Origin of the sequence: Sporofaciens sp. SGI.106, assembly GCF_050314255.1 — a bacterium.
Lineage (GTDB): Bacteria > Bacillota > Clostridia > Lachnospirales > Lachnospiraceae > Claveliimonas.
The window spans coordinates 1-57671 of the sequence record NZ_JBNPMZ010000013.1 but is presented as its reverse complement, the minus strand read 5'-3'; the positions used below and the strand labels follow the sequence as shown (position 1 = coordinate 57671).

The following is a 57671-nucleotide window of genomic DNA, read 5'->3' as shown; positions in this document are numbered from 1 at the left end:
TCAGCAGAGGAACGTTTTGTAGCAAGTGTAGCTCCCATAACAGATGCAAGTGCAGCACCTTTCAGCTTAACTACCGGCGGAATGGTAGGATCTTTCATAATCCAGAAGATTGCATTAACCGGAGCATCAATCTTATCTACACGGTTCGGTGACCATAACTTAGACTTGATTGCACGTCCGTTACCATTTCTGATATCCTCTGTTACAAGCTGAATCTTTCCATCTTCGTCCATTGTTGCAGAACAGTTCTGAGCTGTCAGCAGATACTTGTTATCCGGGCATCCTGTCGGATAATCAGCTGTCTTATCAAAATAAGTAGGCTCAATTGCGATAGATGAGCATGTATCTGTATTGATGATAAATGCATCATCATGAAGTACTTTGATCTCGTATTTTCCACCATGTTTTGCATGTGTCAGTGTAGACTTACCAGATCCTGACAGACCGTATACAGATGCAACATACTTGGATCCATCCGGGAGTAAGTATTCTTTCTGTCCACCGTGGCAGGATGCATAACCGTTACGGTTTGCAATTGCCCATACCATAGTAAGAGTACCTTTCTTGTGCTCTCCGAAGTATCTCATACCAAGGATACATGCACAGTTTGTCTCTGTATTGAAATAGCACAGAGTCTTCTTAGCCGGGTCACTTAAACAGTCAAAGCTTACACCAGGAGCCTCTTCCGGAATCCACTGCGGATCAGAGAAGATGTAGATATCTGCTTCTTTTCCGTCTCCTACCGGTTTGGACTCTTTGTACATCTTTACATATTCATCAGACATATACTGGAAGTTCAGCATCCAGTTATACATGATATTCTCTTCTCCTTCCGGAATCAACAGGTGGCACTTAACCATAAATTCCGGATCCAATCCTGCAAATACAGTTGCATGATACATTTTTTTCCAGCGTGATTTGTATACAGCGTCCATTGCAACTTTATCAAGAGCATCGCAATCTACTCCCGGTTCTCCTGCAATACGACGTGCTGTTGCATAACGTCCGGTAATTGCACCGTCATTAAATAAAAGAACTTTTGCATCTGCATCCAGACCAAACTCTTCTCCTCTATATACAGGCATATCTGTCACGATAGTTCCCGGGGAATTCTTTGCCAGATTGTAAGCCTCTTTCAAGGTTTCTACTTTCACAACATTATTTCCGTAGAATGCTGCTTCAATAATGGAACGTGTTTTAGAGAAACCTGGTTTGTCTTTTCCGATTTCACTAATTGGATAATATGCTTTTGTTGCCATTTTGTCTTTTCCTCCTTAAAATTCCGAATTTGGTAGTATTATCTCATTTTTTGTCAAAAAAGTCAATAGTTTAACAATGTGTAAAAATGCAAGATTGAAAAATCAATCTTGCATTTCAAAACTTTTGGGTAATAACTCACGCAAAGTTAGTATCTCCAGCTTTTCTTTATTCATTCCGCAAATTACGTGAAAATTATCCGGATCACAGAATTCTGCCATAACCTGACGGCAAACTCCGCAGGGATAGCACATGACCAGCTCCTCTTTTCCTCCTGCAATTGCAATTGCTTCAAATTCCCTCTGCCCTTTTGCAACAGCCGCAAAAAATGCCGTGCGTTCTGCGCAGTTAGAAGGTCCATATGCACTGTTCTCCACATTACATCCCTGCACCACTTCCCCATTTTTACAGAGGAGGGCGGCACCCACCTTAAATCCGGAATACGGACTATATGAAAATTCTCTTGCCTTCACAGCCTTCTGCCACAATTCATAAGCTTCCATATCCCGACTCCTACAATCCAAGTATCTCCCGCACAGACGCCTCCATCTTGTCCGCATCACACTCTGCTGTATGAAGAATATTAGCATCCAGAATCTCTTTAATCGCGTTCGGCATCTCTGTCTGAGACACCTGTTTTAATTCGTCCAGAAGGGCAAATTCATCCTGATCCGCATACTTTTCATCGATTGCGCTCATAACACTCTTTACAAATTTATACGGACTTGCCGTAGATGCCACCACGCATTTTGCAGCATCCCCTGAATTCTTCTGGTATTCCTTACATACATAAGCAGCGACTGCCGTATGTGTATCGATCACATAACCGGTTCTGGCATATACATCATGAATCATACGGGCTGTCTGCTCCTCTGTGGCATATCCTGCCTCGAAGTCTGCGAGCTCTCTTTTCATATCCTCTGTAATCGCATAACTTCCGTCTTCTTTCAGCTCCCGCATTAATTCTGCATCTTTCTCTGCATTTTTTCCGGCAATCTGATAAATCAGACGCTCCAGATTACTGGAAATCAAAATGTCCATAGACGGGGATGTTGTCAGAAGGAATTCTCTGTTTCTGTCATAAGTACCGGTCTGGAAGAAATCAAACAGCACTTTATTTTCATTGGAAGCACAAACAAGCTTCTGAATCGGAATCCCCATCTGTTTAGCATAATATGCTGCCAGAATATTTCCGAAATTTCCGGTAGGAACCACAACATTAATTGCCTCTCCTGCCTGAATCTCCTCATTCTGCAATAATTTTGCATAAGCATATACGTAATATACCACCTGCGGCACAAGACGTCCGATATTTATAGAATTCGCAGATGAGAACTGATAGCCGTGCTCATCAAGCTCCCTGGCCAGTTCTTTGTTTTCGAACATTGCCTTTACCCCGCTTTGGGCATTGTCAAAATTGCCATGGATAGCAACAACCGATGTATTGTCTCCCTTCTGGGTTACCATCTGAAGCTCCTGTACTTTGCTGACTCCGTTTTTTGGATAGAACACAATAATTCTGGTACCCTCCACATCAGCAAAGCCTGCAAGTGCTGCCTTTCCGGTATCGCCGGAGGTTGCTGTCAGAATGACAATCTCATTTTTTACATGATTCTTTTTCGCAGCAGTTGTAAGAAGATGAGGCAGAATAGAAAGTGCCATATCCTTAAATGCAATCGTTGCTCCATGGTATAATTCCAGATAATAAATACCATCTGCTTTAGCAAGCGGTGCAATCTCCTCAGTATCGAACTTACTGTCATAAGCTTTAGCAATACATGCTTTCAGCTCTTCCTCTGTAAAATCTGTAAGAAACTCTCTCATAACCGCATATGCTGTTTCCTGATAAGTCATATCCTTAAGTTCTTCCATAGAGACGGAAAGCTTTGGAATCTCCACCGGGACAAACAAACCTCCATCGTCTGCAAGGCCTTTTAATATTGCCTCAGATGCTGTAACTGTTATGCCATCGTTTCTTGTACTCTTATACTGTAAATTCATCTTCTTCACCTTTCTGTATCGTCTATTTTCCGGTTATTTCCTGCTATTAGTATAATTAACCAGACCACCGGCAGCAATAATCTTCTGCATAAATTCCGGGAATGACTGTCCCTGGAACTCCGTTCCCTTTGTCCGGTTGTAGATTTTTCCGCTGTCAAAGTCTACTTCAACCTGATCTCCTGCTTCAATTCCCCTTGCAGCTTCCGGACATTCGATAATCGGAAGTCCGATATTAATTGCATTGCGGTAGAAAATCCGGGCAAATGTCTCTGCAATAATACAGCTTACTCCTGCCGTCTTCAGACAAAGCGGTGCATGCTCCCTGGAAGAGCCGCATCCAAAATTCTTATTAGCCACAATCAGATCGCCCGGCTGTACTTTTCCTGCAAATTCAGGATCAATATCTACCATCGCATGGCTCGCCAGCTCCTGTGCATCGAAAGAGTTCAAATATCTGGCTGGAATGATTACATCCGTATCCACATTATCACCATATTTAAATACATTACCCATTGCCTTCATTATTTGTCACCCACTTTCTCAGGATTTGCAATACATCCTGCAATCGCACTTGCCGCTGCCACTTCCGGTGAGGCAAGATAAATCAGAGAATCCACATGTCCCATTCTTCCTACAAAGTTACGATTTGTTGTTGATACACATTTTTCTCCTGCTGCCATAACGCCCATATGACCTCCCATGCAAGGTCCGCAGCTCGGTGTATTCACTGCACAGCCTGCATCCACAAAAATATCCAGAAGTCCCTCTGCAATACACTGCTTGTAAATTTTCTGAGTAGCAGGAACTACCATAACACGCACATCCGGATGTACCGTATGCCCCTTCAGAACAGCTGCCGCTCTTCGAAGATCTGAGATTCTTCCATTTGTACAGGAACCGATTACAACCTGATCGATCTTGATCGGGTCCATAGCTTCAATTTCATCAATCGTCTTTGCATTGCCTGGCAGATGTGGGAATGCAACAGTAGGACGCACCTCTGACAGATCAATTTCAATCACTTCATCATATTCTGCGTCTTCGTCAGCCTCATATACATGATATTCTTTTACGGAATGCTCATGAATATATTCTAATGTCAGGTCATCTACTGGGAAAATTCCATTCTTTGCACCGGCTTCAATTGCCATGTTAGCCATAGTAAAACGATCATCCATGGAAAGATTTGCAATTCCATCTCCGGTGAATTCCATAGACTTATATCTTGCTCCATCCACACCAATCCGTCCAATAATATGGATAATAATATCTTTACCGCTTACGTAACGGGATGGCGCACCCTTCAGGACGAATTTAATCGCACTCGGAACCTTGAACCATAATTCTCCGGTTGCCATTCCTGTTGCGATATCTGTTGTTCCCACACCGGTGGAGAATGCTCCCAGTGCTCCGTATGTACATGTATGTGAATCTGCACCGATAATACATTCTCCTGCAGTAACTACTCCCGCTTCTGGAAGAATCGCATGCTCTACTCCGGATTTTCCCTGTTCAAAATACCACTTCAGTCCCTGGTTCTTCGCAAACTCACGGATTGCCTTGGAATTTTCTGCAGATTTAATATCTTTATTTGGTGTAAAGTGATCCGGCACAAATACAACTTTGTCTTTATCGAAAACTGTATCAGCCATCTGTTTTAATACCGGAAGTGCCATTGGTCCGGTAATATCATTTGCCATTACCACATCGAGCTTCGCCATGATAAGCTGTCCCGCTTCTACGCTGTCCAGTCCCGCATGGGCTGCCAGAATTTTCTGTGTCATTGTCATTCCCATGATGATGACCCTCCTTTATCATTATTTCGTCTTACGTGCTATTCTAACACAACATAAGATTCCAACGCAAGAAAGAATACATGATATCACAAGAACCGTTATATTTGCACCATCACCGGTTTTAACCTTTTCTGTCTTTTCCGGTTCTTTTTCCACCGGTTCGTCCTCTTTCGGAGGAACCGGCTTCTTACCAAAATGTATCGTCTGCCCTTCATCTGTGATATCCTCATGTCTGGCAATCAGGTTCTCCCCCTCATATAACTTTTCAAATACGACCACATCACTCTCTTCCAGTTCAGACGCATCAAACGTAATCATGACTTCCGCACTTCCCTCAGACGCCTCCGGCCGGAATACCAGCTCTGCCGTCACCGGCTGTCCGCTCTTATCAAGAACTTCCTTTTCCGCATTTTTGTCCATCAAAGTCGCCCTCAGAGTATATTCTCTTCCTTCACAAAGCCCCCTGTAAGAAACCGTATCTATAATAGTTACTTCTGTCTCCGGCAACACATTCTGACTGCCCGACTCCTTTTCCTTCGCAATGGTAGAGATAATCACATTCTGATTCAGAACCGTCCCCAGATTTATCAAAACTTTATCTTCCGATATGGAAATCTGTTCACTCCATGGCACCTTTCCTTCGTTCGCCTCATTCATAATTTCTGTAATAATATACGTTCCGACCGGAAGCGCCCCACAGCTATCATTTGGCTCAGCCTGATTCCCTTCTCTGTTCATTCCAAACCATAGTCCATCTCCTGTCTGCCCTCCGTTTGTATTGTATGTGTGCCGGATATATTCTGCATTAGAGGAATAATATCCATTTTCATCAGTAGTGAAAATATGGGATTCCCCTGTCTCCTGACACACGATTTGAAAACTGACACCGGCCATTGGCTGATCTGCTTCTTCATCTTTCTTGACCAGTTCAAAATCTCCGCGAATAAGTCGGTCTGACACCGTAAGCTCACTGACCGCCTCAGGTTCCACTACCATCTTACATACTCTTTCATCCTTCACATATCCGGACGGTGCACTTAACTCTTTTACCCAGTAATCTCCACAATCCAACTCAATCTTTTTTGAACATCCCGTTTCATCGGTCTCCAGTTCTGTCACTACATCTGTACATTCTCTATCCCTGTACACCCCATAGACAGCACCTTCCAGCGAAAACCGCAGTTCCCCGCCTGAATAATCTGCATCTTCCGCCATTTTTTTCAAGACAGCGTAACCCACAGGATGATACTCCCAGACTCCAAGGTTCTGATAGCTGCCATTTCCGGTAGAAAGAATCATGACATTAAATCCCTTTGGTGCATTTGGAAGACCCGCAATGCGGTTGATAAATGCCTGTCCATAACCGTAATAATTATCATCATGTCCATTTGCCACCGAACCTGCGAGGCATGTCTCTACATATGATGCCCCCACATCTCCCGGCCCCTGCCATCCATAATAATAAATTTTGCGAAACAGTTCATGTGCCTGATTCTCGAAAGTATACTCCGCAATTTCCTGCAGATGGGTACCAATCTCCGTTGGCGGTTCCATCTCATGACATACACACATGGCCGGCTTTCCTCCGTCAATCTCAAAATACCCTACCATGAGAGGTCCTTCATTATATCTGGTGTCATAACAGGTGAGTGTATGTACTCCCCGTTCTTTTGATTCTGCCCGAACGAAAATGGTACCAACCAGTACTGCTGCCAGTACCGCAAGCCCTATCAATCCAATCCTTCTCATCAGCCTGCTCCATAACCTGCGTTCCTTCTTCATATTTTCTTTTCCTTTCTGTTTTTCTGTCTAAACAATAACTATCCATTCAAGACTCTCGCGCCGAGTCCTGGCGCATCCCCGCGAAGCGTATATCAGATCATCTTGCAGCTCCTCCTCTCTTATAAATTCTCGTTTTCGGAAACCGGAATGATGTATTCCTCCTGACGAACTGTCCCATGAATTTTGTTTCAGAATATGGCTTTCAAACGCCTTAGACGAGTGTTCACATAATAATATATTCCCCCTCAGTTTGTCAACATAATTAATACACAAATATTTTACATAATTTTTATCGGAATGTAACAAAAAAGCTGCGCTTCCGCACAGCTTTTACAATTAATGTTTTTCATTTATTTGACGCTTTACCCTATCTTCGAGAGCATTCTTCAATTCTTCCAGTATATCGTTATGCCTTCTGGATTTCATGTTCGGGAATGCCTTTACCAGACGTACACTGACTCTGGTTCTGGATGCAGCCAGCTCTTCATATCTCTTTCTAAGCTCCGCAGCCTTCTTACGCTGCTCTTCTCTCTTCTGCCGTCTCTCTTCTGTGATCTCCTCCAGCCTCTGTTTTCCTTCTTCTGTAATCTCTTCCAGCCTCTGTTTTCCTTCTTCTGTAATCTCCTCCAGTTTCTGTCTTCCTTCTTCCTGGAACTCCAGCGTATCCATCACTCCCTCGTGGATATTCTCGCCTACCCGGTCGGAAAGCTCCCGCAACTCCGCTGCAATCTTCTCCATTGCTTCCAGACGGCGGTTCAGCTTCAGAATTCCGGACGCTGTCACATACAAATCTGCAAATAATAATATTCCCAAAATGACAATTCCTACTATTCCTGCAGTTACAGGTATCCAGGCCAGTGCTTTATGAATCAGAGGATGTATTCCTTTTACAATCACAACACACGCCACACCCCAGACCAGCGAAAAAATCAGGCATACGTATCCCCCGATATTCAGCGGCTGGTCAGAATAGTCCCACCATTTATGATGAAATATTTTATCCATAGCATATCCTGTCAAGCCTTCAATCAGAGTAACCAATACTACCGAAGCGATATATAACACAGGAAGCCAATCCTGACATGGTTCCAGAAGAAAGATAACAGCACTGACACCCACACCATATATCGGGCAGATAGGACCGTTCAGAAATCCTCTGTTTACGAATCTCCCCTCTTTCACCGATGCAAATGCAACCTCTGTGCACCATCCCAGAAATCCATATGTAAAAAAGTATAAAATCAAAAAATAAACCTGCATTTCTTACTTCTTCCTCCATTTTTCTCTATAAATAGGTATGCTCTATTTCTTCTATACTGTACAGAATTATACTTCACATTGACTTCCCCGTCAAATAGTGATATAATTTCCCGTTGTAATAGATAATGATTCTCAATAACACTTAGAGAAATAGATATGGAGGTTGCCCTATGACATTAAAACAGGGAGAAAATCATCATACATATGAAGTACAATCTATACAGATAGAACTCCAACTGGAACGCCGCCTGGAAGCTCTGGGGCTTACGGAAGGTTCACTGATTACTATTCTCAACAATGACAAACGGGGGGCTATGACCGTCAAATTCCGGGGGACCCGCTTTGCACTTGGACGGAGAATAGCTGAAAATATTCAGGTAAAGGAGGCAGCACGCTCATGAGCGAAACCATTAATGTTGGATTTATAGGAAATCCCAACTGTGGAAAAACCACCCTTTTCAACGCATTTACCGGAGCAAATTTGAAGGTAGCCAACTGGCCGGGAGTTACCGTTGAAAAAAAAGAAGGCAAAACGACTTATCAGGGACAGACCTTTAAACTGATCGATCTGCCCGGTATTTACAGTCTTACCTCATATACCATGGAAGAAACCGTATCAAGAGAATGTATTATGAGTGACGAAGTGGATGTAATCGTAGATGTAGTAGATGCCTCCAGCCTGGAGCGCAATCTTTATCTGACACTTCAGCTGATTGAACTTGGCAAACCCGTAGTACTGGCCCTGAATATGATGGATATTGTAGAAGAACGGGGAATGGAGATTGACCTGCACCGTCTTCCGGAAATGCTGGGCGTTCCTGCAATTCCGGTTTCCGCCCGAAAAAAAAGCGGACTTTCCATCCTGATGCATGCGGTAGCACATCACAAAGATTACGCATCACAGAGTCCTTTTATCCATCATCATCACGGGGAACACTCCACACACAGGCATAATCATCATGATGAATATGCCATGGTTTATCAGGATTATATTGAAGATAAAATTGACATCGTCATGGAACGTCTGGCAACAGCATACCCGGAACTTCAGAATAAAAGATGGCATGCCATAAAATATCTGGAAAAGGACAAAAATGTCCTTTCCAACCATCCACTTGAAATTGATGATGTCATTGATCGAAGCTATGAAAAGGATATCATTAACCAGAAATATGATTTTATTGAAGAAATTATAAGTGAAGTGCTTGTAAATAAAAGCAGCAAGGAAGCACGCACCGACCGTATTGACCGGTATCTTACCAGCAAATGGCTGGGACTTCCCATTTTCCTGGCTATTATGGCTCTGGTATTTTTCCTGACTTTTACAGTGGGAGATTTTCTGAAAGGGTATTTTGAAATCGCATTGGAAGCCTTCACTACATATACGGAACAAATTTTAGAAAGTATCCATACAAACCCTGTGGTCATTTCATTAATTGTAGATGGAATTATCTCAGGCGTAGGTGGAATACTGACCTTCCTGCCCAATATTTTCATCCTCTTTTTAGCACTTGCCTTCTTAGAGGACAGCGGATATATGTCCCGTGTAGCTTATGTTATGGATGATATTATGGGACACCTTGGTTTATCCGGCCGTGCCTTCATCCCACTCCTTCTGGGATTTGGATGCTCCGTCCCTGCGGTTATGGCATCCCGCGCTCTGGAGCACCGAAAAGACCGCCTGAAAACCATACTGGTTACACCATTTATGTCCTGCAGTGCAAGGCTCCCGATTTATGTACTTTTCTCATCCATGTTTTTTGGAAAAAATGCAATGCTGGTATGCTATTCCCTCTATCTTCTGGGAATTGTTGTCGCAATCACAACCGCATTCATCCTCTCCAAAATTGACGGAAGCAAATCCGAACATGCATTGCTCATCGAGCTTCCCGAGTACAAAACACCGAATGCCCATACCATCGCAATCTATGTCTGGGAAAAAGTAAAAGATTACTTAAGCAAAGCCGGAACCGTTATCTTCATTGCATCCGTCATCATGTGGGTGCTTCTGAATTTCGGAACCTCCGGCTATGTAACAGATATCAGTGAAAGCTTTGGTTCCTACATCGGAAAAGCCATTGTTCCATTTTTCACACCGATTGGACTGGGATACTGGCAGATTGTCGTTGCACTGATTGCCGGAATTGCCGCAAAAGAAGTGGTCGTTTCCAGCTGCAGTGTACTGTTCGGCATCCAGAACATCACTACCGCACATGGAATGACCGCCATGGCATCTGCCCTCGGCACAATAGGATTTGGTCCGGCCAATGCCTATGCGATGATGGTTTTCTGCCTGCTGTACGTTCCCTGTACCGCAACCATTGCCACAATTCACAGGGAAGTAGAAAGCCGGAAAATCACAGCAGCATTTGTGCTGTTCCAACTGGCAGTTGCATGGATCGTAAGCTTCGCAGCTTATCACATTGCAGGATTATTTTTCTAAAGCAGGATAGGGGACGGTTCTATGTCCTATTTCAGCTTACTGAAATAGGACATAGAACCGTCCCCTATCCTGTCTTTTATTGAATTTTCTTCAAAATCTGCAGTTTATTCTTAAACGGTGCATACCGGATCGGAATATCCACAAGCAACGACTTCTTCATAATACTCTTCTGATGCGTAAATGTCTCAAAGCTCGCTTTTCCGTGATATCCTCCCATACCGCTGTCTCCCACTCCACCAAATGGCATATAGGATGTAGCGAGATGCACCACCGTATCATTGATACAGCCGCCGCCATAGGATATCTGTTTCAATACCTCTTTTTCTCTGTCTTTATCCCTGGTAAAGAAATAAAGTGCAAGCGGTCTCGGTCTTGCATTTACCAGTTCAATAGCCTCCTTCAGATCATAGAAGGTTAGAACCGGAAGGAGTGGACCAAATATTTCCTCCTGCATTACCGGACTTTCCCAGGCGACTTTATCCAGAATGGTCGGCTCAATCTGCAGTGTTGATGCATTGCTTCCGCCTCCACACAGAATATTCGTATCCTTCATCAATCCGGTCACTCTCTCAAAATGTTTCTCATTAATCATCTTCGGGTATTCCGGATTACTGCATGGTTCAGCGCCATACATCTTCGCAATATAACGCTTCATATATTTGACCAGCTTGTCCTTTACACTTTTCTGTACCAGGATATAGTCCGGTGCCACGCAGGTCTGCCCGGAATTCAGGAATTTCCCCCAGACGATTCGTTTAGCCGCAAGCTTCAGATTCGCTGTCTCATCCACAATACATGGACTCTTTCCACCCAGTTCCAGACTTACAGGGGTCAGATGCTTTGCTGCCTTCTCCATAACAATCCGCCCTACATTTACACTGCCCGTGAAAAAAATGTAGTCAAATTTCTCATTCAGCAAAGCTTCATTTTCTTTTCTTCCGCCTTCAATTACCGTTATGTATTCCGGTGGAAATATCTCCCGTATCATCCGTGCAATCAGTTCAGAAGTATTTGCCGAATACGCAGAGGGCTTCACCACTGCACAGTTTCCCGCACTGATTGCACCTACAAGAGGTGCCAACGTAAGCTGAAACGGATAATTCCACGGCGAAAGGATCAGTACGACTCCGTAAGGCTCCGGGTATATGAAAGATCTGGATGGAAACTGGGTAATCGGAGTCGGTACCCTTCTGGGTGATGCCCATCTTCTCAAATGCTTCACTGTATATTTGATTTCTTCCTTCACAATCCCAATCTCAGTAGCATAAGCCTCAAACTCCGACTTATGCAGATCCTGGTGCAAAGCTTCCATTATGAGAGCTTCATTTTTGCACATCCAGGCATACATCTTCTTCAGAGCCGCAATCCGAAACTCAACATCTTTGCACTCTCCCTTGCGGAAATATGCACGCTGCTTCTGAAGTATCTTTTTATAATCCGCCATTTTTCCATTCCTTTTCTTAATTATTTACTCTTAATCTCTTCCAGATAAGGTATCTCAATAGGATCAATGGGATTCATAGGATTCTCTGTCAGACCTTTCAGTTTTCTTTTATGTCTTTTGAGAATCTCCCCTCCTTTATTGTAAAACCAGAATGAATACACCAGAAGTTTATTCATCTTTCCCATCTTATCCTTGGTTGTCTTCCCATAAATCACGCCTCCGGCTTCTATCGGTACCTTTTTGCGTATCAGAGAAATCAGCTCTGTCTCACAGGTCACCCTCTCCGGCAATATAGTATATCCTTTTCCTACACAATCCGGTCTGTGAGAATCACTTCCGCCAATTCCCACCTTACGGTATTTCTCTGCAAGCTTCATTGCTCCCGCATTCGATTCTTCCGGCTCACAGGCATTAAAAGCCTCAACAAAATCAAACCGCTTCATGATCTCCGGTGATTTATAGAACTTCTTCGTATTTGTAAAACTCAGGTATTTCTCTCCACACGGATGAGCAGGCCCAAGGATTCCTCCATGCCGGTGAACAAAGTCAATCAAAACTGTTACCGGAAGTCCTCTAACTTCCAGCAGGCGCATTTTCACCCCTTCCGGCATAATACAGATAATATGTCCCGCATCGCAGGTGTCGTATTCTATTCCCTTCAATACAACAAAATCCTCATGTACCTTTCCCTTCATATTATATTTCCAATGACGATAGCCTTTATAGGTATCGTGATCCGTAATAAGCATACCATCGAAACCTTCTTCTTTCAGCTTCGTAATATACTCATCCAAGCTTACCTTGCTGTCAATGGAACCTTCTTTCACATGACAATGCATATCCAGCTTCATACGTAAGCCTCCCTTATGTTCAATATAGTTCCGTCTGTCGGCCTTCAAAACGCCTTCCATAGAGATAAGATTAGTATAGCACAAGCCTGCCTAAAATAACAGTATTTATCTGATTTCAGAAGGGAAACGCCGGAAATTTCCTTTTATTTTCCAAAATATTCTGCCACTTCTTTCATATGTCGGATAATCGGAAGATGCTGAGGGCAGGCTCTTTCGCACTGACCACATCCAATACAGTCACTTGCCTTTCCGAATACAGCAGTCAGCCGGTTATAGTATTCGCCCTGTGGTGTCCATCCTTTCCCTTCCAACTCCTGTTTATCTGCATTATAAAGAGAAAAATATTTTGGAATGGCAATTTTCTTCGGACATCCGTCTGTACAATAAGAACAGCCCGTGCACGGAATGGCAATACTTGCATTAATAACCTCCACCGCTTTCTTAATCAGCGCCTGTTCCTCATCGTTCAATGGTGTAAAATCCGACATATATCCTGTATTATCCAGAAGTTGCTCCATATTGCTCATGCCGCTGAGTACCAGCTTCACATTAGGCAGACCAGCCGCAAAACGAATTGCCCATGACGGCACCGACAGTTCCGGATGATAAGTTTTAAACGCCTGCTCCACCTCCTGCGGAACATTCGCCAGAGTTCCTCCCTTTACCGGTTCCATAACAATCACCGGCTTTCCGTGCTTCTCTGCCACCTCGTAACATTTGCGGGATTGTATTCCCTCACTGTCCCAGTCAAGATAATTTATCTGAAGCTGAACAAACTCCATCTCCGGATGTTCTGTCAGAACCTTATCCAATAATTCTGCATTATCATGATAAGAAAAACCAATATGTTTCACCAGCCCCTGCTGCTTCTTTTCCTGAATCCACTGAAAGCAATCCAGTTCCGTATAAATCTTATAATGATCGTATCCGATATCATGCAGCAAATAGTAATCAAAATAATCTACACCCGTCTTAGCCTGCTGTTCAAAGAAGATCCTGTCTCTGTCCTCTTCGGTCTTAAGAAATCCCGCATGCAGTTTATCTGCAAGTGTATAGCTGTCGCGCGGGTGACGATCCACCAGTGCCTCTTTTACAGCATTTTCGCTCCTGAATCCACAATACATCCATGCAGTATCAAAATATGTAAATCCTTTTTCCAAAAATGTATCTACCATTTTCTTCGTTTCTTCGATGTCAATACTGGTTTCATTATCCGCATCCAGAAGCGGCAAACGCATAAGACCAAATCCCAGTTTTTTCTCACTAATCTTCATATTCTCCATCTCCTCTTCTATTATTAAAATATTTTATTTCACATGATACAGCGATTCATATATCCCTTTCTTTGCCAACAGCTCTTCATGGGTTCCCTGCTCAGCTATTCCATCTTCTGTCAGCACCAGTATCTTCTGCGCATTACGGATGGTCGTAAGCCTGTGTGCAATAACAAAGGTTGTACGATTTGCCGCCAGATCTTCCAAAGACTCCTGTACCACCTTCTCACTCTCATTATCCAGAGCAGAGGTAGCCTCATCAAAAATAAGAATGGGTGGATTCTTTAAAAATACCCTTGCAATGGACAATCTCTGCTTCTGTCCACCGGAGAGCTTTACTCCCCTCTGCCCGATATCTGTGTCATATCCATCCGGAAAATTCATAATAAACTCATGGGCATTGGCACATTTGGCTGCCCTTACAACCTCCTCATCCGTAGCGTCTGGTTTTCCATAGCGAATATTATCCATAATGGTTCCTGCAAAAAGATACACATCCTGCTGTACGATACCGATGTGATTGCGCAGATCATCCAGCTTCATGTCCCGAACATCTATACCATCAATCAGAACTGCTCCCTGGGATACCTCGTAAAATCTCGGAATCAGGCTGCACAGTGTGGTCTTTCCCGCACCGGAAGGGCCTACAAGCGCAACATATTCCCCCGCTTTTACTTTCAGATTAATCTGATTCAGAACCTTCTCCGTCTGCTCTTCATACTGAAAAGAGACATTCCGGAACTCAATATCTCCCTTTACCTCTTCTACCGAAATCGCATCCGGTTTATCTGCAATATCCGGTGCAATAGACAGGATTTCCAGAAAACGCTCAAACCCGGAATATCCATTCTGAAACTGCTCGGTAAAACTCACCAGTTTCTTTACCGGATCCGTGAAATTCGTAATATACAGAAGGAAGGTAAGCAAATCAGCCAGTTCAACAGAACCGGACAGCATCATTCCAACACCTACAATCAGAACCACTACTGTGATCAGAGTCGTCATTGCCCCTAACCCGGAATTATAGATTCCCATATATTTGTAGCTGAGCTTTTTGGCCTCTACAAAATTATCGTTTCCGGCTTTGAACTTACGCATCTCTTCTTTTTCATTTGCAAAAGATTTCACCACACGGATTCCGGCAAGGCTGTCTTCAATCTGACTATTCATATCCGCAATTTTCTCACGGTTTTTTTTAAAAGCCCTTTTCATTTTCCGATTATAATAGAAGGCAAATAAAAGCATCACAGGAATAAACGCAAATGCCACCAGTGCCAGACGTACATTAATGGTCATCAGAATCGTGAATGAGCCTATAATCTTGATGACAGAAATAACAAGATCCTCCGGTCCGTGATGTAATAATTCACTGATATCAAACAGATCACTGGTAATCCTTGACAACAGATGCCCTACCTTCTGATTATCATAAAAAGCAAAAGTAAGCTTTTGATAATGTCCGAAAATATCTCTTCTCATATCTGCTTCCATCTTTGCTCCCATAATATGTCCATAGTATGCTATATAAAAATTACAGAATATTTCCAGTAAAACCAATCCTATAAGGATGCCTCCCACAGTAATCAACGATGATTTTGCCAGACCCGGTTCAAAATACACTACTTCATTCGTAATATACCGGACAATCAGCGGAATGATAAGAGTAACAGCCGCACCCAGAATCGCAAAAAACATATCGCTGTAAAACAGTGCCTTATATGGCTGATAATATGCAAACAATTTCTTTAGTTTATTTCTCATAATCTACAACCTTTCCTATATTTCATTCTGGAAAAAAATGTAACTCTTTCTAAGATTAAAATATATCACCTTATTCCGCTTTCCGTCAATGCGTATGCTCGCGGAGTGCACCAAAAAAGGAGATGCAGCTATCATTTCAAAAAACTGCATCTCCTTTTTATGTCTCTTCTTTTCAATGGGTTATGCTGCATATGTGCCGCTTCTTCCCTTTCCATCTCTTTTGCATATATCTTCAAATTCCTTAAGCTTCCTCTTCGCTTCCGGTGACAAACCTTCCGGCACCTGAATCTGCACTGTTACATACTGATCACCGTGAACATTCGGATTATTCATAGAGACAATTCCTTTTCCTCTGAGACGTATCTTTGTGCCGGATTGAGTACCTTCCCGTATCTTACATACCACTTTTCCGTTTAATGTAGACACAATTGCCTCTCCGCCGAAGACCGCCGTCGTAAATGGAATCTTTACTGTAGTATAAATATCCAGTCCCCGGCGTTCAAAGCCTGCTTTTTCCATAACTTTCACTTTAAGAAGCAGATCTCCCGATTCACCGCCCCGCACTCCGGCAGAGCCTTTTCCTCTCAGTCTGATACTCTTTCCATCATCAATTCCAGCCGGAATACGAACCTGCAGAGTGTGTCTCATACCACTCTCATCCTGAAGCGTAATAATCTTGTCACACCCGAAAGCTGCCTCATCAAAGCTGACCGTAATTTCTGCATGGAGATCCTCACCCTTTCTCTGAAACATACTTCCAAACATGTCACCAAACATATCACTCATATCATCTCCGCCAAAATGGAATTCCTGATAGAATCCGCCTGGTCCTCCGGATGTACTGCGGTAAAATCTTCCGGCACCACCGGATCCGCCCTGATAAAATCCCTCGGGCCCTCCGGATGCACCACCCTCAAGTCCCGCATGGCCAAACTGATCATAAATCTTCTTTCTCTCCGGATCGCTGAGCACATTATATGCCTCTGTCACTTCTTTAAATCTCTGCTCAGCCTGCTTATCACCCTGATTGGTATCCGGGTGATACTTTTTTGCCAATTTTCTATATGCTTTCTTTATAGCCCCGTCATCTGCATTTTTGCTGATTCCAAGAATATCATAATAATCTCTTTTCTCTGTCATAATTTTCACCTTCTGAAATATTGTTCTACTTGTAATATAACACCCGTTTTTCAGAATGTCAACATCCTACAGAGAATATATCCAAATCCCTCTTATCTGATCCTCGATATCCTTATACACCCAGGTTTTTTCTGTATTTTTAATACTGAACGGATCATTTACCGTCACTATTCCATCCTGATAACCTGTCAGTACAATGTAATGACCAACCTGTGTAAAATCTCCCGGCATCACATTACAGATTATGGGATGTCCCTGTGCCAACTCCTGTTGAATCAATGTCTCATCTGGCGGAGACTCTATCACGTTTACTCCCCAGGGCCTGGACGCCTGCATCATGAATTCCCAGTACGTACCGTTTTCCGCATCTACATAGCCATTTTCTTCCCCAAATTTTGCTGTCACATAGGGAGTCACCGACACATCTCCCGTCAGTCCCGCGATAACCATAGCCATACAGGTAGGACCGCAGCCATCCGTGGCAATCGTTCCTCCTCCATAAGGCTGATAGCCCCACCGTTCATCCCATTGCAGCAAGTGAGGGATGGTTCCTTTTTCAATCGAATCTGCTATTTTATCCGCCGGTGGAAGGTCTTTCTTCTTTTCATAATCCTTTACAAAGGTAAGTGTTTCTTCATTTTTATCCAGAAGCTTAATAATACTTTCCGGATATCCCGCCTGTTCTGCCTGTTCCCTGACCTTTTGAAGTTCCTCCTCTTTTCTGGTCTGTTCATCCACGGTCTTATTCTCTTCTGTATGCATTTCAGTTTTTAAAGCCTCTTGCGCTTCCTGCTTTTGACTTTTTCCAGGAGCGCGGGTCATAACTATACATACTATTAAAAGTACTAAAAGAAGAAACATGCCTCCTGCCATTATCTTTTTCATCATCTTTCTTTTATTCTGATGTTTCTTTTTCTGATTTATACTTTTCTTTCCCACAATCATTCTCCTGTTGTATCCTGTTCGTAGATTTTTTCAGCGTCTTGTATTACAATATATCGTAAAACAAAGAAAATTGTCAACACATGTTCAGGAGGACACTGGAAATGAATCTGGTTTTTTTAGACTTTAAGACTTTAGGTGAAGACATCGATCTTTCTCCCTTTGACAGACTTGGAAATGTTACAAAATATGCATTTTCCACCCCGGAAGAGACTCGAATCCGCACACGCAATGCAGATGTAATTATCGTAAACAAAGTATCCATTAATGAGAATACAATCGGCGAAGCTCATAATCTGAAACTGATCTGTGTAACCGGAACCGGCACAAACATTCTGGATAAGCCTTATCTTGAAAAAAGGAATATTGCATGGAGAAATGTAGCCGGATATTCTACCCGGTCAGTTGCACAGCACACCTTTGCCATGCTTTTTTATCTGCTTGAAAATCTGAAATACTACGACGACTATGTCAAAGAAGAAAGATATGTAAACGATATAGAATTTACTCATTTTTCCAGGCATTTTCATGAAATAACCGGAAAGACCTGGGGAATCATTGGCCTTGGCAATATCGGTCGTCAGGTAGCCTCTATTGCCTCTGCCTTTGGAGCTGATGTCATCTACGCCTCCCCCTCCGGAAATGCTCCACAGGAAGGGTTCCGACAGACCGACCTGGATACCCTGCTCACCTCGTCCGATATCATCTCTGTTCATGCACCGCTTAGTTCATACACAGAAGGACTGATCGACTGCCATGCATTTCAGAAAATGAAGACAAGCTGCATCTTCCTGAATCTGGGCAGAGGTGCCATCGTAGTAGAGAAGGACCTGGCACACGCACTGGAAACGGGCGAAATCGCAGCAGCCGGACTGGATGTTCTGACACAGGAACCCATGAGCCCCGATAATCCTCTGCTTCGTATTAAAGACAGCGGAAAGTTATTTATCACACCTCACATCGGGTGGGCAAGCGTAGAATCCCGGACACATTTAATGAATATTATCTGTGAACAGATTACAGAATTTTTCCATATGTAGCTTTATTTTTTACAAAATCCCGGAAACACACTGACTAACAGAGCACCGGTAAAAATAAACAGATCACCCAGATTAAAGGTGATATCTGTGAACCTTTTCCATCTGGTCTGAATTCCAAAGTAGTCCACCACTCTGCCCCGAATCAGCCGGTCAAATATGTTACTAAGCGCGCCTCCTGTAAACAGTGAAAGCCCCAGTTTTTGAATATGTCGCCCCCGGAGCGGCCAGAAAACCATATCACAGATCAGCATCCCTGCACCCAATAGCAGGGATGTCGATTTTATAATCTTCGGATGATCAGACAGAATATTTAGCATTGCCCCATAATTATATACCCGTCTTAAAAGGATACGTCCATGAAAGAGCTTACGCTCCTCTCCCGGTTCCAACTTATCTTCTACCGTTTTTTTCAGGATCATATCTGTTCCAAACAGACCTGCCGTCAAAGCGGCATACCCGGAAAACATCAACTATCCTCGCGGATTCTTGCAATCTCCGCCTCATATTTTTCTATTTCTTCCTCCCGCTTTTCAATCGCCTCGCAAAATGTGATCAGATCCATGTCCATCACTTCACTCTTCTGGAATTTTTCATAAATTGCCTTTCCCATATCAATGTAATCCCTGTCATTCGCGCGTTTCAGAGAACGGATATCACTCTTTATTTTCTGAATCTCCAGAGTGTCATTCGTCTTCTTACCCAGTTCACTGGCTACATCTGATATCTTCTTTCCAAAATCTTCAAAAAAATCTAACATTATCTTTCTCTCCTTTGCCTTAAAATTCTCTTATTCTCTGCAGCGTTTCGTATAGATCCAGTGTTCCATATCCCCACTCCCGATTGGGATATTCTAGTCCGGGCCGCTGATTTGCCCCCAGAATAAAAAGATTTTTAATCTGAACGGTATCTGCTCCGACTCTTCCGGTATGATATACTACCCATTCCAGGAGAAGGGCCGCAGCTCCCGCTGCAATCGCCGCCCCGACGCTGGAACCTGTTCTCTCTGTGAATCTCCCACCCGGGAGTGCTCCGGTCACTCCCACACCCGGCGCTGCAATATCCGGTTTGATACTTCCAGTTCTAGTATATCCCCTGCCCGAATTAATATCAATACTATTCTCTTTTCCATTGTAATACGCCACGGCCATCCCTGCACTGATGACAGACGGGGACGTAAGGGTGATATCCGGGTCCGGCTCCAGAAAAATAACATTACCTGCAAGAAATTCTTTGACCGGAAGCCAGAGATGAAACTCCCCTCCCGCCAGCTTGACAGGTTCCACGATCAGTCTCCATATACCGGATGCCGGATTGGTAAAACGGAAGAAAATCAGCTGGGAATTGTTTCGCTCCACCAGAATACGATAATCCACAGCTACCTCTGTCCCCTCGAACAGAAAACGAAATACCGAATAGGTTCCCTGTTTTATAGAAATAGAAGGAACAATTTCTCCCGAGGGCGAGACAATAGAGAGCGTAAGAATATTGGGAAGCTCCGTCCACAATTCCATGGTAAATCCCTGTCTGTCATTATCTACCTGAATCTCCACCTCTCTGCGGTCTCTCATATCTTTTATTTTCCCGAAAAAGTGATGCTTCTGATTCGCTTCATTTCCCACTCCGACAACAATAACCCGATTCAATGTATTGGAATAATACTGCAGCATAATATCCAGAGGAGTCGTACCATTATGCCCACCAAAGCTGGTTCCGAGAGCCACACATATAACTACAGGCAGGTTCCGCTCTCTGGCCAGATCCAGAAGAAATTTTACTCCCAGCATAATATCATTTTCCTGATAACAGGCCGCTCCTTCCGGTACTTCATAGAATTCCCGCATATACTGCTTGGCAGGTTTCAGCTTTACAACTCCTATTACCGACTCCGGCGCTGCTCCCAGAAAACGATTCGCTTCGTCTCCCCCTCCCGCCGCAACACTGGCAACAAAAGTACCATGTCCCTGTGTATCTTCCGATGGTACAATCTCCAGCGGATCATCACTTCGAAGAGCCGCATTGATCGTTTCTTCTCCGTAAAAGCTTCCATATGCCAACTCTCTGGGTGGTTCTCCGCTCTGATCTGTCTGATCCCAGATTCCTGCAATCCGCGTAGTTCCGTCCAGATTCCGAAATACTCTGTTCTGATAATCTATTCCTGTATCAATAAAGCCGATCAGGATATTCTGTCCCATCAGCTGAAGCGTCGGATAATTCTGTACAGAAATAATTCCAGCCTGATTCAACGCATCCATGTCCAGCAATGTATAGCACTGAGGGACTGTATTGTAGGAAAATCTGTCAAAATCCACCGGATCTGCCAGCCTCTGATCCACATAGAGAATCTTGTAATTTATCCCGGTATACTGAACACACATCTGATCATCCGTAAGATTTATTGCACTTCTTCCTCCCTCGAGTGGGAAGATAAAATCCCGGTATTCTTCCGATATAATCCGGGTTCTGCATACATCTCCATTCATATAAAAAACCTCACATACTTTTTACAAAGTATATGAGGCATTCCTGATTCTATACCTTTCCGTTCCTAACCATTTAACCGCGGCACTTCCTGCCCCCGCAGCATAATGATCGGTCCTCCGGTTCCCTCTATGTATTCTCTGGTAATAACTACCTGACCAATGTTATCATCTTTTGGAATTTCATACATAATATCCAGCATAAATTCTTCAATAATAGCACGAAGTGCTCTGGCACCCGTATCCTTCTCCATCGCTTTTCTCGCAATTGCTCTCAGAGACTCTTCATTAAACTCCAACTTAACTTCATCCAGTGCAAGTAACTTCTGATACTGCTTAAGAATCGCATTTTTTGGTTCCTTCAATATCTTCACCATCATGTCTTCATCCAGTCCTTCCAGGGTAAAAACAATCGGAAGACGTCCAAGAAATTCCGGAATCATGCCAAAGTTACGAAGATCCTCAATGGTCACTTTCTCAAGTATCTTTTTATCTTTGTCATACTTGTCTTTCAGCTCTGCATTAAAGCCGATCGTCGCCTGCTTCGTAAGCCGCTCTTTAATAATACCATCCAGATCCGGGAAAGCCCCTCCGCAGATAAACAGAATGTTCTTTGTGTTCACTGTTGTAAGCGGCACCATGGCATTTTTACTGTTGGCCCCAACCGGAACTTCAACCTCACTTCCTTCCAGAAGCTTCAGCATTCCCTGCTGAACCGATTCACCGCTCACATCTCTCTGATTCGTGTTTTTCTTCTTGGCAATTTTATCAATCTCATCAATAAAAATAATTCCCTGCTCTGCTTTTTCCACATCATTGTCTGCAGCTGCAAGCAGCTTGGATACCACACTCTCTATGTCATCACCGATGTATCCCGCCTCCGTAAGAGACGTAGCGTCTGTAATTGCCAACGGTACATCCAAAAGCTTCGCCAATGTCTTTACCAGATAAGTCTTTCCACATCCGGTTGGCCCGATCATAAGCATATTGGACTTCTCAATTTCAATATCATCCATGGTATCGGTTGCCACACGTTTATAATGATTATAAACTGCCACTGAAATTGCTTTCTTGGCATGCTCCTGCCCTACAACAAAATCATCCAGCTTTGCTTTAATTTTATGTGGTGCCGGAATATCCCGGATATCCAGAATCGGTTTCCGCTCTTCGCCCTCTTTTTTCTTTTTTATCTTTTGCTTCTTAGGAATTGTTTTCTCCAGATCAGACATATTAAAAACCTGTACTCCCGGCATATTCATCAGCTGGCTAAAATCAATCTGACCACTGTTCATCACATCAAAACTCTTCTGCATACAATCCGGGCAGACAGAAATGTGATTGGGCAGATCGATCATTTTTCCTGTCACACTTTCCGGGCGGTGACAGATAAAGCATACCTTCTCGTACTCCTCTTTTTTGTCATCTTCTCTACCGGACTCTCCGGTCAGAACCCCTGCATCTTTTACTTCTTCAATCTCTGTATCGTTGATAATATCTTTTTCTGACATAACTCTACCTTTCTTTCATAATTACATCCTTCCAATCATCTTAAGAAAATCTTCTTCTGACAAAATTGGAATGCCCAGCTCTTTTGCTTTTTTATTTTTAGAAGACGTGGATTCCACATCATTGTTAATCAGATAATCTGTTTTGGATGTTACGGAGCCTGTTGCCTTTCCTCCCAGACTTTCAATCAGGTTCTTCACCTCACCACGATTCGCAAAATGTGTCACTGATCCGGTAATAACAAAAGTCTTTCCTGCCAGTATCTGCTCCTCCATATTCTCCTCTTCAGTCTGAATATCAATTTCCTGCAACAGAGAAATGAAGGAATTTCTGTGTGATTCCTCCGAGAAATAATCCACATATGCCCTGGCAATTACCTCTCCCACACCGGCAATTGCTCCCAGTTCCTCCACTGACACATCCATAACCCGACTCACATCATACCCGATTTCCCGACAGATAAGTTTAGCATTTGCCAATCCTATATTGGCAATTCCCAAACTGTAGATTACTCTCGGAAGCGTTGTCACTCTGGCACGTTCAATACTTTCAGTCAGATTTCGGAAAGATTTTTCTCCAAATCCTTCCATCTGCTGAATCTCCTCCTGATATCGGCTCAAATGAAAAATGTCTGCATAGTCATGAATAAATCCACGGGCAATAAACTTCTCAAGAGTTGCCTCGGAAAGTCCTTCGATATTCAGCGCATCACGGCTTACAAAAAGCGCAAATGACTTAATCCTTTTTGCCTGGCACTCCGGATTTGTACAATAGAGGGTCTTAGCATTGCTCACTTTACGAATTTCTGTTGCACCTCCGCAGACCGGACACACTGTAGGGATATCCTTCACACCACTTCGGGTCAGATTTCTGGCAATCTGAGGAATGATCATATTTGCTTTATAAACTTCTATCTCATCTCCGATTCCCAGTTCCAGTTCTTCCATAATACTGATATTGTGGACACTGGCACGGCTTACCGTAGTTCCTTCCAGTTCCACGGGCTCAAAAACAGCAACCGGATTAATCAGCCCTGTTCTTGACGGACTCCACTCTATTTCCCGAAGCACCGTCTCTCTGGTTTCATCTGCCCATTTAAAAGCAAACGAATCTCTGGGAAACTTAGAAGTACGTCCTAAAGACTGTCCGTACGCTATATCATCATATTTTAGCACAAGTCCATCTGACGGAAAATCATTTCCCACGATTTTTTCTGAAAATTTAATAACTTCCAGTTCCAGACTATCCCGGTCCGCCATAATATGCTCTACCACATCAAACCCCTGACTTTCCAGCCAGTCAAGCTGATTTGCACGGGAATTGTGAAAATCAACTCCTTCCGCTTTCACCAATGTAAAAGCGTAGAATTTTACATTTCTCTTTGCTGTCACTTCATTATTAAGTTGACGAACCGAGCCACTGCAGAGATTTCTGGGATTTTTATACTTTGCATCTGCCTCTGCAATCTCTCCGTTAATTTTCTCGAAATCACGATATCCGATGATTGCTTCTCCACGAACGATCAGCTCCCCTTTATATGCAATCTGAAGAGGAACATTTTTAAATACTCTGGCATTATTCGTAATGACCTCTCCGACCTCTCCATTTCCACGTGTAACTGCCTTAACAAGATGTCCTTCCCGGTAAGTAAGTACAATTGTAAGTCCGTCCAGTTTCCACGACATCACCACTTTCTGATTTCCCGTAAATTCCTTCAATGCCTCCACATCTTTTGTTTTATCCAGTGAAAGCATGGGGCTCTCATGCCGTTCCTTGGGAAGTTCACTCAGAACCTCATACCCCACATTAACTGTAGGGCTATTAGAAAAAGTAATACCTGTCTCCTTTTCCAGAGACAGAAGTTCATCATAGAGTGCATCATACTCATAGTTTGTCATAATCTCTTCCGCATCCTGATAATATGCTTTTCCTGCCCGGTTTAATAACTCTACCAGCTCCTGCATTCTGCCGGTTTTCTGTTCTTTTCCCATATTGCACTCCTGTTCTATCTGTTTTTTCTAATTATTTTTTATCATTTCATATAAATCATTCAGCTCATCATCTGTAAGTTTCCGATATTCACCAGGTTTTAAATCTCCAAGCTCTATATTCATGACCCGGATTCTCTTAAGCTTTGTCACCCGATACCCCAATGCCTCACACATGCGGCGTATCTGCCGGTTCATCCCCTGCGTCAGTACAATACGAAATGTATATTTCCCGATTTTCTCCACTTCACAGGGCCGTGTCACTGCATCCAACCCTTTTTCCTCATCCCTAATGTGTACACCTGAAGCCATACGGTTCACAAAATCCACAGTTACTTCTTTATTTACCGTGACTTTATATTCTTTCTCATGATAATTGCCGGCACGCATCATTCTGTTAATAATATCTCCATTATTCGTCATAAGAAGAAGTCCTTCTGAATCCTTATCCAGCCTCCCTACATAGGTTACTCTTATCGGATAATCCAGAAAACGCACAATGCTGTTTCTCGTATGTCTTTCCTCCGTACAGATAATGCCCACCGGTTTGTTTACCGCCAGTACTACCATCTCATCTTTTTTCCCAATGACTTTTTTCCCAATCGTCACCGTCTGCCCCGGATGTACCTTTGACCCGCAGACAGCGGTCTTTCCATCTATCCTGACCTTTCCGGCTTCAATAAGGCGGTCAGCTTCTCTGCGGGAACAATATCCCGCCTCGCTGATGTATTTATTCAGACGGATTTCTTCTTTCTGATTATAATATTCCGCAGCAATTTTATTTCCCATTACATTTACTCCCTGTCAGCATGTGATACCCTATTCCAAAACTGCACTGATATTCTTATCTTCAACAAATGTATTGGTATTATACAAAAAGAGGATTTCATCTATTCCATAATTCTTCACTAATTCTTTTACACTTCCATAGTAATATCGCGGATCCACTACCACAATTTCCTGATATTCCGATGCCAGAAACGGAATAAAACAATTCGCATATGAATCTTTTACAATCAAAATCCTTTTATTTACATCTGAAGTTGTGGATATATCAATCAATGGATAGTTACCACCAAGAAACACGGCATACTTATCCTTCTCCTTCAACTTGGAGCTGTCATACCATGATACCTTCTTCTCCTGCTGTTGCACATAAAGAAGGACAGCCTCAGGCATCTTTTCCGAATAATAGATATAAATAGGCTCCTCATATCCCAGTTCGTATCCACTGGTAGAAGACAAAGTTCCATTAAAAGAAGTAGTAACGGCATATGGCTTCATTTTTTTCGCAGTTTTATCAGATATACCGGCTTCTTTTGCAAAAGCCTGAAAACCATAATATGCCCCCAGTGTTGTCCAGTGATGATCTGTACGATAATATATATCCTCGTCTTTATGCTCCTGAAGTGTCTTTTTCATATCAACCCAGCGAATCTGTCCATCCAGCTTTTTCTGAATTTCACTCAACAGCCTGTCCTGATTCTCGGTTACAGCAAAAAGCGGAAGTCTATCGCTGAGCACATTGGCGGCATTTGGAACCAGACACATATAAATCGGCATATCCGTATTTTCTTCCTGAAATGAATTAATTGCTTCCAGGTTCTCCCGCATAGCCTTGTTATCCGGCGTCTTGATTTCCTCCAGAAGATAATGATCTCTCCCTTTATATACTCCTCTGGATTCACGCTCTCCTCCAAAGTATGATATTTTGGTCTTTAAAGACATCCAGAAATTTCTTCCGGCAAATTGATCTGATTTATAATCTTCGTAATCCTCCATAAATTTTCCATTTACCACTGTCGCCACCGTAAGCTTCGGTTTCTGCGCCAACGCTCTGTTCTCACTGTTTGAAAATTCTCTGTCAGGCTTTACGATATTTACAATCAAAAATACAGCAAGTGCCAGGATAAATAATAATCCTGCCACCTTGTTCCTCTGATTTTCTCTTTTTCTTTTTCTGCCTCGTTTTTCTTCCATGTTATCCCCTAGAATCTAAAATATAAAAATGGATTATATGTCTCTGTAACTAAAAATGCAATACAAATAAGAAACAGTATGCCATAAGCTACCGTATTCACAAGTACAGCAGCCTTTTTTCCCAGCTGACGCAGGAATCTTTCGTATATCCGATAAAGTCCCGGTGCAGAAGCAAGAATTGCAACAAGCCACATCATCCAGTCAGAAAGGATAAAATATATAGCCTGTCTGTCGATGATCCCATGACCTCCCACACCAAACATAAGTCCCAGATATCTTACTGCCTCCGCCATATTATTTCCTGCGAAAAACACCCATCCGATCATAACCAGCACCATCGTATAGACGTGCCGTAAGAACCCCGGAATACGTTCCAGAACATTGACCAGAAAATATTTCTCGACAAGAAGAAGGATACCATAATACATTCCCCACGCCACAAAGTTCCATGCGGCTCCATGCCATAATCCGGTCAAAAACCACACGATCAGAATATTCCTGATATGACGCGTTGTGTTTACGCGATTACCTCCAAGAGGTATGTACACATATTCTTTAAACCATGTACTCAGTGAAATATGCCATCTTCTCCAGAATTCCGTAATACTGGATGAAATATATGGATAATCAAAGTTCTTCATAAATTCAAATCCGAACATTTTTCCCAATCCGATTGCCATATCTGAATACCCGCCAAAATCGAAATATATCTGGAACGTATATGCCGCAATCCCAACCCATGCAGTCAGCACGGATACTTCCGTAGAGGGTAAACCTGTTATTTTTGTATAAACCATTCCAGCCACATTGGCAAGCAGGATTTTTTTCGCAAGCCCCCGGATAAAATAGACAGTTCCGTCTCCGAATTTCGTCAGGCTGATTTGTCTTTTTTTCAGTTGGTCATTAATATCCTTATACTTAACAATCGGTCCCGCAATCAGCTGAGGAAACATGGTAACGTATACGCCAAAATCCAGAAGATTAGTCTGTACTTTTACCGTCCCCCTGTACACATCAATAATATAGGATAGTGTCTGAAATGTATAAAAAGAAATTCCGATAGGAAGTGCCAGTTCTGTGTATGGAATATGGAAAGGAAGCACAGCGTTCAGGCTATCTATCAGAAATCCATAATACTTAAAAAAGCCCAGAATCATAAGATTGATCGTCACATTAAATATCAAACTCTTCTTTGCCTTACTTCGTTCCTTCAGATTTCTGGCTATATCAAGTCCGGAAACATAATTAAATAATATGGAAAATATCATCAAAAAAATATATACCGGCTCTCCCCATGCATAAAAAATCAAACTGCTGATAAGAAGTACAAGATTTTTCAATTTCCATGGTACAAGATAATATATAAATAATGTAACCGGAAGAAATGTAAATAAAAAAGTGATACTGCTGAATAACATACGTTTATTCTCTCTTTCTACAATGCCTTTCTAAATGCTTCCCGAATCTTCTCTGCATCCGGTGAAATAGCCATCAGAATGTATCTTCCCTTCTGATCAACTACCGACTGATCAAGAAGTTTCATCTGCTCCGTACCATATCCGTCAAAATTATTTTTCTGACGGGAGATCCTGTCCTCAATAGACTCGACTACCTCTGTCATCTGTTCCAGATCATTGGTATGAACCAGTAAAATTTCCTCTGCCCCCATAGCATCTTTTGATGTATAAAGGGTCACCCCATCATAATCCTTATCATAAAAGCCATAATACTTCCGGATCTTCATACTATCCGCTTTTTCCAATCCTTCCAGATCACAGGATCCGAATACTGCACTTTCCACAACATCATAGGCTGTCTGACTGTCAGCATTCATAGCCAGAAGAAGTCCAATATAAACGGCAAACACCAGTACCATTCCGTATTTACAAATATTAATTATATCCAATTCACCTGTGAATTTCTTTTTCATAATTCAGCAACCTCTATCATCCGCTTTGCCCAACTTTCATAATACGCCGGACGGAAATGGATTCCATCTGCCTCGTACATATCTTCTGTGATAAGATCACGGGTATCAATAAATGTGACATTCCCATCTTCCTCGCACATAGCTTTGAGCGCATCATTATACTCCTCATTTTTCTGATACTGTGGCTGCTTTGCTATTGCTTCCTGATTGGCCGGTGTAATACTGGTAATATAAAATTCAGCCTCAGGCAACATTTTCCGCATTTCATCCAGAAACTCCTTATACTCCTGGCTAAAAGAAGCACCTGTTCCATTCGGATCCTCTATATCATTCAGCCCATATGCAAGAAACACTTTTCCCGGATTCAGCTGACTTGCCTTCTCCATTTGCTCCTGAGCATTGCGCAGCATCATTCCAATATCTGCAACTACAACTGATTCATCCAATACCTGATATTCAACCAGTTCATTCGCAATGGAATCTCCCATCACGACACAGCCGCGAAAATGCTCCGGAATAGAGCCTGTATCTATATCTTCATCTGTGCCCTCTTTATCTTTTTTCGGTCTCATAGCCTGAATCTTCGCATCAATCTCCGAAACATCTTTCTTTTCCAGTTCCCGCAAAATCTTCAATCCTTCTGATGTGTCTATGGTTCTCTCATTCATTTTCCTATATATAAAAAAACAGATGATTCCCAGCAGCACAATGCCTGAAATTAATATCAGTCGTTGTTTTCGAACCGACATTTTCCTACTTTTATTCATCAAACCCGTTATTCCTCGCTTACTATATCATACTTTGTTAAGTATACCTTTTTTTACATAAAAAGTCAATTCACCCGCACAATCGCTGCCTGTATATGTTATACTAAACTCAGACTATGTAAAATAACGAAACATGAGGAACACACTATGATCCGCTTAAATATTGACACAAAAAAATGCACCACAGAACTTTTGCTTCGTAATACCTTCGATGAATTTTTTCTTATAGAAGGAACCATTACCACCTTCAACGAATTCCACATTGACGGGTATCTTCATCCGGATTTTTTTGAGGAAAGTCCCGAACGAAAATATTCCCTCTGGAGAGAGGTCCGTGAATACTGTTTTTCGATTATAAAAGGAAAACGAACACCTCTGAATTTTAAATTTATTTTCTCCCTGTCCCCAACTGCAATCAGAAAATTTCTACTGACACAGGATTTGGATTTTCAACCCGAAAATGTACAGGGACTCTACCTCAATCTCCTGTTTGACGGTACTTCCCTCACCTGCATAACCGGTACTTCTCTCACACTTTTCACTTTAGACAAAAGTCTGGAACGCGCCTGGGATAAATGGGTACGGAATTTCTTCGAGGCCCATCAGATTTCCAATAACGACGTATTCTAAAAAATGGTGGTTCCTCAACACGAGGTTCCACCATTTTTGTTTGAATTCTTTATTTTGTCAAAAGCATCATAATATCATTGCTTCTCTTTACAAATGCCGTCATCTCTTCCGGATTCAGAGGCTTATGTGCCAGCATAGCCAGATCATAAAGCTGTTTACAGATCACTCCTGTATGTTCTCCCTCTTTATGCTCAACCACGTACTGAACCAGCGGATGATTTGCATTCAGAATCAGTGTTCCCTGACTTCCGAACATAGACGGATCCATACCTGCCATACCGTACATCTTCATCATTTCCTGCATACGGCGGTTTTCCTCAGACAGTGTAATCATGGAAGCTATATTTTCATCTTTTAATTTTTCAACTTTCACATCCAGCTTCTCATCTCCCAGCTCTTTGCGGAAGATTTCAATCAGGCTGTCTGTAGTAGCCTTGAATGCTTCCTTTTCCTCTTCTGCCACTTCTTCTTTCACAGAATCTGTTACATTGGCATCAATTCTCTGGAAACGCACATTCGGATTGCGCTGCTCAAGCTGCGTGATGAATGGAGAATCAATATTATGAGTCAGGATTACCGCATCCTGTTCATGAGCTTTAAACATATTAATATACTGACTCTGCTGCTGTTCATCTGTTACATAATAAATTGTTGTCTTCAGCTCTTCTACATTATTTTCATCGCCATCGTTATCTGCATCCTTCTGTTCCTTCGGATCAATGACGGTTCCTCCGTTCTCCTCGATACATTCCTTCAAAGTCAGATATTTGTGATCAATATTCTTAAACAGGATATAATCCATCATCTTATCACAGAATTTCTCATCCTTCAGACATCCGAATTTAATAAACGGACTGATATCATCCCAGTATTTCTCATAATTTTCTTTGTCAGTCTTGCACATTCCGCTCAGTTTATCTGCAACCTTTTTAGAAATGTAATCCGCAATCTTGTTGACAAATCCATCGTTCTGAAGTGCACTTCGAGACACATTCAGCGGAAGATCCGGACAGTCAATTACTCCCTTAAGCACCATGAGAAATTCCGGAATAACCTCTTTAATATTATCAGCAATGAAAACCTGATTATTATATAACTTAATTGTTCCCTCAATAGAATCATACTCTGTATTAATTTTCGGGAAATACAGGATACCTTTTAAATTGAACGGATAATCCATATTCAGATGAATCCAGAATAATGGTTCTTTATAATCCATGAATACCTTTCGATAGAACTCAATATAGTCCTCCTTTGTGCATTCATTCGGATGCTTTGTCCAAAGCGGTGCAGTATCATTCAGAGCGACAGGACGCTTATTGATTTTTACCTTATCTCTGGCAGGAGATACTTCTACCATCTCCTTCTCGCCATTTTCATTTTCTTTTTCTTCCATCTTAGCTTCTTCATGAATACGTTCTACAACCACATCATCCTCACGAAGATCTGCCTCGTCGATAGTCTCAAACTCCTGCTCAGCATTTGCTTTGGAAAGGAAAATCGGAACCGGCATAAAGGAACAATATTTTTCCAGCACCTCTCTTGCACGATATTCATTTGCAAATTCCAGACTGTCTTCATTCAGGAACAGCGTAATTTCAGTACCAACACCAGCCTTATCTCCATCGGACATTTCGTATTCTGTACCGCCATCACTTACCCAATGAACCGGTGTTGCACCTTCTTTATAAGAAAGAGTATCGATATGAACTTCGTCTGCAACCATAAAGGCAGAATAAAATCCCAGTCCAAAATGACCGATCATATCGTCCTCTGTTGTCTTATCCTTATACTTTTCCAGAAACTGGGTTGCACCGGAAAATGCAATCTGTGTAATGTATTCTTCTACCTCATCAGCTGTCATACCAAGACCGTTATCAATAAATTTCAGGGTCTTCTCCTCCGGATTAACGATAACCTGAAGTTCCGGCTTATAATCTTCCGGTGCATTGTACTCACCCATCATATCCAGCTTTTTCAGCTTTGTAATAGCATCACATCCGTTAGAAATCATTTCACGGAAGAAAATATCGTGGTCGGAATATACCCATTTTTTAATGATAGGGAAAATATTCTCACTGCTGATTGATAATGAACCTTTTTTTGCTGCCATGTATATCACTCCTTAATTTTATATTATTTGACAACTTTTTTGTGAAATTTTTACTTCTTCACTTGCTAATGAACATGATAATACCCAGAATTTCAAATGTCAATAGAAAATTAGCACTCTTTCAACAAGAGTGCTAACAATTTTCTTAAGAATATAAACTTTTTATAAATTTTTCTCTACTCCACGCTCTTCAAAGACTCTACCATGTCTATTTTTTTCAACTTGAAGTACATTACCCAGTTTACAAAACAGGAAAATCCTATAGTAAATAACATACTGTAAATATAACTGGTTCTATTGATAATTCTTCCAAACATTACAGAATCAACTTCCACTGTCTCAATAATAAACCTGTGCAGCACCGCTCCAAGGCCACAACCAACCACGACTCCGATCAATGTAAGAATAATATTCTCCCTGTACACATAGGCACTGACCTCCTGATCATAAAATCCCAGAACCTTCAGCGTGGCAAGTTCTCTGCGCCGCTCTGTGATATTAATATTATTCAGATTATAGAGCACCACAAAAGCAAGCATACCGGCAGATATAATCAGTACCATAGTAACCAGATTCAGCGTCTTCAGCATATTATTCAACTGCTCTTCAATATCACTGAGATAACTTACATTCAGAACAGCCTCCTCATTCAAAATTCTCTCACCTGTTTCTTCCAGTTTTGTACCTTTATCATCAGAAGCAGTAAAGTATATACAATTTGGTTCAAAATCTCTGCCATAGATTTCCTCGTAAAGATTTTTTGACATATACAGATAGTGGCTCATATAATTTTCGCAGATATGTGCTACTTTTACCTCATGATTACCATTTTCCGTATCCTGTATCTCTAAAGTATCACCGACCTTTACCCCCAGCTTCTTCGCTGATTTTTCATTAAGAATGACTCCCTCATCATCCAGTTCATAAACTTCCCCGGAAATTCTGTCATGGAATTTTACAAAGGAATCTATCTCCTTCATATCCTCCGGTACTGCCTGATACACATTCCATTTAACAGAATCTTTGATCAGCGTCACATTTTTCATATTCATATTCAGAAACGACTCCACTCCTTGATCTGCTTCAAGATCATCCATAAGAGTTTCCCGATCCTCCTCCGAAACATCCTCTTTAAGATAAGCCATACCGTCATATATCTGAATTTCTTTGTACTGAATACCGGCAATCTCAAAGATAGAATCCTTAAGGCCAAATCCCACCAGCATCAATCCCATACAGCCGCCGATTCCAAATATAGTCATAAAAAAACGTTTTTTATAACGGAACATATTCCGAATCGTTGATTTCCAGATAAAACTCAGATGTTTCCATATAAATGTAATCCGTTCCACGAAAACACGTTTTCCTTTTTTCGGTGCAGGCGGACGCATCAGTACCGCAGGCTGCGATGCCAGCTCTCTGTAGCAGGCGATCATAGTCGCTGCCAGAGTACACAAAAGAGCGGCGGCCGTCGCCATCACAGCATAGTCCATATTATATGGAACCTTTATATCCATCATATAGGGGTAAATCGTCCTGCTGTATGCATAGACTATTATATATGGAATTACTTTCTCTCCTATCAGTACGCCAAGTACACTTCCTCCTAATGTAGCCGCAAAAGCATATCCCAGATATTTAGACGCAATAGCGAATTTACCATATCCCAACGCTTTCATGGTTCCTATCTGGGTTCTCTGTTCCTCTACCATACGCGTCATACTGGTAAGACTGATAAGCGCTGCCACAAGGAAAAACAGCACCGGAAACACCTGTCCTATTGCTTTCATTCGATCTGCATTTTCTCCATACCCCATATGTTCCGGAAGGGCACTTCTATCATTTATATACCACTTTGCTTCCGGAATATTCTGAATTTCTTCTACCGCATCCGCAATCTTTGCCTCTCCCTCTGCAATTTCCTTCCAGGCTTCCTGTTCCGCCTCAGCAAGTTCTATTCTCGCATCTGCAAGCTCCGGTTCTTTCGATGCAATCTCAGCTTTCGCTTCTACGAGCTTTCCTTCCTGTGTACGAAGTTCTGCCCACCCGCTGTCAATCTGTGTCTGCCCGTCTGCAATCTGGGCTTCTGCCTCCTTCAGTTGTGTATCAGATGCATCAAGCTGAGCCTTTGCCATAGAAAGATCGGCCCCTGTCTGATCAAGGAGTCCCTTATTTTCTTCTAATTGCTCTTTTACAGCCTCCAATCGAATCCTTGTTTCTTCTAATTCAGCCTCTCCCTCAGCCAACTGCCGTTCATAACCATCCAGTTCTTCCTTCGCATTCGCATATGCAGCCTCTCCCGCATCAAGCTGAACCTTTATTTCTTCTGCCTCTTTTTCTTTTCCCGGAATCTCTTTTATCATATTATAGTATTCCCAGGTTGCATCGAGACTGATTCTCTGCTTCTCCAGTTCTTCCCTTCCCGCCTGAATCACAGTTTCATATTCTGCCTTCTGCTGCCGGAACTTCTCTGCTCCCTGCTGATACTGTGCCATTCCTTCTTCATATGCCGCCACGCCCTGCTGATACTGTGCCAGCCCTTCTTCATATGCTTCCGCCCCCTGCTGATATTGCATTAATCCAGCCTCATACTGCTGTTTGCCGGACTGATACTGTGTTTTTGCAGTATTCAGTTCCTGCTGTTTTTCTGTCAGCGTTATCTTCCCAGAAGCAATCTGGCTCTCACCCTCTGCTATCTGCATTTTTGCATCGCTGATCTGCTTTTCTCCATCCGCTATCTGAACCCTGGCGTCATTAAGCTTTTCCACAGCTTCTTTCTTTCCGTCTTCCAATTTCTTTTTTGCGTCTTCAAGCTCTTCATTTGCTTCTCCAACCAGTGAATCTCTTCGAATCTTTCCACGGGTTTCAGCGATTGCTTCCACATTTTCTATAATTTCTTCTACTTTGTCTTCATAGGGATCACTATAAGCCTGAAGTTCCTCTGTATCTTCTGTACGTATGTATATTTCTGTAAAAACATCCGTATGAAATGCCGATTCTTCCACCATCACAAATCCACTGACACTTCCGGTTCCTATCATGGAACTGCCACGATTCAGAGAAATATAGCAGGGACTGCTGCCGATTCCCACTACTTTCAGCTTATCTGTCCGAAGAGTATCCGTAATCGGTGTATCGTTTCCTGACTCTACCCAGATAACATCACCAATCTTATAGTTCGTTCTGGCATCCACCAGACACTCATCCTTTTTCTCCGGCAAACGACCTTTCAATATCTCAACTGTATTCATATCATCTGTCAGCGAAGCGATATGCAACACCTTCTGGTTGGCATCATCCCTGCAAAGTACATCTACACTGTATGCTCCCACAGCCTGCTCCACCCCATCTGCCTGCGCAATCGATTTTATATCATCTTCTGTAACTCCAAGGGTACTGACTGCCCGAATATCCATAAGATTCAGCCGGTCAAAATAAGAATCTCCCGTCAGCAACATATCCGGCTGAGCAGAACGAATTCCAGAAAAGAACGCAACGCCAAGAGCTACTATGAAAAAGATAGACATAAACCGACCCATGCTTCGACGGATTTCCATATAAAAATCTTTTCGCATTGCCTTTTTATGCATAACTCTTATCCACCTCTCTCATAATAATTATCGTTAACTCATATTATAGCATTTTGCCGGATGGTTGTCCTCTCACTTCAGGCAAGTTTATAAGAATTTAAGAAAGATAGGGGACGGTTCTCTGTCCGGGATCAACCGGACAAAGAACCGTCCCCTATCTTTACTTCAGCATCTCGCGCAGCATCTGGTTAACCATTCCCGGATTTGCTTTTCCTTTCATTGCTTTCATTGTCTGTCCCACCAATGCACCGAGAGCTTTCTCCTTTCCGCCGCGGTAATCAGCTACCGCCTGCGGGTTATCTTCAATTACTTTTTTAAGTACTTCTTGAAGAGCTCCCGTATCATTGACGGTTTTTAATCCATGCTCTTCCACATATTTATCCGGATCAATATCTTCATCAAATATCTTTTCAAACACCTCTTTTGCCACAGAGCTGTTGATAGTACCTGCCTCTGTAAGAGCAATCAGTTTCGCAAGATTTTCCGGTGAGAATGACAGTTTCTCCGGCTCCATGTCGCGATCCTTCAGGAGCCTGAGCGTCTCTACCATCAGCCAGTTGGATACTTTCTTCGGTTTGCCGCAGATAGCAGTAGTAGCTTCAAAAATATCTGCCAACTTCTTGGAACCGGTAATAATCTCCGCATCATACTGGGGAATGTCAAATTCTTTCTTGTAACGTTCCAGTTTTTCTGTGCGGAATTCCGGCTGTCTTGCACGGATTTCTTCGATCCATTCATCACTGATCACTATCGGCACCAGATCCGGTTCCGGGAAATACCGGTAATCCTGAGCATCCTCTTTGGAACGCATCGCATGGGAAGATTCCTTATTATCATCCCATCGTCTGGTCTCCTGTATCACCGGTCTGCCCGCTTCAAGCAGATCTATCTGTCTCTGACGTTCTCCCTCAATAGCATGGGTAATCGCTTTAAAAGAGTTCAGATTCTTCATCTCTGTTCTGGTTCCGAACTTCTCCGTTCCTGCTTCTCTGACAGAAAGATTCACGTCTGCTCTCATAGAGCCCTCCTGTAATTTACAGTCAGAAGCTCCCAGATACTGAATAATCAGTCTCAGTTTTTCCAGATAGGCAATTACCTCTTCCGCAGAACGCATATCCGGCTCAGATACAATTTCCACCAATGGCACACCACTTCGATTATAATCTACAAGAGAAGTGTCATCCCATTCATCATGAATAAGCTTGCCTGCATCTTCTTCCATATGCATCTCATGGATACGGATCTTCTTTTTCCGATCTCCCACTTCGATTTCCACATATCCATTTCTGGCAATCGGAAGATATAGCTGAGAAATCTGATAGTTCTGCGGATTGTCCGGATAAAAATAATTCTTTCGGTCGAACTTGCATACCCTGGTAATCTCACAATTGGTCGCAAGACCGATAGCTGCTGCATACTCTACCACCTGCTTATTCAGAACCGGAAGAGATCCCGGCATTCCCGTACAAACCGGACAGGTATGAGTATTAGGTGCTCCACCGAACTCTGTACTGCAGGAACAGAAAATCTTTGTTTTGGTAGCCAGTTCCACATGAACTTCCAGACCAATGACTGTCTCATACTGTTTTGCCATAATTATCTGTCTCCTTTCTGCTGTCCGTCTTCTTTGCATGTTTTCACAATATCCGGTCTTTCATATTTTCTGCTCTGTTCAAATGCATATGCCGCACGAATAATAGTTTTTTCCTTAAAGCAGTCTCCAATCAGCTGCATACCTATTGGAAGACCTTTGGAATCTCTTCCCGCAGGAACTGTAATACCCGGAAGACCTGCCAGATTCACGGCAACCGTATAGATATCACCCAAATACATCTTCAGAGGGTCACTTAAACTTTTACCAAGCTCCGGAGCTGTCGTCGGCGCTGCCGGACTCAGGATAATATCATAAGAAGCAAATGCCTTATCAAATGCCTGTTTAATCAGAGCCTTTGTGCGAAGCGCTTTCAAGTAGTAAGCATCATAATATCCGGAACTTAAGACAAAGGATCCCAGCATAATTCTTCGTTTTACCTCTGCTCCAAAGCCCTCTGAACGGGATTTTTTATACATATTATGAAGCCCCTCGTATTCTTCTGTCCGGTATCCGTATTTCACACCGTCAAACCGGGACAGATTGGAACTTGCCTCAGCAGAAGCAATCACGTAATATGCCGGAATTGCATATTCTACCAGGCTCAGATCAAATTCCTCCACAATGGCACCTTTATCTTCCAGTACCTTTGCGGCTTTCATCAAAGTCTCCTTTACTTCCGGATCCAGCCCTTTTCCAAAATAATCTCTTGGGATTCCAATTTTTAATCCCTTCACATCATCCACCAGCGCACTTGTAAAATCATAGTCCTTTCGCTCAATTGAAGTGCTGTCTTTACTGTCATGGGAAGCAATAGCTTCCAGTACAGTCGCACAGTCTGTCACATCCTTTGCAATCGGTCCGATCTGATCCAAAGAAGAACCGTAAGCAATCAGTCCATAACGGGATACTGTTCCGTAAGTAGGCTTTATACCAACCACGCCGCAGAAAGAACTGGGCTGACGGATAGAACCGCCGGTATCAGACCCCAAAGCGTAAAAGCACTCTTCTGCTGCCACAGCCGCACAGGAACCGCCGGAAGAACCACCCGGTACATGTTCCAGATTCCAGGGGTTTCTGGTCACTCCATAATAGGATGTCTCTGTCGTACTTCCCATGGCAAATTCATCCATGTTCGTCTTTCCTAAAATAACTGCTCCTGCCTTCTCCAGATTCAGAACTGCTTCAGCCGTAAAGGTTGGCTTGAAATTAGAAAGAATCTTTGAACTGCAGGTCGTCAGCATATCTTTAGTACACATATTATCCTTAATAGCCACCGGAACACCTGCAAGAGGACCGGTCAGTGTACCACTATCAATAAGCTCCTGTACTTCTTTTGCGCGCTTCAGCGCTCCTTCCCGGTCAACCGTTACATAGCTGTGTACCTTGTCTTCCACTCTGTCAATCTGTTCCAGCGCCGCCTCCACAGCTTCTACCACTGAGATTTCTTTTGCTTTTATTCTTTTTCCAATCTCTACTGCTGTCAAACTCATGATATCCATTCTGCCGCGCCTCCTATCCAATCGTCTTCGGTACTTTAAAGCTCTGATCCTTCTGAAGCGGTGCATTGGCAAGGGTATCCGCACTGCCATCGCCGTTCTTCACCACATCCTCACGGAAAACATTCTGAACCGGGAAAACATGAGACATTGGTTCGATTCCTTCCGTATCCAGTTCATTTAAAGTATCAATGTAATCAAGCATCTTTTCCATATCTTCTCTGGCACTTTCCTTCTCTTCTCCGGATAATTCCAGTTTTGCAAGAATGCCTACATATTCAATCGTCTCATCTGATATTTTGTTCGCCATGATAAATCCTCCTCTGCTATGGTTCCAGTCTGCTCAGGTCTCTTGGGAAAAGCGTAGTCTCACGCACATTGTCCTCACCCACAAGCTTCATGGTAAGCCGCTCAAGACCGATTCCCAGACCTCCGTGAGGCGGCATGCCATGTTTGAATGTATCCAGATAATGCGTCAGCCCCTCCGTTTCCATACCTCGTGCTTCCAGTTTATCACACAACATCTGATAATCGTGAATACGCTGTCCTCCGGTAGTGATCTCCATTCCTTTATACAAAAGGTCAAAACTCAGAGTATATCTTGTGTCTTCCGGATCATCCATTGCATAAAATGGTCTCTTTTTAGACGGATAGTGAGTAACAAATACAAAATCACTGTCCCACTCCTCTTTTGCATACTGACTGATCAGCTGCTCCTCTTCCGGTTCCAGATCAAACGGATTCTTTATTCTTCGCTCGTACTTTTCTGACACCTTCTGCTTAATTTCATCAAAACGTACTGCAGGAATCTTCTCTACGTTAGGAAGTGTAATATTCAGGACTTTCAATTCTCTCTGATAGTCTTTTGCAAGTAACGCTGTCATATATTGCAGAAATCCGGTTTCCATCGCCATGATATCTTCAAAGCCGTCAATATATCCCATTTCAAAGTCCAGACTGGTATATTCATTCAAATGTCTCTTTGTATTATGCTTTTCAGCCCGGAAAACCGGTGCCGTTTCAAATACCCTGTCATACACTCCAACCATCATCTGTTTATACAACTGCGGACTCTGCTGAAGAATTGCCGGTCTGTGAAAATATTCCAGACGGAACAGGTTCGCCCCTCCCTCAGCACTTCTGGCACCAATCTTTGGTGTATGGATCTCTGTAAATCCCTGTTCATACAGGAAATCTCTGAATGCTCTCGTAATTCCTTCCTGAATTTTAAATTTTGCACGCTCCCGGATATTGCGCAATGCGATAGAACGATAGTTTAACTTCGCATCCAGTGAAGTATTCAGTTTCCATTTTGAAATGGCAAGAGGCATCATCTCTGAAGCCGGCTCACTCAGAATCCGAACGCTTTCCATGCGTATCTCAATGCCGTTCGGCGCTTTTTCATTCTGCTCCAGAATTCCCTCTGCCTCAATTGTATCTGCTTCTCTCACATCCTTCAGAGAAAAACCGGAAACGCCTTCTTCATATACTCCCTGAAGCAGCCCCTCCCTTTTACGGAGGATGATAAATGCCACATTTCCCATATGACGAATCGTATGCACTGCTCCGTTGACCTTTACCTTCTGCCCGATTCTTTCTGCCTGCATAAGTTCGCTGATTTCCAATGTGTCTTTTTTGTTGATTCCTGTTAAAAATTCCATGTCTGTACTCCTTCCTTCGTGTCCGGAGATCTTCAGCAATAAAAAACGCCCCGGAACACGTAACTACGTATTCCGGGACGGATATCATCTGAATCCGCGGTACCACCCGCCTTGAATCCTGAAAAAGGATTCCTCTCTCATATGCTTAACGCGCACCCACGTACTGACCTACTGCTGTTTCAATCAGTCTGCTCCCAAGTGTTCCCATATCTCCCATTCCTCAAAAGATGCTCTCAGTCGGTGACATCTTATTCCTGTCAAGTTCCAGGGATTAGAGTCTTGTTCATCGCTTTAATTTACTAAAATTTGGTTTTTATACTAACACAGGTTTTCCAATATTGCAAGATTTAATTATAAAAAATTCATTTTTATTTTCATATTTCCAGGATTTACATTCGGCATAATTCTTCCATCGCATCATGTACAACTGCATTATCTCTCTCATCTACCACAGCAATAATTGTGTCACTGGGCAGAAGCAACGTGCGTCCACGGGGAATAATCTCTTCCTCACCCCTTTTGACCGCTATTAGAAGACAGTGTTCCGGCCATTCCACCTCACTGATCCGTTTTCCTGCAGCTGTTGATCCATGCATGATCACAAAAGAAGATAAAACCTTCTGTCCGGACTCTTCCGACACGGGTACTCCCCTTTTCTTCAACAGACGATCGAGAAGACTTTCATAAATAGGTTTGGATCGTAAAAGTGTTGCAACGATATAGGCAATAATTGAGACCAGAGACAATGACATCATATGTTCCACCGAACCGGTCATTTCAAAAATCAAAATAATACCGGTAAGAGGTGCCCTTACAATAGCTGTAAAATATCCCGCCATGGCAAGAAGAACAAAGTTATTCACATACATAGAATCCAGTCCAAGATACATAACTCCCGCTGTTCCGAATGTGCCTCCGATAAATCCTCCCAGCACCAGAAGCGGAAAGAAAATTCCTCCCGGAGCACCGGATCCAAAGCAAATCCCGGAAAAAATAAATTTTGCCACCAATATAAAAATCAGAGACTTTAACATTACATCTTCATGCGTCACCCATTCGATCAATGCATGTCCACTTCCCAAAAGCTCAGGTTTAACAAATCCCAGTACACCGGCACAGAAAAACGGTATCATCAGCTTCACAGTTGTTGAAGCTCCTTTCATATGATTGTAAAGAGACTGCATTTTCAAAGTAAACCAATTATAGAAGGCCCCCAGGACTCCCAGAACGATTCCCAGCAGAATAATCAACCAATAATATTCCTGCGGAAGTTCACGGACAATATCAAACTGAAACACGGAATCCACACCCAGTACTGCCGAACTCAGGAAATCTGCTGTGAGAGATGCAGACATGACCGATACCAGTACAGATACGGAAAAATTCTTATGTACTTCCTCCAGAGAAAACATAACCCCTGCAAGCGGTGCATGAAAAGCTGCCGAAAGCCCTGCACTTGCTCCGCAGGTAAGCAAAAATTTCTCTTCCGTTTTCCCCCGGTCTAAGCCCTTGGATACACCTTTTCCAACCATAGCTCCCAGTTGAATGGACGGACCTTCTCTTCCCAAAGAAAGACCCCCAAGAAGACACAAAAACCCACCTGCAAATTTGGCCGGCAGAACTTTCCACCATACCTGATCCAGTTTACCGGTCATCTCTCCTTCCAGCTGAGGGATACCACTTCCTGATATCAACGGCTCATAATCTACTAATTTTGCCACCAGCACTGCAAGAAATGCCAGAATGACAAACCATCCCACTATTCGAACCGGTGACTCCCCTGCAACGTCCAGAATCATTTGAAGCCATTTCCCCGCATACTCTAAAAAAATCCGGTAAAGAAGTACCACTAATCCTGCAATTCCTCCGACAAGAATTCCTTCTCCAATTAAAACAACCTGAAATCTCTCAGCACGTCTCAATGTGCTGGATATACTTTTTTTCATAACTGTCCTTCTCCCATTATCTTTTCATCCAGTATATAAGTATATACCCATCCTGGTAGTTGACACAAGCCAAATATACCTGTAATATTTTATCATAACATACGAATTATTTTCACTACAAAAGAACAGGAGATACATATGAGTACACAACACCATCAAAACCAGCAGAGGCGCCGGAACATCAAAAAAAGAAAACGTTCCCGTCGTCGCAGAGCTCTGCTTTACAGACGTCTGATCATAGGCGGATTTGCAATCATTATTGTTCTGGTACTTTCACTACTGATCAGTCATGCATTCAAGGGAAAAAAAGATTCTGCGGACAAAGAAACAAAAGAGGTTTCCTCCGTAACAGTTAAGAATGAAACAGACAAAGAAGAAACGGAAAAAGCAAAAGAAGCTACTGCTACCATATTAACGGCCGGTGACATTATAGTCCATAAGCCTTTTCTGACCTCCTCCCAATATTTGAAATCTGACGGAACTTATGATTATAATTCCATTTTCACTTATGTTAAAGATGATTATGAGGCAGCTGATTTCACGGTTACAACTGTTGAGGGAGCATTGACGGAAGGAAATTATAGTGGTTACCCCATGTTCTGCTCACCGGACTCTGTTGCCACCACACTTTCCAACAATGGAGTAGATATGTGTCTGCTAGCCAACAATCATATTTATGATAATTTTGATGACGGTCTTCAGCGCACAATGGATGTCATGACAGCCAATTCCCTTCTTTACACAGGATTAAGGAAAACCACCGCAGACAAACCTTATCTGATTCAGGAAATCAACGGCATCAAGGTTGGATTTTTTAATTATGTATTTGAGACAGAACGGGTAAATGGTCAGAAGACAATCAATGGTATTGCCGTAAGCGATGAGAGTTCTGAGCTGATCAATTCCTTCAATTCTCAGGATCTGGACTCTTTCTATGAGAAGATTGAAACCGGACTGAGCGAAATGAAAGAAGAAGACGTAGAATTTACCATCGTATATATGCATTGGGGAATCGAATATCAGACCACAGAATCTGCTGAACAGGATACCATGGCACAGAAATTATGCGATCTGGGCGTTGATGCACTGATTGGCAGCCATCCCCACGTAATTCAGCCTGTAGATCTTCTGACAAGCTCTGACGGAGCTCACCAGATGCTTTGTGCATATGCAATTGGAAACCTTCTGTCCAATCAAAGAACAGAATATATGGACGGGCTTGCTTATGGACACACAGAAGACGGTGTCATGCTTGAACTCACGATTCAACGCGATGACGAAGGCAAGATTTCTATAACTAAAGCAGATTTCACTCCGACCTGGGTAGCTTATTTTACCAACAACGATCCTGAGTATTATATTTTACCGGTAAATGAACCGGAGAAACTACCGGAAACCACCGGAATGGATGTTACTGCAGATGCAAAAGAATCTCTGGAACGCACAAATGCAATTATCGGAGCAGGCGTTCAAAAAGTACAAAATGCTCTGCCAATTCTGGAAAATCAATAATGAGCCTGTTAACGGGTATACCTGATGAGAGATAACTCCCGCCTCTTTAGGAGACGGGTAGGAAATGAATATCGGTGTACCCGTTTTTTCTTCAGTAGCTCCCTTCTTCTACCTCTCCAGCTCACGGGAGGCATAATACACAATTCCCAGACACAGTAACCACAATAACATATAGATGCTTCCCGGTAATGTAGTCTCTGTAAATCCATATACAAAAGATACAAGAAACATCAGAATCAATCCTACAGCCAGACAGCAGATTATACACATTTTTTTCAACATAAAAAACACCCCTTTTCCTATAGTCTAAATATAGCAAAAGAGGTGTCCCGAAAAACGGACTCTTATTCATCATCGTCATCATCCAAAAGTCGTCTGGCACGTTCAACCTCAGCCTCCATGGATGTTGTAGCACGGAATTCATCCGCATAATCCTTTTCTTTCTTCCCTATCTCTCTTGATCGCATCATAAACTGAACCCCAACGCCAAGCACAGCCAAAATCAGAGTAATAATAAGCCGTACGATCAGATTATCGTCCATTCCCAGCAAAGTCACAGCATTAACCCCAATTGAAATTGCACCACTTAATGAAGAAATAATAATGACAAATGGTTCAAATACAAACATAGTCACAATTGCTGCAATCAATCCCAGCGCCAGACAAATCACCGCAAAAAGCATCTGCTTTATATCCAGAAAACTTCCTGCAACAAAAACCACTGAAGAAAAACTCCAGAAAAAAATGCCTATCTTATAGAATATTCCCATGAGGATTGCCGCCACTACTGCACAGCCTAAAATCACACCTGCAAGAGCCATACCTGACAATCCTGCAATTACTGCTGCAACTGCTCCTATAATCGCACCCATTGTCAACCCTGTCAAAGCAGCCAGGACTCGTTTCAGCTTCAGACCAAAAAAACATAGAACCGCCGCAATCACAATAGAAACAATAGCTGCAATCATCATCTGTCCATCTGAAATCCGAATCTGACTAATATCGGCATTCGCCAGCTCATTCATTATAGTCATTAATTCATCCATAACTTTTCTCCTTTGTTTCAATATTCTACCGTTTACCTTATTATATCAGAAAACCCTGTATATGCAAAGAATCAAATACATATAATAATCAATTATCAAAACAAGTAGAGATGAGTATCAATATTATTTCAACCGATACTCATCTCTACTTTGATGAATCAATCATTCTTTTTACCTCTTCTTTTCCGCCTGCCGGCTAATTTTTGTACCTCTTATACTTCTTCCTTTCTTCTGGTAATCGTCCTTCCCACATGAACTTCACGGTACTTCATATTCTCATATGTTTCCTGCTACTTTGCTTTCCGGATTTTCCCTTCCTCAAAATTCCAAAAATAAGAGTTAAATAAAATCTACGCTTTTGGTGGTCCGTACCTTCCTTTCTTGTTTTTTATTTATATTTCTTTCCTTCTTTTCTATGTCTATATATTATCACCCAAGTTTGTATTTGTCAATATATTTTTATATTATTTTTTTATTTTCTGATTTTTTAATTTTTTATAACAAAATGCATTTTAACATCACACTTTCATCTCAAAAACACAGTTTTTTAGATTGTCAAAAAAAAGAGGATCCGAACTTCCGGATCCTCAAACTTATTTTTTAGAACAATGCAACTGCCCCGGAATCTTTTCCGTTTACAACATAGTAAACTGCATTCTCTTCCGGCTTTATGTACAACTCTACAGTCTTGATATCTCCGACCTTATTACCTGAAGCAGATTTTGTCCATGCTTTCTTTACGTTTGCAATAATAGTCTTTTCCTCAACCTGCTGTCCGTAATACTGAACAACGGCATTTACCTTCATCTCTTTTTTTGCTGTAGTCTTCTTTGCTGTAGTAGTTTTCTTCGCTGCAGTCTTCTTTGTTGCTGCTGCTTTCTTTGCAGGCTCTGCCTTCTTTGCAGGTTCTGCAATTACATTCACCGGCTCTGCATTCACCGCAACTGTATTATTTGTCTTAGTTTCTGTTTTTGTAGCCATATTCATTCCTCCTACTTTTTAAGCCTAATCCCTCTTTCGTAGTCAAAACATTTTTTGCGTCGCCGTTTATTATAGCATATATTCCAAAAAATGCAAATTTTCTTTTTCGACAGGCTTAAAAGGCCCAAAAACAGGGTAACATAAGGACATGAAAATCACTGGCTTTTATCGTTCAGATTCTAATTTCCGGTTGGTATATATGGTCTGATTACAGCCGCCACATTACTGATTGGCATCGTCTGCAGCCATACTCTTCCGGGTCCGCTTATCACGGTATTGAAAAGTCCCTCTCCCCCAAACAGGGCATTCTTCACACCCGGTACACTCTGAATCTCCATTTTACAGGTTGCATCCATAGCCGCAAGATGTCCTGTATCTACGACAATCTGCTGACCGGCTTTCAGTTCATACTCTACCACATGACCGTCAAATTCTGCAAAAACGGTTCCCTGTCCGCTGAATCTCTGCATAATAAAGCCTTCACCGCCAAACAGGCCGGAAGAAAACTTTTTATTAAAGAACATGGAAATCTGAACGCCTTCCTCTCCTGCCAGAAAAGCACATTTCTGGAAAATCATATCATGCCCCGGTTTAATCTCAAATGCTTCAATTGAACCCGGGAAACTGGATGCAAATGCAATCAGACCGTTTCCACCCTGGGCTGTATAAATGTTCTGAAACATCTTTTCTCCTGCCAGCATCCGTCCAAACGCCTTCCCAAGTCCGCCGCCTGTTGTCGTCTCCATTTTCATATTTGGAGACATCCACGCCATACTTCCGCCTTCTGTTATCATCTTTTCTCCATTTTCCAATCGGCAGATTACAACCGGTAATGTCTCACCCTTAATTTCGTACTGCATATTTGTACCTCCTCAATTACTGTTTGACTACTGATATTCATTTTAATCAGTATAACACAGTCTGTGTAACAAAACTGCAACAGAATATACTTCAGAACTATAACTGTTCAATCAGATTGACTGTTTTCTGATATGCGTCCGCTATTTTCTGGAAATCTACCTTTATTTTCTCATCATCATAGGTATCCCTCACACCTGGTCTTACATATTCCACCAATTCAACCACGGCATTAACCAGGGGAGTCAATTCCAGATTCATGGACATACCCTTCAGGGTGTGTCCTGTCGCAAATATCTTTTCATAATCCATAGTCTCTACTGCCTGACACATCAGGGAAAAATTATCATCCTTCAAAAAAAGCAGAAGGTACTTTTTAATCCGGTCATCCTTGCGAAGACGTCCAATAATAACATTATAATCAGCACCGAGTGCCTCGTAAAAATCTTTTACTTCCATTCCTTTTTATCCTTTCGCTAATTACTCTCTTCCATCAAAACAGTATGTACATACTTTACATGGCTCAATGCCAATAGACTCAATGAGATCATCCAGGCGATGATATCTGAGTGTAGTAAAATTCTGTTGTTTACGGATGGCTTCAATCATCTCCGCATAGCGACAGCTGCATGGGTTTGCATACTCCTCCAGCACTTCTTTCGGACAGTTGTCTCCTTCCCGTTCTTTGATCACTCTTCTTGTGATCAGATCAAGTTCTGATTTGGAACGTGAGAAGTTCAGGTACTTACATCCATACAGGAGCGGTGGGCATGCCGGACGTACATGCACTTCCTTTGCCCCACTCTGATATAAGAATTCTGTAGTCTCACGAAGCTGTGTTCCGCGAACAATAGAATCATCAATAAGAAGCAGCTTCTTATTCTCAATCAGTGCCTGTACCGGAATCAGCTTCATACGGGCAATCAGATTTCTCTGACTCTGATTGGTCGGCATAAAAGAACGCGGCCAGGTTGGCGTATACTTAATAAATGGTCTTGCATAAGGAATGCCGGATTCATTGGCATATCCGATTGCATGCGCAATACCGGAATCCGGAACACCTGCAACTACATCCGGGTGAACAGTGTCTGCATCACGCTTTGCCAGCATACTTCCACATTTATAACGCATCTCTTCTACATTTACTCCTTCATAAGAAGAAGTCGGATAACCGTAATATACCCACAGGAAGGAGCATATCTTCATCTCTTCCCGTGCAGGGCTGACAATTTCTACAGCCTCCGGTGTAACGAAAGCGATCTCTCCGGGTCCTAATTCTTTATAATCTACATATCCGAGATTAATATAGGCAAAGCTCTCGAAAGAAACACAAAAAGCATCTGTCTTCCTTCCGATTACCAGTGGAGTTCTTCCATACCGGTCTCTCGCCGCATAGATTCCCTCTTCCGTCATAAGCAAAAGAGTCATGGAACCGTCAATAATATCCTGCACATATCGAATACCCTCTACAATTGTATCTTTCTTACAAATGAGAGATGCAACCAGCTCTGTTGCATTGATTCGTCCGTTGGTCATCTCCTGAAAATGGGTATTGCCATTGGCATACACTTCTTTTAAAAGCTCGTCCTCATTGTTAATCTTTCCTACCGTTGTAATGGCAAAGCTGCCAAGATGAGACTGAATCAGTAAAGGCTGCGGTTCAAAATCAGAAATACATCCAATTCCCAGATTTCCTTTCATCTCGTTAACATCTTTATCAAATTTCGTTCTGAATGGTGAATTTTCAATATTATGAATCGCTCTGGAAAAGCCAGCCTCCCCATGGGTTGCCATACCCCCTCTTCTGGTTCCAAGATGAGAATGGTAATCTACTCCATAAAATAATTCAAGTGTACAGTCTGTCTTGGATGCTACCCCAAAAAATCCTCCCATGTCTTTATCTCCTTCTGTTTTTATTTGTATTAATCATACTTTTCGTTTCAGTTTCTTCCTATTTCATCTTATCCCAAGCCCGTTTCTGCGTCAACGGATAAATATAATTATTTTCAGCTCAGCAGCCATCTGACATGACTTCCTTTCTTTGTTCTGGTCACCAGAAGCTTGCGTTCTATACTTTCCTTCAGTTCCTCCACATGAGAGATAATCCCTATCATCCTGTCTCCACCGGCAAGCTCACTTAAGATTCCGATGGCCTGCTCTCTGGAATACTCGTCAAGAGATCCAAATCCCTCATCTACAAACATCGTTTTCAACTGAATTCCCCCGGCTCTGTTCTGAATCACATCAGCGAGCCCCAGAGCCATTGAGAGCGCCGCCATGAAAGATTCTCCTCCGGAAAGGGTTTTGACATCCCGCACTGTTCCGGTAACCACACTATAAACATCCAGATCCAGTCCCGCACTTCCTCTGCTGCCCAAATCCTCCATAGAACGGCACCGAAGTACAAACTGATTATCTGTCATCCTTATAAGGCGCTGATTCGCACACTGAATTACCTGACGAAAATACTGCCTCTGTACATATGCTTCAAAATCTATCTTTGCACTTCCCGAAAGGGTACCGTTAGCTGTCGCACTCAGATTCTGCAGGACGGCATATCGTTGTCTGAGATCCTTATTTTTTCCAAGAATACGTTTCAAATTCTCCTGAACCGTCCGATTATTCTCTCCCTGACGATACAGTTGTTTCTGCCTTTCATCCAGTTCTGCTTTTTTCTGTCGAAGCATCTTTTTTTCCTGTTCGAGAGAATCGGTCTCTATCCTCTGTCTGCCCTGTGTTTCCGCACTGTAACGCTCCACATCTGCTTTTGCAAGAATTTCTTCTTCCCGGTACTTCACGCACCACTGTTTCTCCACTTCCTGCTCTTCCTCTGTCATTTCAGAGGCCCGATAGGATTCTACAGATTCAAAGCCTTCATCTTTCCAAGCCTGCAAAAATACCCGGCAAGCCTCTTCTTTTCTGTCCGTCCACTCTTTTAACTGTTCCTGCAGACTTTTTCGCTCACCTGTACGGACATGAATGGATTCAGAAAGCTTTCGCAATTCTTCCTCTGCTTTTGCAGCCGATGGTTTTCCTTTCACAGTATCCACCATCTTCTGACAGCGGTCATGCTCCTTCCTTTGAAATATCAACATTTCCTCTATATTCTCTGTCAAAGCAGGTTCATCCAATTTAAAATCCTCACCCACATTCTGTTTTCCATCACGCACAAGCACTTCCTCAAACACCCGAAATTCCTGCTGCCTCTGCACAAATTTTTCCTGCAGTCTGTCCTTTTTCTTCTCCATTTCATCCCGTCTGCTTCTTGCGTCCCTGACATCTTGCTGACTGGGTGCTGTCTTCGAAGCCGCAGACGGAGCCGGATGATGAGTGGAGCCACAGACCGGACAGGGCATTCCTTCCCGAAGTGCACCCGCCAGAACTCCAGCCTGCGCCGCCAGGAAAGCATCATTCATCTTCTGATATTCCTGGCCGGCAAGCAGATACTGCCGTTCTGCCTCTCTGAGAGCCTCACAGGCTTTTTGCTGCTCCCGCTCCATGGCACTTAAGGTTTTCATCCGCCTACGGATATCCTCAAGACATTTCATAGTCTCTGATAATTCATTTAGTCTGGTTTGCGCTTCCTCTGCCTTACGAATATTGTCAAGAAGCTGTTCCCCGGACACTCTTTCCGCATTTTTCTTCTCAATCCATTTATCAAGATCAGCAATTTCTTTCTCAAGACGTACAATCACTGTCGAAGCGTTCTTCAGCTCCCGCTCTTGAATCCTCACACGTTCTGCACTTGCCGCACGTTTTAATCTGTCTTCCTTTTTCCTCAGAACGCTCCTGCTTTCCTCTATTTTCCTTATCTTTTCCTGCGCCTGTCCCAGCAAATCAAACAATCGGTTATTTGACTCAGCAAGAGTAATCCTGTTGTTCACTTCCTCCAGAATCTTTTCTGTATCCTGCCCTTCTTTCCCGCACTCGCGCTCCCGTCTGCCAATTTCCCGATTCATTTTCCCAATGATACTCAGACGTTCTTCTATACCGACAGCTTCTTCCATCAGATTCTCATAGTTTACATTTTCCGAATAAATCAGGTGGGACAGTTCCTGAGCCGCCGACTTCTCTCCGTCAGCCAGTTCACCATACAGAGCTTTTACCTTCTCCCGAAGATTTTTCTGAATATCCGCAAAAATACGTGTGTCGAAAATCCGGGAAAATATCTCCTTTCGTTCATCGGATTTTGCATGAAGAAGGCGAAGAAATTCCCCCTGAGCAATCATCACTGTCTGCGTAAACTGGGCTGCATCCAATCCGATAATCTCAACAATTTTTCGGTTCGTTTCCTGTTTTTTCCCCATATATTCCGTTCCATCCGGAAGGAATAATGTCACGCGGGATTTCTCTATTGTTTTCTTTGGATTTCCATCCTTATCCCGGCGTTTGCTCTCACGTTCATACTCCGGATTGCGAAGTATTCTGTAATTTTTGCCTTTATATTCAAATTCCAGTTCCACGTAAGTCTCCGTCTGAAGGCTGGCATACTGGCTTCGCATCATATTACCGTCACGTTTTCCTCCGCTGGTCTGGTCATAAAGCGCATACATAATTGCATCGAATATTGTGGTCTTCCCTGCTCCGGTATCTCCGGTAATCAGGAATACTCCGCCCACATCTTCAAAATCTATGGTCTCCACTCCCGCATAGGAACCAAACGCAGACATGGTCAGTTTTATTGGTCTCATACCTGTTCCTCCAGTATCTTACGTTCTTCTTCATTCATTTCTCTGCCCTGTATCTCCCGGAAAAAATGAGCAAAAGCTTCCACAGGATCCGTGATATCCGGAAACACTTCCATCTCCTCCAGGGTATTTCTGGTTCTGGTATTATCTACTCTTACTTCCAGAAGATAAGGAAAGACTTCCTCCAGCCTCTCCCTCATATGATAAGGCTCTATCTCATCAGTAACGGTTACACTGACATAATTTTCCTTTTCTTCCGGCGCACATCCCAGTACCTCTTCCAAGTTTCCTTTAAGCCGACGAATTTTTCTTAAAGGATGAAGAGGAATATGATGTACCTTCGGAGTCTCTCCTTTTTTTCCAAGCTCCACCATAACCAGAGTCTTCTCGTCCTCTGCCTCCTGTACCGAATACGGAAGAAGTGTACCACAGTAACTGCCACAGCCTATACTCTGCGACCGGTGGATATGCCCAAGCGCAGCATAATCAAATGCTTCCAGCACTGCCGTGTCCACATTATCCAGTCCGCCCACAATAATTGACTCCGAATCACTGCGCTTTGGCTCTTTTCCCCCGGATGTATAAAACTGATGGCTGACAATAACATTTCTCTCATCCACAGAAATCTTTTCCCGCTCCAAAAGGGCTCTCACCGTTTCTTCCACACTCGCGGTTTCCATGAAATGACGAACATACCCTGGTTTTACAAATGGGAGCAAATAAAAATTCACATTTCCCCACTCATCTTTCAGCGCAATTTTTTTTAATCTCTCCTCTGGTGAGGAAGGGGGCATTCCTGCAATATGAATCTGATGACGGTCAAGGATAGAACTGGCATACTCCAGCCTCTGGGCAGAATCATGATTTCCCGCGATTATCAAAACCGGAATCGCCGGATCCATATCTGAAATCTCTGTGAGAAACCGGTTAAAAATACTCACCGCCACTGCAGATGGCACAGATTTATCATAAATATCTCCCGCAATCACAATTACATCCGGCCGATATTCCCTCGCTGCTTCCACCACCTGTGAAAGTATCCTTTCCTGATCCTCTTTCAGATTATAATAATGCAGCTGCTTGCCGATATGCAGATCGGAAAGATGAAAAAAACGCATACGTGAACCTCCTGTTATTTTAATTCAATCCTTGCAGAGCGTATATCAGTGTGCAAACTGAGCATTGTACAATTCCGCATAAAATCCGTTCTGCGCCAGAAGTGTTTCATGGTTACCCTGTTCGATGATGTCTCCATCCTTCATAACAAGAATCATATCAGCATCCCGGATCGTAGATAATCGATGTGCAATGACAAAGCTGGTTCTGCCCTTCATCAGATTATCCATCGCTTTCTGTATCCTCACTTCCGTTCTGGTATCCACAGAACTGGTAGCTTCATCAAGGATCAGAATCTTCGGATCAGCAAGAATTGCTCTTGCAATTGTAAGCAGCTGTTTCTGTCCCTGAGACACGTTGCTTGCTTCCTCATTTAATACCATGTTATAGCCACTTGGCAGCGTCTGTACAAAGCGGTGCACATGAGCCGCTTTTGCTGCCTCTACCACCTCTTCATGAGTAGCATCCAGTTTTCCATAACGGATATTTTCTTCAATAGTTCCATTAAACAGCCACGTATCCTGAAGAACCATTCCAAACATCTGACGGAGTTCACTTCTGTTAAAGTCCCTCAGATTATGACCGTCTACTCTGATCTCCCCATTGTTCACATCATAAAAACGCATCAGCAGCTTAATCATCGTAGTCTTACCCGCTCCGGTAGGACCCACAATTGCAATCTTCTGTCCCGGCTCAACCTTTGCACTGAAATCATGAATAATCGTATGATCCGGATTATAACCGAACTGTACATGATCCAATTCCACTCTGCCTTCCAGCCCCTCTACGGACACCGGATTCGGAACTGTAACATCTTCCTCCGTCTCCTCCAGGAATTCAAATACTCTCTCAGACGCCGCAGCGGTAGACTGAAGCATATTTGCCACCTGCGCCACCTGCTGAATCGGCTGGGTAAACTGGCGTACATACTGGATAAAGGACTGAATATCTCCCACTTCAATGGTCTTTTTTATCGCCAGATAACCCCCCAGGATGGATACTGCCACATAGCCCAGATTTCCCACGAACTGCATAATCGGCATCATCATACCTGACAAAAACTGTGATTTCCATGCAGAATGATATAATTCTTCATTTGTATCATCAAAAGTTTTGATAATGTCCTCTTCTTTGTTAAATGCCTTAACGATATTATGACCGCCATAGACCTCCTCAACCTGCCCGTTAATATGACCCAAATATTCCTGCTGCTTCTTGAAATATCCCTGTGAACGCTTCACGATCGCAGAAATCAATCCCATGGATACCGGAAGAATCAGAAGCGCAACTACCGTCATCAGCGGACTGATACTGATCATCATTACGAGAACACCAATCAGTGTAGTTACAGATGTTATCATCTGAGTCGCACTCTGATTCAGACTTTGTCCCAGAGTATCCACATCATTGGTAATGCGGGAAAGTATCTCTCCATGGGTCATTTTATCAAAATAGTTCATAGGCAGACGATTGATCTTCTCAGAAATCTCTTTTCTCAGGCGGTATGTCATCTTCTGGGAAATCCCTGTCATAATGTATCCCTGCACAAAGGAAAAGGCTGCACTGACAAGATACAGACACAATACTCCCAGTAAAATCCTGCCAACCTTCTCAAAATCAATTCCGCTTCCTCCTGACACCTTACTTACAAGACCATTAAATATCTCCGTCGTTGCCTTACCGAGAATCTTCGGTCCTACTATACTGAAAATGGTGCCACCGACAGCAAATAGCATAACAAAGAAAATAGCAATCTTATATCTGCCCATGTAATTGATAAGCTTCTTCATAGTGCCTTTGAAATCCTTAGCCTTCTCACCGGACATTCCGCCGTGAGGACCTCCCATCGGTCCGTGCTTTCTTCCTGCCATCTTAGACCACCTCCTTCAAATCTGCTTCCAGCTCTTTCTCAGAAAGCTGTGATGCAGCGATCTGATAATAAGCATCACAATTTTTCAGTAATTCTCTGTGTGTTCCAATTCCTGCAATTTCCCCATCATCCAGAACAATGATCTGCTCTGCGTGAAGAATCGTACTGATACGCTGCGCTACAATAATTACGGTACTGTCTTCTGTCTTTTCCTTCAGCGCACTTCTGAGCTTCACATCCGTCTTAAAGTCAAGTGCGGAAAAACTGTCGTCAAAAATATAAATTTTCGGATGCTTTGCAATGGCTCTGGCAATAGAAAGTCTCTGTTTCTGACCGCCGGACACATTGGAACCTCCCTGTGATATGGGACTGTCATATTTCTTTTTCTTTGTATGAATAAATTCTGTAGCCTGAGCAATCTCAGCCGCCTCTATCATCTCCTGCTCCGTGCCTTCCGGATTACCATAAAGAATATTGGAGGCTATATTTCCCGAGAAAAGTACTCCCTTTTGCGGCACATAGCCGAGCTGGTCTCTTAATTCATGCTGACTCATATCACGCACGTCCAGACCATCAATCGTAATACTTCCTTCTGTCACATCGTAGAATCTCGGAATCAGATTGATCAAAGTGGATTTACCGCTTCCGGTACTTCCAATGATAGCCGTTGTCTGTCCCGGTTTTGCTGTAAATGTAAGATCATGCAGTACATCCTCCTCCGCCCCCGGATAACGGAAGGAAACATGATGAAATCCCACTTCGCCCATTGCATTCCGGGGAAGGTTTTTCGGATTTTCCGGATCACGGATAGCCGCAGTGCTTTGCAGCACTTCATCCACACGGACAGCAGAAACAGCCGCTCTCGGCAGCATAACGCTAATCATACAGATCATAAGGAAGGACATAATAATCTGCATCGTATACTGGATAAATGCCATCATATCTCCTACCTGCATAGTTCCATCATTAATGCTGTGGGAACCACTCCATACGATCAGAACCGTTATACCATTCATAATCAGCATCATCACCGGCATCATGAAAGTCATGGCACGATTCACAAATAAATTCACTTTTGTCAGGTCCATATTGGCTTTGTCAAACCGTTTTTCCTCATATTTTTCCGTACTGAAAGCACGGATAACCGGAAGGCCGGTAAGAATTTCCCTGGACACCAGATTCAGACGGTCCACCAGATTCTGTACGATCTTAAATTTAGGCATTACAATGATAAAGAGCACTGTCACCACCATCAGGATCAGAATTACGGCAAGCCCGATAATCCAGGACATATCCACATTGGTACGGAATACTTTAACCAGACCACCGGCCGCCATGATCGGTGCATACAGCACCATTCTTAAGATCATAACAATCAGCATCTGAATCTGCTGAATATCATTTGTACTTCTGGTAATCAGTGATGCGGTGGAAAATTTATCGAACTCTCCGTTGGAAAATCCTACCACTTTTCTGAAAACATCACCTCTCAGCTTTCGTCCTGCGCTTGCACCCACTCTGGCTGCCATCAGACCAACCAGAATACTTGCCGCCATTCCGAGAGCTGCCAGAAGGAGCATTTTTCCTCCCGTACTCAGAATATATTTATTCTGAATATCATCCATATCCATCCCAAGATTCTGATAAACTTCCTTGATATAAAGAGTTGCCGCCTGTTCCACCATAGTTTCCGGCATATCCTCCATCTGAGAGTATATCTCATCCAGCATTTCGTCCCTGGAAGCACCTTCCGTCTGACTTTGCATCTGGGCGCCCATGCTTTCTGCAACATCGCTTCCTGATTCCATGCCTGCTACAAAGAGCATTGGTTTTCCCATAATCTCTGCCAATGTCTGTATCTGCGTGTCATCCTCCGCCACACTCTCTTTTAATTTCCACACAGTGCCATCATAATCATACAATCCGGCATTGGCTTCCTCGTATGCATCCCGAACCTTCTCCTGATCTTTCGATGGGATGAAGAAAAGCAGCTTCTCCAGATCCTCCTCACCAATCTGCTCCGGCACTTTTTCATCCACACCGCCCTGCTGAATTCCCACATTTACGATATCAGACGTGTATCCCGGAAGTGACAGATCACAGTAGGCCTGTACAATCAGCACACAGAGAATCACTGCCACTGCTCCCGCATAGGGTTTAAGTATTTTCAACAATTTTCCCATAAATCCAATCTACTCCTCTCTGAATTCTTCCATTTCCCGCATAATGCGGTCCATAGAAATATCCTTCATTTCCTTATAATTCATCAGATTCTCCTGCATCTGTCTCAGCATTCTGCACATCAAAATGCGCTCTCCATCAGAAAATCCCTGAAACAACACATCTTCCATCTGATCAATATGCTCTTTTATCTCTTTCACACAGCTCTTTCCCCGTTCTGTCAATTCAATTCTGGTAATCCGCTGATCCCGGGAATCTGTATTTCTGAGCACAAATCCAAGCTTTTCCATCTTCCTGAGTGCTACCGTCATAGACGGTGGTTTTACACATATTTTCTCCGCCAGTTCACGTTGAGACAAAGCACCTCCATTTGATAAAACAAAAAGAATTCCGGCCTGACCAATGTTTAATCCATAATGTTCCAGTCCCCGCATCGTCTGATAATCTATTAAATGTACCATATGATGCAGAATCATCTGACAGGGTTTATCTTTTTCATTTCGGTTTTCCATGCTGTTCCTCCTTTTTCATTACATCAAAATAATTAGATGTCTAACCATTATACTATTTTTATTCGCGATTTAAGTCAAGGAATTATCTTATTTTTAAGAATAATATAATATTTTTCACCAAATATTAATTAAATATCTAACTAATTATTCTACCTTCCCTTCAAAAAAAGGATGCACAAGGTCTTTCCCTTGTGCATCCTTTTCAACTTTTTATTCTCTTCTTTTCAGAACTGTATCT

The 57671-nt window shown here is 42.7% G+C and carries 46 protein-coding genes (1 of these 46 running past the window's edge); 5 read left to right on the top strand and 41 right to left on the bottom strand.

From position 1 onward, the window contains the following. The 7 genes from ACQRCC_RS10380 to ACQRCC_RS10350 form a co-directional block, all read right to left on the bottom strand. Positions 1-1259: the 5' portion of a phosphoenolpyruvate carboxykinase (ATP) gene (locus ACQRCC_RS10380; RefSeq protein ID WP_427850709.1), read on the bottom strand. It extends 439 nt beyond the left edge of the window; 1259 of the gene's 1698 nt are visible here — the first part of the coding sequence; it begins with the start codon at positions 1257-1259; its stop codon lies off the left edge, out of view. A gap of 102 nt (positions 1260-1361) precedes the next feature. Then, on the bottom strand, positions 1362-1760 hold the full coding sequence (cdd, locus tag ACQRCC_RS10375) for a cytidine deaminase (protein ID WP_427850708.1): 399 nt from the start codon (positions 1758-1760) through the stop codon (positions 1362-1364). Positions 1761-1770: 10 nt separating this feature from the next. Continuing rightward, entirely contained in the window at positions 1771-3258 is a 1488-nt protein-coding gene (gene thrC / locus ACQRCC_RS10370; RefSeq protein ID WP_427850707.1) for a threonine synthase, read from the bottom strand. Between the two features lie 33 nt (positions 3259-3291). Beyond that, the gene (locus ACQRCC_RS10365; RefSeq protein WP_427850706.1) at positions 3292-3780 is read right to left on the bottom strand and encodes a 3-isopropylmalate dehydratase small subunit; all 489 of its coding nucleotides are present in this window, start codon (positions 3778-3780) and stop codon (positions 3292-3294) included. After that, positions 3780-5054: a 3-isopropylmalate dehydratase large subunit gene (leuC, locus tag ACQRCC_RS10360; protein WP_427850705.1), complete on the bottom strand. Its 1275-nt coding sequence runs from the start codon at positions 5052-5054 to the stop codon at positions 3780-3782. Before leuC ends, ACQRCC_RS10365 begins: the two co-directional genes overlap by 1 nt. A gap of 21 nt (positions 5055-5075) precedes the next feature. Further along, positions 5076-6836, bottom strand: a complete 1761-nt coding sequence (locus tag ACQRCC_RS10355) for a VaFE repeat-containing surface-anchored protein (RefSeq protein ID WP_427850704.1) — start codon at positions 6834-6836, stop codon at positions 5076-5078. A gap of 336 nt (positions 6837-7172) precedes the next feature. After that, on the bottom strand, positions 7173-8096 hold the full coding sequence (locus ACQRCC_RS10350) for a putative ABC transporter permease (protein WP_427850703.1): 924 nt from the start codon (positions 8094-8096) through the stop codon (positions 7173-7175). Between the two features lie 170 nt (positions 8097-8266). Between ACQRCC_RS10350 and ACQRCC_RS10345 the strand changes: the two genes are divergently transcribed. Together ACQRCC_RS10345 and feoB are read left to right on the top strand one after the other, a co-directional pair. Beyond that, on the top strand, positions 8267-8497 hold the full coding sequence (locus tag ACQRCC_RS10345) for a FeoA family protein (RefSeq protein ID WP_427850702.1): 231 nt from the start codon (positions 8267-8269) through the stop codon (positions 8495-8497). After that, on the top strand, positions 8494-10539 hold the full coding sequence (gene feoB / locus ACQRCC_RS10340) for a ferrous iron transport protein B (RefSeq protein WP_427850701.1): 2046 nt from the start codon (positions 8494-8496) through the stop codon (positions 10537-10539). The genes ACQRCC_RS10345 and feoB overlap by 4 nt, the downstream gene beginning before the upstream one ends. 76 nt (positions 10540-10615) lie before the next feature. Here the strand turns inward: feoB and ACQRCC_RS10335 are convergent, their stop codons facing one another. From ACQRCC_RS10335 to ACQRCC_RS10310, 6 genes are all read right to left on the bottom strand, one after another. Further along, positions 10616-11983 carry an aldehyde dehydrogenase gene (locus ACQRCC_RS10335; RefSeq protein ID WP_427850700.1) on the bottom strand — a complete coding sequence of 456 codons (1368 nt, stop codon included), beginning with the start codon at positions 11981-11983 and terminating at the stop codon, positions 10616-10618. Between the two features lie 20 nt (positions 11984-12003). Further along, positions 12004-12834, bottom strand: coding sequence for a PHP domain-containing protein (locus ACQRCC_RS10330; protein WP_427850699.1), 831 nt, complete (start codon positions 12832-12834; stop codon positions 12004-12006). A gap of 143 nt (positions 12835-12977) precedes the next feature. Further along, positions 12978-14108, bottom strand: a complete 1131-nt coding sequence (locus ACQRCC_RS10325; protein ID WP_427850698.1) for an aldo/keto reductase — start codon at positions 14106-14108, stop codon at positions 12978-12980. A gap of 33 nt (positions 14109-14141) precedes the next feature. Continuing rightward, positions 14142-15869: an ABC transporter ATP-binding protein gene (locus ACQRCC_RS10320; protein ID WP_427850697.1), complete on the bottom strand. Its 1728-nt coding sequence runs from the start codon at positions 15867-15869 to the stop codon at positions 14142-14144. 180 nt (positions 15870-16049) lie between these two features. After that, complete coding sequence (locus ACQRCC_RS10315) at positions 16050-17009, bottom strand: DnaJ C-terminal domain-containing protein (RefSeq protein WP_427850696.1); 960 nt, start codon at positions 17007-17009, stop codon at positions 16050-16052. Positions 17010-17075: 66 nt separating this feature from the next. Next, on the bottom strand, positions 17076-17954 hold the full coding sequence (locus ACQRCC_RS10310; RefSeq protein WP_427850695.1) for a C39 family peptidase: 879 nt from the start codon (positions 17952-17954) through the stop codon (positions 17076-17078). 101 nt (positions 17955-18055) lie between these two features. Between ACQRCC_RS10310 and ACQRCC_RS10305 the strand changes: the two genes are divergently transcribed. Beyond that, positions 18056-18991, top strand: coding sequence for a D-2-hydroxyacid dehydrogenase (locus ACQRCC_RS10305; protein ID WP_427850694.1), 936 nt, complete (start codon positions 18056-18058; stop codon positions 18989-18991). A gap of 2 nt (positions 18992-18993) precedes the next feature. On the opposite strand, the gene ACQRCC_RS10300 is transcribed toward ACQRCC_RS10305, so the two are convergent. The 10 genes from ACQRCC_RS10300 to ACQRCC_RS10255 all read right to left on the bottom strand — a co-directional run bounded on the left by ACQRCC_RS10300 (position 18994) and on the right by ACQRCC_RS10255 (position 29540). Continuing rightward, a complete protein-coding gene (locus ACQRCC_RS10300; protein ID WP_427850693.1) occupies positions 18994-19458 on the bottom strand; it encodes a signal peptidase II in 465 nt (154 codons plus the stop codon). Beyond that, positions 19458-19748: a hypothetical protein gene (locus ACQRCC_RS10295; RefSeq protein WP_427850692.1), complete on the bottom strand. Its 291-nt coding sequence runs from the start codon at positions 19746-19748 to the stop codon at positions 19458-19460. The genes ACQRCC_RS10300 and ACQRCC_RS10295 overlap by 1 nt, the downstream gene beginning before the upstream one ends. Before the next feature lie 19 nt (positions 19749-19767). Then, positions 19768-21471, bottom strand: a complete 1704-nt coding sequence (locus ACQRCC_RS10290) for a S8 family peptidase (RefSeq protein ID WP_427850691.1) — start codon at positions 21469-21471, stop codon at positions 19768-19770. A gap of 65 nt (positions 21472-21536) precedes the next feature. Next, positions 21537-22976 (bottom strand): ATP-dependent Clp protease ATP-binding subunit ClpX, encoded by a 1440-nt coding sequence (clpX, locus tag ACQRCC_RS10285; RefSeq protein ID WP_427850690.1) that lies wholly within the window; start codon positions 22974-22976, stop codon positions 21537-21539. 21 nt (positions 22977-22997) lie between these two features. Further along, positions 22998-24938, bottom strand: a complete 1941-nt coding sequence (gene ligA / locus ACQRCC_RS10280) for an NAD-dependent DNA ligase LigA (protein WP_427850736.1) — start codon at positions 24936-24938, stop codon at positions 22998-23000. A 54-nt stretch (positions 24939-24992) separates the two neighbouring features. Further along, a complete protein-coding gene (locus ACQRCC_RS10275) occupies positions 24993-25751 on the bottom strand; it encodes a pseudouridine synthase (RefSeq protein WP_427850689.1) in 759 nt (252 codons plus the stop codon). Positions 25752-25781: 30 nt separating this feature from the next. Continuing rightward, positions 25782-26942 carry a DHHW family protein gene (locus tag ACQRCC_RS10270; RefSeq protein WP_427850688.1) on the bottom strand — a complete coding sequence of 387 codons (1161 nt, stop codon included), beginning with the start codon at positions 26940-26942 and terminating at the stop codon, positions 25782-25784. Positions 26943-26950: 8 nt separating this feature from the next. After that, a complete protein-coding gene (locus tag ACQRCC_RS10265) occupies positions 26951-28360 on the bottom strand; it encodes an MBOAT family O-acyltransferase (protein ID WP_427850687.1) in 1410 nt (469 codons plus the stop codon). A 17-nt stretch (positions 28361-28377) separates the two neighbouring features. Next, positions 28378-28872 (bottom strand): DUF4358 domain-containing protein, encoded by a 495-nt coding sequence (locus ACQRCC_RS10260; protein ID WP_427850686.1) that lies wholly within the window; start codon positions 28870-28872, stop codon positions 28378-28380. After that, positions 28869-29540: a GDSL-type esterase/lipase family protein gene (locus ACQRCC_RS10255; protein WP_427850685.1), complete on the bottom strand. Its 672-nt coding sequence runs from the start codon at positions 29538-29540 to the stop codon at positions 28869-28871. The genes ACQRCC_RS10260 and ACQRCC_RS10255 overlap by 4 nt, the downstream gene beginning before the upstream one ends. Positions 29541-29786: 246 nt before the next feature. Here ACQRCC_RS10255 and ACQRCC_RS10250 point away from each other — a divergent pair, with 246 nt between their 5' ends. Then, the gene (locus ACQRCC_RS10250; RefSeq protein WP_427850684.1) at positions 29787-30269 is read left to right on the top strand and encodes a DUF5721 family protein; all 483 of its coding nucleotides are present in this window, start codon (positions 29787-29789) and stop codon (positions 30267-30269) included. A gap of 49 nt (positions 30270-30318) precedes the next feature. Here the strand turns inward: ACQRCC_RS10250 and htpG are convergent, their stop codons facing one another. From htpG to ACQRCC_RS10215, 7 genes are all read right to left on the bottom strand, one after another. Beyond that, entirely contained in the window at positions 30319-32382 is a 2064-nt protein-coding gene (gene htpG, locus ACQRCC_RS10245) for a molecular chaperone HtpG (protein ID WP_427850683.1), read from the bottom strand. Between the two features lie 176 nt (positions 32383-32558). Continuing rightward, positions 32559-35972 (bottom strand): FtsX-like permease family protein, encoded by a 3414-nt coding sequence (locus ACQRCC_RS10240; protein ID WP_427850682.1) that lies wholly within the window; start codon positions 35970-35972, stop codon positions 32559-32561. A gap of 160 nt (positions 35973-36132) precedes the next feature. Next, complete coding sequence (gene gatB / locus ACQRCC_RS10235; RefSeq protein ID WP_427850681.1) at positions 36133-37566, bottom strand: Asp-tRNA(Asn)/Glu-tRNA(Gln) amidotransferase subunit GatB; 1434 nt, start codon at positions 37564-37566, stop codon at positions 36133-36135. A 2-nt stretch (positions 37567-37568) separates the two neighbouring features. Continuing rightward, a complete protein-coding gene (gene gatA / locus ACQRCC_RS10230) occupies positions 37569-39065 on the bottom strand; it encodes an Asp-tRNA(Asn)/Glu-tRNA(Gln) amidotransferase subunit GatA (RefSeq protein WP_427850680.1) in 1497 nt (498 codons plus the stop codon). 13 nt (positions 39066-39078) lie between these two features. Next, positions 39079-39372: an Asp-tRNA(Asn)/Glu-tRNA(Gln) amidotransferase subunit GatC gene (gene gatC, locus ACQRCC_RS10225; RefSeq protein ID WP_427850679.1), complete on the bottom strand. Its 294-nt coding sequence runs from the start codon at positions 39370-39372 to the stop codon at positions 39079-39081. Positions 39373-39388: 16 nt separating this feature from the next. Next, positions 39389-40723 carry an aspartate--tRNA(Asn) ligase gene (gene aspS, locus ACQRCC_RS10220; RefSeq protein WP_427850678.1) on the bottom strand — a complete coding sequence of 445 codons (1335 nt, stop codon included), beginning with the start codon at positions 40721-40723 and terminating at the stop codon, positions 39389-39391. A 389-nt stretch (positions 40724-41112) separates the two neighbouring features. Further along, positions 41113-42669, bottom strand: a complete 1557-nt coding sequence (locus tag ACQRCC_RS10215) for a ClC family H(+)/Cl(-) exchange transporter (RefSeq protein WP_427850677.1) — start codon at positions 42667-42669, stop codon at positions 41113-41115. A gap of 138 nt (positions 42670-42807) precedes the next feature. On the opposite strand from ACQRCC_RS10215, the gene ACQRCC_RS10210 reads away from it, so the two are divergent. Continuing rightward, the gene (locus ACQRCC_RS10210; protein ID WP_427850676.1) at positions 42808-44181 is read left to right on the top strand and encodes a CapA family protein; all 1374 of its coding nucleotides are present in this window, start codon (positions 42808-42810) and stop codon (positions 44179-44181) included. Between the two features lie 108 nt (positions 44182-44289). Here ACQRCC_RS10210 and ACQRCC_RS10205 read toward each other — a convergent pair whose 3' ends face one another. From ACQRCC_RS10205 to ACQRCC_RS10155, 11 genes are all read right to left on the bottom strand, one after another. Beyond that, entirely contained in the window at positions 44290-44463 is a 174-nt protein-coding gene (locus tag ACQRCC_RS10205; RefSeq protein WP_427850675.1) for a hypothetical protein, read from the bottom strand. Positions 44464-44525: 62 nt separating this feature from the next. Then, positions 44526-45227, bottom strand: coding sequence for a hypothetical protein (locus ACQRCC_RS10200; RefSeq protein WP_427850674.1), 702 nt, complete (start codon positions 45225-45227; stop codon positions 44526-44528). Positions 45228-45827: 600 nt separating this feature from the next. Continuing rightward, positions 45828-46208, bottom strand: a complete 381-nt coding sequence (locus ACQRCC_RS10195) for a DUF6465 family protein (protein ID WP_427850673.1) — start codon at positions 46206-46208, stop codon at positions 45828-45830. A gap of 179 nt (positions 46209-46387) precedes the next feature. Beyond that, positions 46388-47068 carry a TIGR00266 family protein gene (locus tag ACQRCC_RS10190; RefSeq protein WP_427850672.1) on the bottom strand — a complete coding sequence of 227 codons (681 nt, stop codon included), beginning with the start codon at positions 47066-47068 and terminating at the stop codon, positions 46388-46390. Between the two features lie 97 nt (positions 47069-47165). After that, complete coding sequence (locus ACQRCC_RS10185) at positions 47166-47525, bottom strand: Hpt domain-containing protein (RefSeq protein ID WP_427850671.1); 360 nt, start codon at positions 47523-47525, stop codon at positions 47166-47168. Positions 47526-47546: 21 nt separating this feature from the next. Then, complete coding sequence (locus ACQRCC_RS10180) at positions 47547-48959, bottom strand: amidophosphoribosyltransferase (protein WP_427850670.1); 1413 nt, start codon at positions 48957-48959, stop codon at positions 47547-47549. 113 nt (positions 48960-49072) lie between these two features. Beyond that, positions 49073-51757 (bottom strand): AAA family ATPase, encoded by a 2685-nt coding sequence (locus tag ACQRCC_RS10175; protein WP_427850669.1) that lies wholly within the window; start codon positions 51755-51757, stop codon positions 49073-49075. After that, complete coding sequence (locus ACQRCC_RS10170) at positions 51754-52872, bottom strand: exonuclease SbcCD subunit D (RefSeq protein WP_427850668.1); 1119 nt, start codon at positions 52870-52872, stop codon at positions 51754-51756. The genes ACQRCC_RS10175 and ACQRCC_RS10170 overlap by 4 nt, the downstream gene beginning before the upstream one ends. 45 nt (positions 52873-52917) lie before the next feature. Next, positions 52918-54741: an ABC transporter ATP-binding protein gene (locus ACQRCC_RS10165; protein WP_427850667.1), complete on the bottom strand. Its 1824-nt coding sequence runs from the start codon at positions 54739-54741 to the stop codon at positions 52918-52920. A gap of 1 nt (position 54742) precedes the next feature. Further along, on the bottom strand, positions 54743-56923 hold the full coding sequence (locus tag ACQRCC_RS10160; RefSeq protein WP_427850666.1) for an ABC transporter ATP-binding protein: 2181 nt from the start codon (positions 56921-56923) through the stop codon (positions 54743-54745). A gap of 9 nt (positions 56924-56932) precedes the next feature. Next, a complete protein-coding gene (locus ACQRCC_RS10155; RefSeq protein ID WP_427850665.1) occupies positions 56933-57433 on the bottom strand; it encodes a MarR family winged helix-turn-helix transcriptional regulator in 501 nt (166 codons plus the stop codon). Between the last annotated feature and the right edge of the window lie 238 nt (positions 57434-57671).

What these genes read in the sequence shown, in the direction of transcription:
- ACQRCC_RS10295 (WP_427850692.1), bottom strand. Translation starts at nt 19,748, where the DNA reads ATGTTAGATTTTTTTGAAGATTTTGGAAAGAAGATATCAGATGTAGCC.
- ACQRCC_RS10300 (WP_427850693.1), bottom strand. Translation starts at nt 19,458, where the DNA reads ATGTTTTCCGGGTATGCCGCTTTGACGGCAGGTCTGTTTGGAACAGAT.
- ACQRCC_RS10155 (WP_427850665.1), bottom strand. Translation starts at nt 57,433, where the DNA reads ATGGAAAACCGAAATGAAAAAGATAAACCCTGTCAGATGATTCTGCAT.
- ACQRCC_RS10200 (WP_427850674.1), bottom strand. Translation starts at nt 45,227, where the DNA reads ATGGATGAATTAATGACTATAATGAATGAGCTGGCGAATGCCGATATT.
- ACQRCC_RS10175 (WP_427850669.1), bottom strand. Translation starts at nt 51,757, where the DNA reads ATGAGACCAATAAAACTGACCATGTCTGCGTTTGGTTCCTATGCGGGA.
- ACQRCC_RS10330 (WP_427850699.1), bottom strand. Translation starts at nt 12,834, where the DNA reads ATGAAGCTGGATATGCATTGTCATGTGAAAGAAGGTTCCATTGACAGC.
- ACQRCC_RS10355 (WP_427850704.1), bottom strand. Translation starts at nt 6,836, where the DNA reads ATGAAGAAGGAACGCAGGTTATGGAGCAGGCTGATGAGAAGGATTGGA.
- ACQRCC_RS10165 (WP_427850667.1), bottom strand. Translation starts at nt 54,741, where the DNA reads ATGGCAGGAAGAAAGCACGGACCGATGGGAGGTCCTCACGGCGGAATG.
- ACQRCC_RS10160 (WP_427850666.1), bottom strand. Translation starts at nt 56,923, where the DNA reads ATGGGAAAATTGTTGAAAATACTTAAACCCTATGCGGGAGCAGTGGCA.
- ACQRCC_RS10195 (WP_427850673.1), bottom strand. Translation starts at nt 46,208, where the DNA reads ATGGCTACAAAAACAGAAACTAAGACAAATAATACAGTTGCGGTGAAT.
- ACQRCC_RS10180 (WP_427850670.1), bottom strand. Translation starts at nt 48,959, where the DNA reads ATGGGAGGATTTTTTGGGGTAGCATCCAAGACAGACTGTACACTTGAA.
- thrC (WP_427850707.1), bottom strand. Translation starts at nt 3,258, where the DNA reads ATGAATTTACAGTATAAGAGTACAAGAAACGATGGCATAACAGTTACA.
- ACQRCC_RS10305 (WP_427850694.1), top strand. Translation starts at nt 18,056, where the DNA reads ATGAATCTGGTTTTTTTAGACTTTAAGACTTTAGGTGAAGACATCGAT.
- ligA (WP_427850736.1), bottom strand. Translation starts at nt 24,938, where the DNA reads ATGCAGGAGCTGGTAGAGTTATTAAACCGGGCAGGAAAAGCATATTAT.
- feoB (WP_427850701.1), top strand. Translation starts at nt 8,494, where the DNA reads ATGAGCGAAACCATTAATGTTGGATTTATAGGAAATCCCAACTGTGGA.
- ACQRCC_RS10260 (WP_427850686.1), bottom strand. Translation starts at nt 28,872, where the DNA reads ATGAAAAAGAAATTCACAGGTGAATTGGATATAATTAATATTTGTAAA.
- aspS (WP_427850678.1), bottom strand. Translation starts at nt 40,723, where the DNA reads ATGGAATTTTTAACAGGAATCAACAAAAAAGACACATTGGAAATCAGC.
- ACQRCC_RS10290 (WP_427850691.1), bottom strand. Translation starts at nt 21,471, where the DNA reads ATGAATGGAGATGTATGCAGAACCCGGATTATATCGGAAGAATACCGG.
- ACQRCC_RS10335 (WP_427850700.1), bottom strand. Translation starts at nt 11,983, where the DNA reads ATGGCGGATTATAAAAAGATACTTCAGAAGCAGCGTGCATATTTCCGC.
- ACQRCC_RS10190 (WP_427850672.1), bottom strand. Translation starts at nt 47,068, where the DNA reads ATGCAGTACGAAATTAAGGGTGAGACATTACCGGTTGTAATCTGCCGA.
- ACQRCC_RS10275 (WP_427850689.1), bottom strand. Translation starts at nt 25,751, where the DNA reads ATGGGAAATAAAATTGCTGCGGAATATTATAATCAGAAAGAAGAAATC.
- ACQRCC_RS10240 (WP_427850682.1), bottom strand. Translation starts at nt 35,972, where the DNA reads ATGCATAAAAAGGCAATGCGAAAAGATTTTTATATGGAAATCCGTCGA.
- ACQRCC_RS10345 (WP_427850702.1), top strand. Translation starts at nt 8,267, where the DNA reads ATGACATTAAAACAGGGAGAAAATCATCATACATATGAAGTACAATCT.
- ACQRCC_RS10215 (WP_427850677.1), bottom strand. Translation starts at nt 42,669, where the DNA reads ATGAAAAAAAGTATATCCAGCACATTGAGACGTGCTGAGAGATTTCAG.
- ACQRCC_RS10185 (WP_427850671.1), bottom strand. Translation starts at nt 47,525, where the DNA reads ATGGAAGTAAAAGATTTTTACGAGGCACTCGGTGCTGATTATAATGTT.
- ACQRCC_RS10170 (WP_427850668.1), bottom strand. Translation starts at nt 52,872, where the DNA reads ATGCGTTTTTTTCATCTTTCCGATCTGCATATCGGCAAGCAGCTGCAT.
- ACQRCC_RS10250 (WP_427850684.1), top strand. Translation starts at nt 29,787, where the DNA reads ATGATCCGCTTAAATATTGACACAAAAAAATGCACCACAGAACTTTTG.
- leuC (WP_427850705.1), bottom strand. Translation starts at nt 5,054, where the DNA reads ATGGGAATGACAATGACACAGAAAATTCTGGCAGCCCATGCGGGACTG.
- ACQRCC_RS10310 (WP_427850695.1), bottom strand. Translation starts at nt 17,954, where the DNA reads ATGATTGTGGGAAAGAAAAGTATAAATCAGAAAAAGAAACATCAGAAT.
- ACQRCC_RS10320 (WP_427850697.1), bottom strand. Translation starts at nt 15,869, where the DNA reads ATGAGAAATAAACTAAAGAAATTGTTTGCATATTATCAGCCATATAAG.
- ACQRCC_RS10350 (WP_427850703.1), bottom strand. Translation starts at nt 8,096, where the DNA reads ATGCAGGTTTATTTTTTGATTTTATACTTTTTTACATATGGATTTCTG.
- ACQRCC_RS10270 (WP_427850688.1), bottom strand. Translation starts at nt 26,942, where the DNA reads ATGGAAGAAAAACGAGGCAGAAAAAGAAAAAGAGAAAATCAGAGGAAC.
- ACQRCC_RS10365 (WP_427850706.1), bottom strand. Translation starts at nt 3,780, where the DNA reads ATGAAGGCAATGGGTAATGTATTTAAATATGGTGATAATGTGGATACG.
- ACQRCC_RS10255 (WP_427850685.1), bottom strand. Translation starts at nt 29,540, where the DNA reads ATGAATGAGAGAACCATAGACACATCAGAAGGATTGAAGATTTTGCGG.
- htpG (WP_427850683.1), bottom strand. Translation starts at nt 32,382, where the DNA reads ATGGCAGCAAAAAAAGGTTCATTATCAATCAGCAGTGAGAATATTTTC.
- ACQRCC_RS10315 (WP_427850696.1), bottom strand. Translation starts at nt 17,009, where the DNA reads ATGACAGAGAAAAGAGATTATTATGATATTCTTGGAATCAGCAAAAAT.
- cdd (WP_427850708.1), bottom strand. Translation starts at nt 1,760, where the DNA reads ATGGAAGCTTATGAATTGTGGCAGAAGGCTGTGAAGGCAAGAGAATTT.
- clpX (WP_427850690.1), bottom strand. Translation starts at nt 22,976, where the DNA reads ATGTCAGAAAAAGATATTATCAACGATACAGAGATTGAAGAAGTAAAA.
- ACQRCC_RS10265 (WP_427850687.1), bottom strand. Translation starts at nt 28,360, where the DNA reads ATGTTATTCAGCAGTATCACTTTTTTATTTACATTTCTTCCGGTTACA.
- gatB (WP_427850681.1), bottom strand. Translation starts at nt 37,566, where the DNA reads ATGGCAAAACAGTATGAGACAGTCATTGGTCTGGAAGTTCATGTGGAA.
- gatA (WP_427850680.1), bottom strand. Translation starts at nt 39,065, where the DNA reads ATGGATATCATGAGTTTGACAGCAGTAGAGATTGGAAAAAGAATAAAA.
- ACQRCC_RS10205 (WP_427850675.1), bottom strand. Translation starts at nt 44,463, where the DNA reads ATGTTGAAAAAAATGTGTATAATCTGCTGTCTGGCTGTAGGATTGATT.
- ACQRCC_RS10325 (WP_427850698.1), bottom strand. Translation starts at nt 14,108, where the DNA reads ATGAAGATTAGTGAGAAAAAACTGGGATTTGGTCTTATGCGTTTGCCG.
- gatC (WP_427850679.1), bottom strand. Translation starts at nt 39,372, where the DNA reads ATGGCGAACAAAATATCAGATGAGACGATTGAATATGTAGGCATTCTT.
- ACQRCC_RS10210 (WP_427850676.1), top strand. Translation starts at nt 42,808, where the DNA reads ATGAGTACACAACACCATCAAAACCAGCAGAGGCGCCGGAACATCAAA.